Source organism: Mesorhizobium sp. ESP7-2, from assembly GCF_020164715.1.
Taxonomy (GTDB): Bacteria; Pseudomonadota; Alphaproteobacteria; order Rhizobiales; family Rhizobiaceae; genus Mesorhizobium.
Genome location: NZ_JAIUGQ010000007.1, coordinates 170,583 through 227,553 on the forward strand (window position 1 = coordinate 170,583; position 56,971 = coordinate 227,553).

The following is a 56,971-nucleotide window of genomic DNA, read 5'->3' on the forward strand; positions in this document are numbered from 1 at the left end:
CGCCTGCCCGTCCTCCGCAGCAGCTGCGCAGCAGCTGCGGAGGGTGGACCGGCACCTTCTCCCCGTATGGTGACGGGGAGAAGGGAAACGGCCCTAATGCCGGCGACCCCCCGTCCTTACGGGAAGAGGGCAAGGGTGAGGAGCAGCGCGACGCTGACGAAGCTGTCGTCACGCTCGACGTTCCGCTCGGGCCGGAAATCGGCCAGTGCTGCGGGGGCCGGGTCGAGGTGTTGATTCGCTTGGTCGACGGCACAATCGAGGAACAGCTGATAGCGAACGCTCAATCGGAAGAGGCGCACCTGCCGCATGTCTATATCTTCGGTGGCGGCCATGTCGGCCAGGCGTTGGCCGCGTCGCTGGCGCTGCTGCCGATCCACGTTGTCGTCGTCGAGACCCGATCCGAGGCGCTGGAAGGCATGCCGGAAACCGTCGAGACGCGGCTGACGCCGCTGCCGGAGGCCGAGGTACGCAACGCTCCGGCCGGCGCCGCCTTCGCCATCCTCACCCATGACCATGCGCTCGATTTCCTGATCGTTGCCGAAGCGCTGAAGCGTGGCGACGCGGCCTATGTCGGCATGATAGGCTCGAAGACCAAGAAGGCGACATTCAGGAGCTGGTTCCTGAAATCGGCGGATGGCGGGGAGGCGGAGTTTGCCCGCCTCGTCTCGCCGATCGGCGGCGACGCCGTCAAGGACAAGCGCCCGTCCGTCATCGCCGCGCTGGCGGCCGCCGAGATCATGACGGCGCTGGTCATTCAGCGGGCCGTGTCGAACGCCGACCATCAGGACCATCAGGACCATCAGGCCGGGATCATGGCCGGTTAGCCGAGGCTGCTCGCTGGCGGCCTTTCCGTTTTCAATCGCCCGAAGCACGCATTTGCTATATGCAACCGGCGTTGCAGCATGAGGCGAAGGCATATGGGCGTACTCAAAATCGCGGCTTTTTCGGATGGCAGCTCCGGCGGCAATCCAGCCGGAGTCCTGATAAATGACGCCTTGCCCGATGCCGCCGAAATGCAGCATATCGCGGCGGAGGTCGGATTCTCGGAGACCGCCTTCGCCGCGCCCGATGGCGACAGCTGGCGCGTCCGCTATTTCTCGCCGGAATCCGAGGTCCCCTTCTGCGGCCACGCCACCATTGCACTGGGCGCCGCGTTGGTTCGGCGGTTTGGCGATGGGCTCTTCCCACTCAAGCTCGCCCAAGCCAGCATTACCGTTGAAGGCTTTCGAGATGGCGCGAACGTTGCCGCCGCGCTACAGTCGCCGCCCACACGCAGCAAGCCCGCCGCTTCGGAGCTGATTGGCGAATCGCTGGCGCTATTCGGCTACGCTGTGGCCGATCTCGATCCGGCCATTCCACCGGCGCTGATCCATGGCGGCGCCGACCATCTTGTGCTGGCTTTCAACTCGCGCGAGGCGCTGGCCGCCATGCGCTACGACCTTAAGGCCGGACAGGTCTTCATGCGGAGGGAAGGGCTGGTGACGATCCTGCTCGCCTACGCCGAAACGCCGCGCTTGTTTCACACGCGCAATCCCTTTGCATCCGGTGGGGTCTATGAGGATCCCGCGACGGGCGCGTCGACAGCCGCCTTTGCCGGTTATCTCAGAGACATTGGCTGGCCGCATGGCGGCGCGATAGATGTCGTGCAAGGCGAGGACATGGGCATGCGCTCACGCCTGCATGCCGATATTCCTGTGGAGATAGGCAGTTCGATCAGGGTTTCCGGCACCGCACGGATGATGGACGAGGCATAACCGCACCTGCCTCAGTCAGGCCATTTCAGGCCGAGATGCGAGCGCAGCGTGGTGCCTTCATAGTCCTTGCGGAACAGGCCGCGCCGCTGCAGTTCCGGCACGATCAGGGTGGCAAAGGCATTGAGTTCACAGGGCAAAAAGGACGGCATGACGTTAAAGCGGCCATTTGGCTGCCCGCGACGGCAGCCATCCGGCTACCAACCCCGGCTGGCTTTCACGCAAGGCACCCGGATCAGATGGACCAGGAGGCCATCACTTGCCGCCCAGTTCGGCTCGTCCGCTATTTGCCGGCCAGAAGATCCTTGATCAACCGCTGGCAGCGCTCGGCCATGAAATCGAGCAATAGCCGCACCTTGGGGTCCTGCAGCTTCTTGTGCGGATAGACGGCCGCGAACTGCACCGGAGTCGGCGGGGTGCTGGTCAGGATCACCTTCAGCCGCCGGTCGCGGATGAACGGCTCGACCTCGAAGCGCGGCTTGTTGATGATGCCGCGTCCCGACAGAGCCCAACCCGTCAACACGTCGCCGTCGTCGGTGTCGTAGGGGCCATGCACCTCGAATTTCTGTGGGCCGGCTGGCGTTTGCAAGGTCCAGACATATTCGAGCGCTCCGGAATAGCGCAGCATAAGGCAGTCATGTTTCCTGCCGATCAGCTCCTGCGGCTCCATAGGCTCGCCGCGCGCCTCCAGATATTTGGGTGCGGCGACCAGCACACGCTCGCATTCCATGATACCGCGCATCCTGAGACTGGAATCCTCGATGATGCCGAGCCGGAAGGCGACGTCAATGCCTTCCTTCATGATGTCGACATTGTGGTCCGAAAGCCTGAGCCGCACCTCGATGTCAGGGTATTTGTCGTGGAAATCGGGAATGCCCGAGGCCACCAGCCGGCGCCCGAGACCGAGCGGCGCGGTGACGCGGATGGTGCCGCGCGGCTGGCCCGACAGCGCCGAGACGGCCGCCTCCGCTTCGGTGATCGCCTCCAGCACCTGCTTGGCGCCGGAATAAAAAACAGTGCCGTGTTCCGTCGGCATCAATTGCCGGGTGGTGCGGTTGAACAGCCGCACGCCGAGATGCTTCTCCAGTTCCTTGATGCGGTTGGAGGCGACCGCCGGCGAAATGCGCATGTCGCGCCCGGCCGCCGACAGATTGCCGAGCTCGACGACGCGGACGAAGACGGCGATGTTGTCGAGATAGGCCATGTGGAGCACCTTCGCCGGTTTGCGGCCATCAACCTAGTATTTTCCAATTTTTTTTGAAAGTCATCGTACACCTCGCCTCTTTTCGTTTGCGCGCCACACCGTAAAGTCACCCGATCGGCAGGGACGACTTCAATGATGGATTTCGCGATTTTCTGGGACTGGCTGAGCTTCGCCGTGCGCTGGCTGCACGTCGTCACCGGCATCGCCTGGATCGGCTCGTCCTTCTACTTCGTCGCGCTCGATCTTGGCCTGCGCCAGCGACCCGGCATGCCGGTCGGCGCCTTCGGCGAGGAATGGCAGGTGCATGGCGGCGGCTTCTACCACATCCAGAAATATCTGGTGGCGCCGGCGGAGATGCCCGAGCACCTGACCTGGTTCAAATGGGAATCCTATGCCACCTGGCTGTCCGGCTTCGCCATGCTTTGCGTGGTCTACTATGCCGGAGCCGACCTGTTCCTGATCGATCCCAACGTGCTGCCGATGTCGGTGCCGGTCGGCATCCTGCTGTCTATGGCCACGATCGGCGTCGGCTGGGTCGTCTATGATCTCTTGTGCCGCTCGCCGCTCGGCAAAAGCGACACCGGCCTGATGCTGGTGCTCTATTGCGTGCTGGTCTTCATTGCCTGGGGGCTGACCCATCTGTTCACCGGCCGCGCCGCCTTCCTGCATCTGGGCGCCATCACCGCCACGATCATGTCGGCCAATGTCTTCATGGTCATCATTCCCAACCAGAAGATCGTCGTCGCCGACCTCATCGCCGGCCGCAAGCCGGATCCGAAATACGGCAAGATCGCCAAGCAGCGTTCGCTCCACAACAACTACCTGACGCTGCCGGTGCTGTTCCTGATGCTGTCGAACCATTATCCGCTGGCGTTCGGCACGCAGTTCAACTGGGTCATCGCCTCGCTGGTGTTCATCATCGGCGTCCTGATCCGGCATTATTTCAACACCGTGCACAAGCGCGCCGGCAACCCGCACTGGACGTGGCTGGGCGCCCTTGTCCTGTTCCTCATCATCATCTGGCTGTCGACCGTGCCGAAGGTGCTCACCGGCGAACCGAAGGCCTCCGCCTCGGCGGACATCTATATCGCCTCGGCGCATTTCCCGGCCGTGCGCGACACCGTGCTCGGCCGCTGCTCGATGTGCCATGCGCAGGAGCCGGTCTATGAGGGCATCTATCACGCGCCCAAGGGGGTGATGCTGGATACGGACGCCGGCATCGCCGAGCATGCCCGCGAAATCTACCTGCAGGCCGGGCGCAGCCACGCCATGCCGCCCGCCAATGTCAGCCAGATCACCGACAAGGAACGGGCGCTGCTGGTGGCCTGGTTCGAAGGCGCGGGGAAATAAGCATGACCTCGACACTTCTGCGTGGCCGCACGCTGTCCTTCGTGCGCTGGCCGCAAACCATCGACGACCACTCCGCCTGGCGCTACGAGGAGGATGGCGGCCTGCTGATAAGCGACGGCAGGATCGTTGCAGCAGGCGCCTATGCCGAGGTCGAGAAACAGGCCGGCGAGACGGTGAAAAAAATCGATCACCGGCCGCATCTGCTGCTGCCGGGCTTCATCGATGCCCATGTGCATTTCCCGCAGATGCAGATCATCGCGTCCTATGGCGCCGAACTGCTCGACTGGCTGAACACCTACACCTTTCCCGAAGAAACCAAATTCGCCAACGCTCAGCATGGCCGCCGCATCGCGCGCCTGTTCCTTGACGAGACGGTGCGCCACGGCACCACGACGGTTGCCGCCTATTGCTCGGTGCACAAGGCCTCGGCGGAAGCCTTCTTCGCCGAGTCGCATGCGCGCGACATGCTCAACATCGCCGGCAAGGTGATGATGGACCGCAACGCGCCCGAAGGTGTGCTCGATACGCCGCAATCCGGCTATGACGATACCAAGGCACTGATCGCGGAGTGGCACGGCAAGGGAAGGCAGCACTATGCCATCACGCCACGCTTCGCCATCACCTCGTCACCGGAGCAGATGGAGATGGCCGGCGCGCTGAGCCGCGAACATCCCGGCCTGCACATGCAGACGCATCTGTCGGAAAACCACGCCGAGATCGCCTTCACGCAGCAGCTCTACCCTTGGTCGCGCGACTACACCGACGTCTACGAGCATTACGGGCTGCTGGGCAAGAAGAGCCTGTTCGGCCACTGCATCCATCTGTCGGAGCGCGAGGCGGACGCGCTTTCGGATAGTGGTTCGGTGGCCGTCTTCTGCCCGACCTCGAACCTGTTCCTCGGCTCAGGCCTGTTTGACTATCAGCGCTTTCGCCGCCGCGACAAGCGGTTGCGCATAGCGTCCGCCACCGATGTCGGCGGCGGAACCAACTATTCCATGCTGCGCACCATGGATGAGGGCTACAAGGTGATCGCGCTCAATGGCGAGAAGCTGAACCCGTTCCAGTCCTTCTGGCAGATCACGCGCGGCAATGCCGAGGCGCTGTCGGTGGCTGACAAGATCGGCACGCTGGAGCAAGGCACCGATGCGGACATCGTCGTGCTCGATGCCCGCGCAACGCCCGCCATGCGGCTCAGGATGGAAACGGCCGAGACGCTGGCGCAGGAATTGTTCCTGCTGCAGACGCTGGGCGACGACCGCGCCGTGCGCGAGGTCTATGTCGCGGGGCGGCCTGCCAAGAGCGACATGGCGAATTAGGCGCTGCTCGTGCGTTCCTTGCTTGACCCGGCGGCAGCCATCGGTCAAAGCGTGCGACGAAGTTGACAGGGGAACGACATGGCCGTTGCTGACGACATCGCTCTGATCAAGAGACAGGAAGAGACCCTTGTCTTCAAGGCTTTCGACGAGCCCGTCGCCTTCGAGATCGGCGCAGCCATCCGTGGTCGTGCAATTGCCGAGAATCTGCCGATCATCGTCGATATCAGGCTATGGGATCGGCCCCTGTTCTATGCCGCCATGCCGGGTTCGAACGCTTCCAACCCCGACTGGGCGCGGCGCAAGATCAATGTCGTGAAGCGCTATCTCAGAAGCACTTATCGTCTGGTCCTGGAGCAGCAGCGCTCCGACCGCACCTTCAAGATCGGCGAGGGGCTGGATATTTCGGACTATGTGCTCGCCGGCGGCGGCTTCCCGGTCACGGTCAAGGGCGCTGGTGTCATCGGCGTGATCGCGGTGTCCGGCCTGCCGGAGCGCCAGGATCATGGCGTGGTGGTCGATGCGCTGTGCGATCACCTGGGCATGGACAGGCGCGGACTGGCGTTGTCCGCGGACCCCGAATGACCGTGCCCGATCCCAAGGTTTTTCTTACCTCGATCTTCAATGCCGCTGTCGCCGCCGCCGATCCGGAGCGCACCATCCGCGACCATTTGCCGGCCAGGCCCAGGGGCCGCACCATCGTCATCGGCGCCGGCAAGGGCTCGGCGCAGATGGCGGCGGCGTTAGAGAAGGTCTGGGATGGCCCGATCGAAGGGCTGGTCGTCACCCGCTACGGCTATGGCGCCCAATGCGAGCGCATCGAGATCATCGAAGCGGCGCATCCGGTGCCGGACGCCGCCGGGCTCGAGGCCTCGCGGCGGCTGCTGGAGAAGGTGCAAGGGCTGACGGCGGACGATCTGGTCGTAGCGCTGATTTCCGGCGGCGGCTCGGCGCTGCTGCCGTCTCCCGCTGCCGGCCTGACACTGGCCGACGAGATCGCCGTCAACGAGGCGCTGCTCGCCTCGGGCGCGCCGATCGCGGCGATGAACACCATCCGCAAGCACCTCTCCACCATCAAGGGCGGCCGGCTGGCTGCCGCCGCCTGGCCGGCCAAGGTGGTCTCGCTGGTGGTCTCCGACATTCCCGGCGACAATCCGGCCCTGGTCGCATCAGGCCCGACCGTTCCCGATACCGGCAGCCGTGAAGACGCGCTGGCCTCGATATCCGCCTATGGCATGAACCTGCCGGCCTCGGTGATGGCGCACATCCAGTCGCCGGCGGCCGATGCACCAGATCCCGACGATCAGCGCTTTTCGCGCAACGAGGTGCATCTGATCGCCTCTGCCGGCGTGTCGCTGGAAGCGGCAGCAGTGGAAGCGAGGCGGCAAGGCATAGAAGCCGTCATCCTTTCCGATGCAATCGAAGGCGAAGCACGCGAGGTCGGCGGCGTCCATGCGGCAATCGCCCGCGAAGTGTCGACGCGCAGCCGGCCCTTCCAAAAGCCGGTTCTGATCCTTTCGGGCGGTGAGACCACCGTGACGTTGCGGGCAAAGGGCAAGGGTGGCCGCAACTCGGAATTCCTGCTCGCCTTCGCCATCGGCATCAGCGGCGTGGAAGGCATTCACGCCTTGGCGGCCGATACCGACGGCATCGACGGTTCTGAAGACAATGCCGGTGCCTTCGCCGATGGTTCGACGGTTTCGCGCATGCGCGCGGCGGGCGTCGATGCCAAGGCGATGCTGGCCGGCAACAATGCCTGGACAGCCTTCAACGCCGTCGGTGATCTTTTCGTACCCGGCCCGACCGGCACGAACGTCAACGATTTGAGGGCAATTCTCGTTCGTTAGCTTCACAGCCTCAAACGTTCGTCATCCTCGGGTCTGCGTTGCGTTGCGTCGCTACGCTCCTTGCTCCGCCCGTGGATGACGAATTCAGAGAGGCTTCCTTTATGCTCAAGCGGCCATCAGCTTCTTCACCTGCTTCATATCGCGCAAAAACCGCTCGCGTTCAGCTTCCTTGTCGGCGTGATCCCGAATGCGCAGGATGAAGGAGGGATGGACGGTGATGAAGACACGCAAGCCATCCTCGCGTTCGATCATCTGGCCGCGCATTTTCGTCACCGGTGTGGCTTTGCCGAGCAGCGACAATGCTGCCGTGGCGCCGAGCGCCACGGCGAGGTTCGGCTTGATCAGGTCAAACTCCTGGTCGAGCCACCAGCGGCAGGCTTGAACCTCGCCGACATTGGGCTTGGAATGGATGCGCCGCTTGCCGCGCGGTTCGAATTTGAAGTGCTTGACCGCGTTGGTGACGTAGACCTTCAGGCGGTCGACCCCGGCATCATCCAATATGGCATCAAAGATCTTGCCGGCCGGCCCCACGAACGGCTGGCCGACGAGGTCTTCCTGGTCGCCCGGCTGTTCGCCGACAAAAATCACCTTGGCATTGTCAGGCCCTTCACCGAATACGGTCTGCGTCGCATCGCGCCAAAGCGGACAGCGGCGGCATCCCTTCGCGGCCTCGCGCAATTCGGGAACCGTGTCCGCGGCATCGTCATCAGGCATCTCGGCTGGCTCACGCTTCGGCCAGTGCCTCGCCTGCACCTTGGCATGGTGCGGCGCAGGCGTTGTCGGCATCTTCGCAATCATATCTCTGGCGGCCTTGTCCGCTCCCGCGATCACGTCAGGAATGAGCGAGGCCTCGGGAAGGTTCCGCCGATATTTCTGTCTGGAGGGCCGGTACGCCACCTGATTTGAGGGTGACGGCGAAAAAGCGATCGCCGTCGGGTCGTCCAGCCATCAGACTTCGTGCAGGTAGAGATGATAGTCCAGCTCGCTGACCGTACGCGCCACGCGCAGGTATTCGGACTGCTTGATCGCCACGAAGGTGCGGTGCAAGTCCTCGCCGAGCGCGCCCTTCAGGAAGCTGGACGCCTTGGCCGCTTCGATGGCGGCGCGCCAATCGGCGGGCATCGTCGTACGGGTGACGGCCGCCTCATAGCCATTGCCAGTCGTTTCAGGACCTGGATCGAGCCCTTCGTCGAGGCCTTTGACAATGCCGGCGAGCACCGTCGCGGCGATCAGATAGGGATTGGCGTCGACGCCGGACGGCCGATGCTCGATGCGCCGGTTTTTCGCGTCGCCCGCCGGCACGCGCAACGCCACCGAGCGGTTGTTGACGCCCCAGGTCGGTGCCACCGGCGCATAGGATTGCGAGACGAAGCGGCGCCAGGAATTGGCGTGCGGCGCAAACACCAGCATCGATTCCGCCATGGTCTGGATCAGCCCGCCGAGGCCACGCAGCAGCGGCAGCGACCAGTTTTCGCCGGCGGCTTCCGAAAAGACGTTTCGGCCGTCCTTGTCCTGCAGCGAGACGTGGAAATGCATGCCGGAGCCGGCATATTTCTCGATCGGCTTGGCCATGAAGCAGGCGGTGACGCCGTGGCGGCGCGCCTGCGCCCGCACCAGCCGCTTCAGCATGACCAGATCGTCTGCCGCCCGCATCACGTCCTTGCGGTAGTTCAGCGTCAGCTCGTACTGGCCAGGCGCATATTCGGAAATCACCGTCTCGGCCGGAATGCCTTGCGCCTTGGCGGCGGCGTAGATGTCGGAGAACAGAGGCTCCATGCCGTGCAGATGATCGACGGAATAGACTTCCGTCTTGCCCGAGACGCGGCCGTCGAGCACCGCGCGCGCCGGCTGCACCTTGCCGTCGGCATCGCGCTCATTGGCCAGCAGAAAAAACTCGAGTTCAAAGGCGCCAGCCGGATAGAGGCCCTTGGCAGCCAGTATGTCGACCTGCCGGGCAAGCGCCAGCCGCGGGTCCGATGACATTGGCTGGCCGTCGAGATGATACATCGCCATCAGCACCTGGCCGCGCGGCGGGTTCGTGCCGTAAAGCGGCACCAGCGTGCCGGGAATCGGCCAGGCCCTGAGATCGCCGTCGCCGCTGTCCCAGATCAGCCCGGTTTCATGCACATCCTCGCCGGTAATGTCGAGGCCGAGGATGGAGATCGGCATGTGCCGGCCGCCTTCGAAAATGCTTTTCAGCTCATGCCGGCGCACGATCTTGCCGCGCCCGACGCCATTGGCGTCGGTCAGCACGATATCGAAGGCCTCGATCTCGGGATGGGCGTCGAGGAAGGCTTGCGCCTCGGTGGGCGTGGAGCCCGAAGGTGAACTCATGATGGAACTCGGGTTTGGCTTGGTGGCTTGTCTCATGCCGCAAGCTTTGCCGCAACCGCGCCAAAAGCGGTGATCAGCCGGCTGACCTGGGCGCCTGACGTCGCCGGCGAGATCAACATCATGTTGTGGAAGGGTGCGATCAGCACGCCGCGATTGACCAGCGCGACATGGATGGCGGCTTCCAGTTCCGGCGCATGCGCGCCCTCGGCCTCGGCGCCATTGCGCAGCGGGCCGGGCACGCAGATGAACTCGACGCGGGCCCCGACACGGGAAACATGCCAGGGCAGGTTGTAACGATCGATCACGCCGGTCAGTCCGACATCGAGCCGCCGCGCCAGATGATCCATGCGGTCGTAATTCTCCTGCGTCATCACCTCCTCGAGCGTGGCGCGCATGGCGGCGAATTGCAGCGGGTTGGCCGACAGCGTCGTGCCCATGCCGGAATAACCCGGTTCTTTCGTCCTGTTGTAGTCGGCATAGCGCGAGGCGACTTCATCGCTCATTCCCCACACGCTCGCCGGCACGCCGCCGGCAATCGGCTTGCCCAGCACGAACAAGTCCGGCTCCAGCCCATATTTCCTGGTGTAGCCGCCCGGGCCGGTCGAGATCGTGTGCGTCTCGTCGATCAAAAGCAGCGTGCCCGCTTCGCGCGTCAACTTTCGCAGTGTCTCGTGGTAGCCAGGATCGGCCAGCACCATGCAGGAATTGGTCAGCACCGGCTCGGCAATGACGCAAGCGACATCCCTGTCCTTCAGCGCGGCTGCCAGTGCGGCGACATCGTTGAATTCGATGACCTTGGCCGTGCGGGTCAGGTCGCGGAACTCGCCCGCCAGTCCTGGCCGGTTGACGGGCTTGCCGTCGATCAGCCGCACCATCGTCTCGTCCACCGAGCCGTGATAGCAGCCGTTGAAGACCAGGATTTTTTCTCTTCCGGTGACGGCGCGGGCGACGCGCAGGGCGAACCGGTTGGCGTCGGTCGCCGTCGTCGCGATCTGCCAGAACGGCAGGCCGAACCGCTGCTGCAGCAGCGGCCCGATGGCGAGTGCGTCTTCCGAAGGCAGCATGTAGGTCAGGCCGCGCCCGGCCTGGCGGCGAATGGCACGCGCCACCGGTGGCGGCGAGTGACCGAACATCGAACCGGTGTCGCCGAGGCAGAAGTCGTCGAGCTTGTTGCCGTCCATGTCGGTGATCGTGGCGCCTCGGGCGCTGTCGACCAGGATCGGAAACGGCGTCGGCCAGTCGTTCATCCAGTGCATCGGCACGCCGCCGAAGAAGCCGGGCAGGCCGTTGCCGACCTTGGCTTGCGATCTAGGCCGCGCCTTGCGGAAGGCAGCGCCTTCCGCCTCGCGCAATTGCGCAATGCGGTCGCGGCTGATGCCGCCTACGGTCGTCGAACTGTCGCTGTGCATGAAAACCCCTCTGGCCCGTCCCTCTTAGCCAATCCACCTCCGCATCGGCAATCGGCCGCGCGTCCGTTCTGCATTGGCTCAGCCCGTGCTGGGCGCGCTTGACGCTCTGCGCGAAGTCGGCGTCAATGGGACGGCAATTGGGGCAAGGGAAATGCGGACGATCATCTGCGTGGCGGCACTGTTCCCGTCAGCTGGCACGGCGTTCGCGACCGGCGGCATCTGGTGCTCCGTCGATGATCCACAGGTGAAATTCCAGGTCGATGCCGGCGTCACCACCGGCATGGGCGGCCCGACCTTCAATTTTCGCGGCGACCTCGAAATCAAGGCAAGGCCCATCGGCGATCAGTTGCGAAAGACCACTTTTGAGAACCCCAACCTCACCCAGTACTGGCTCGACAACAAGGAACTGTGGCTGAACATCTATCATGAGCAGGAGATGGCCAAGACCTTCAGTTCGATCGAACTGACAATCCTGACCAGGGCCAGCGACGAAGGGGTCTATGATGGAGATTGCAAGCTCGCTGTCTATGACGGCACGGCCGACAAGGACAGCGACGACAAGCCAGTCGATCTGATTGGCAAGATGTCCTGCGGCGCCGAGTGATCGGCCATCCGGACTACGCAGTGATGTCGATGACGCCGCAGTCGCCGGCGGCACTGCCGAAGGCGACACGGCGTTCTTCCTTGTCCCACATCATCGCGGTGATGGCGCCTTTGCCCGGGCGCCGCAAAAGCACTTCCTTGGCATCGGCGAAGCGCACCGCCATCACCATGCCGTCGTCATAGCCGACGGCCACGACATCCTGGCTCGGGTGGCAAGCGACCGCCGTCACCATGGCATTGCCTCGCGTGCCGAGTTCCAGCGGCGCCTTGCCCATCGGCCCGTCCTTGGCCGAAAACGGCCAGACGATCGCCGCCGGCGCGCCGGAACTGGCCAGCCACTTGCCTTTCACGCTCCACGACAGGCTTTTGACCTTGCCGGGATAGCCGCTCATGCGCATGTGCTTGCCGTCGGCGAGCTTCCAGCCATGCAGGGCGTTTTCCTGCATGGTGGTGACCAGAAAGGCGCCGTCCGGCGAGAAGGTTATGCCTGTGTGCGCGCCCGCCCATTCCAGTTCCACCGGCTTGCCCTCCGCGGCGGGGAAATGCAGCGTCGCGCCATTGTAGCGGGCAACGCCGAAGCGCATGCCCTTTGGCGAGAAAGCCAGGCCCTCGACCGAGCGCGGATGGGCGAATTCCCGGGTCTTGCCATCGGCGAAGCGCACGAAGGCGGTCTTGCCCGTGGCATAGGCGATGGCGCCTTGCGGCCCGGCGGCAACGCTGGTGATCCATTTCTTGCCGGCGCTTGCCACCTCCCGGGTCTCACCGCCGGCTTTGACGGCAAACACCTTACCGTCCTCGCCGCCGGTGATCAGCCGGTCGTTGGACGCGTCATGAAAGGCGGCAAGCAGCCCATCGTTGGCCTGCACCGTCTTGTGGCCATTGTCGAGCCGATGGACAGCGCCATCCGCCAGCGCGAAATGCGGCACGTCGCCGAGGAAGACGGCGGCGACGCAATGGCCTTCGAGATCAAGCGGGGCGACTGTGGGCATGATTGTCTTCGTTCAACTGGATGAGATTACAGAGTCGGCTTACTCGACGTTTGCGGTTCCGGCAACCGGCAGATCAGATGGCGAGAGGCTGTCATCAAAGCAGCCCTTTCGCCCGCAGATCGGTTGCGAACGTCGCCAATGGCATGACCAAGATCAGGTTCGATCCCTGGAGGCGCTCGGCCCCGTAGCTGGCATACCATCTTTCGGCCCGCTCGCTCTTGGCATCGATGATGAGCAGGATGCCGCCACCTTCGCCGGCAAGTCGCAAGCAGCGCAACGCGGCGGCGGCAAGCAGTTGACCTCCGAGGCCTTGCCTGGCGACGCTGCGGTCGGTCGCCAGCCGGGCAAGCTTGAAGCCGGAAACCTCGTGCCGCGCCAAGCCTCTCGTCATCGTCTCCGGCACGGTTTCGTGAGCAATGGCTGACGGCGCGATGGTATAGAAGCCAAGGATCCGGTCCAAAGCCGCATCGTCGATCGCACAGAAAGTCTTGGCGGCATTCTGTTCGTGGCTTTGCCGCGCGAACCGCCGCAGAAAATCGTTCATCTGCGCATCGCCGCAATCGAACGAGGCCCGATCATGGCGTTTCGCAATCGGCTCCTCGTGCCAGGCGGGAAGCGTCACAGAGTATCCGGCAAGGCCGCGATCGCTGCTCGGAGCTTGGCATTGGGTTTCGGCGGGTTCTCCAGCAGATCGAGTATACGTGTGAAATCGCGGTCGGACACTTTCGCAACCTCGGCTGCTTCGATTACGGCCTGTGCTTCGGGAACCACCTTGTTGAGAATAAAGTCGGTAACGTCCTGATGAGACAGCGCAGCGGCGCGCGCGATCATCGCCTTCTGTGCAGGCGCGATGCGGATTTGATAGCGCTCGGTTTTGGTGTCGGCCGACCTGGGCATCGGAAATCTCCTCGGGTCCATGTACACATGATATGTGTACATGGACCCATAGTCAATCTCGAAGGTCCATCAACACAGCCTTACGAGGCCTGGCAGGCGTCAAAGCTCTTCTTCAGCCGCTCGGCGTCGAGTTCGCGGCCGATGAACACCAGGCGGCTCTCATGCTTCTCGCCGTCTTTCCAGGCGCGCTGGTGGTCGCCTTCGATGATCATGTGCACGCCCTGGATGACATAGCGCTCGTCATCGCCCTTGAGCGCGATGATGCCTTTCAGCCGCAAAATGTTGGGGCCTTCCATCTGGGTGATCTTCTCGATCCACGGGAAGAATTTCTTCGGGTCCATCTCGCCACCGCGCAGCGATACCGACTGCACCGTCACGTCATGGATGTCGGAAGGATGCGCATGATGGTGGTGGTCGTGCCCATCGTGGTCGTGGCCATCATGGTCGTGATGATCATGATCGTGGTCATGGTGATCATGGTCGTCATGCGCCTCGAGGAAATGCGGATCGTTTTCCAAAGCCTTGGACAGATCGAAAGCGCCGCGGTCGAGCACCTCCGACAGGGCGACGCCGGCGCGCGTCGTGCGGTGGATCCTGGCCGCCGGATTGATGGCGCGGATCGTCGCTTCGACCTTGGCGAGTTCTTCCGGGGTGACGAGGTCGGTCTTGTTCAGCACGACGACGTCGGCGAAGGCGATCTGGTCCTCGGCTTCCTTGGAATCCTTCAGCCGCAGCGGCAAATGCTTGGCGTCGACCAGCGCCACCACCGCATCGAGCTTGGTCTTGGAGCGCACGTCGTCGTCCATGAAGAAGGTCTGCGCCACCGGCACCGGATCGGCGAGCCCGGTGGTTTCGACGACGATGGCGTCGAAGCGGCCGGGCCGGCGCATCAGGCCCTCGACGACGCGGATCAGGTCGCCGCGCACAGTGCAGCAGACGCAGCCATTGTTCATCTCGTAGATTTCCTCGTCGGATTCCACGATCAGGTCGTTGTCGATGCCGATCTCGCCGAATTCGTTGACGATAACGGCGTAGCGCCTGCCGTGGTTCTCCGACAGGATGCGGTTGAGCAGCGTCGTCTTGCCGGCGCCGAGATAGCCGGTGAGAACCGTTACGGGGATCTGCGTCTGTGCGTCGCTCATGGCTTGCCTCGAAATGACTGGGCCCTGAAATTCAGGCCGCGAAAGGGGATTGTCGGTTCCATATAGGATGTGCGCCGGGCTTTTGCACGGGCAAACCATGGGCCAAAGTGACATCGTGGTTGCGGAAAGCGGTCGCCGCCTTGGCGAGGAATGATCAAGGGGCGTCTTGCCAGGGCTGTCGGTCGTCGGATCGCATTCGCGCGGCGGTTGCTCCGAATTCCCTTCACGCGAAACTCGTTTGTCATCTAACTGAAATAAACATCTGGCATCACCACGGCGGACACCTCAAATGCTTGCCGGCAAAGCTGTTTGGTATGCCGGAATCTTTTCGATCGTCGATTGCCAACCGGCCGGCTGCGTCTATGCTGTGCGCACCGGTACGGCCGAAGAGGGATGACCATGGCCAAGGCGGACAAGACTGCAACGATGAGCCGGCTGCATTCAGCGGCAAGGCTGGCAAGGACCGCGCTGGCGGCACGGCTTCTGGCGCACGGCTTCTACGCCGGCCAGGACCAGATCATGCTGGCGCTGGACCGTGAGGACGGCCAGACACCGGGCAATCTCGCCGGGCGTCTTGGCGTGCGTCCGCCGACCATCACCAAGACCATCAACCGGCTGCAGGCGCAGGGTTTTCTGGAAAAACGCGCCTCCGAGGCCGATGCCCGCCAGGCGCACATCTTTCTCACCGATACCGGGCGTGAAACCATCCGCGCCATCGAGAAGTCGGTGAAGAAGACCGAAAAGCAGGCGCTGAAAGGTCTCGACAAGAAAGACCAGAAGGCGCTGTTCAAGCTGCTTGCCCGCATCGAGGCCAACCTCTCCAACGAGGAACTGGTGCTGATCGATGACGACGCCGAGACGGACGACTGATCTCTTCGACAATCAAGCCGCCGTGGCAGTTCCGTGGGTTAAGGACGACCAGCGTCCTGGCGTCATGCCGAACGCCTTCTTGAATTGCCTGTTGAAATGGCTCTGGTCGCTGAAGCCGGCTTCGATCGCGATCTGTGCCAAGGGCTCGCCGGCGGCGATCATCCTGCGCGCGCTCTGAAGCCGGCGCATCACCAGGAAACGATGCGGACTGGTCGAGAAGGCCGCGCGGAAATGTCTCGACAGGGCATAGCGGTCGAGACCCGTGATGGCTTCCAACTCGTCCGAACGCACGGGCCGGTCGAGGTTTTCCACGAGATATTCACGCGCCAGTGTCGCCGCCCGCCACGCCGTCCCGGCTAGTGGCTTTGCCGGCTTGCCGGCATGCCGGGTCAGGCTTTGCATCAGTTGAGCCAGGAAGTCGTCGACGAACAGCTCGTCGAGCTCCTGCTCCAACGGCCCGAGCGCCGAAAGCAGCGTCGCGCAGAAGGCATCGTCCGTCACCACCCCCTCCCTGACGAAGGGTAGCGCCGTGCCGCCGAGACAGTCGAGCATCAGTGACGGCTCGAGATAGAGCATCCTGTAGCGCAGGCCTTCCTCGGTGCCGGCGCCACCATCGTGCAATTCGTCCGGATGCAGCACGATGACCTGACCGGGCAGGCTCAGCCTTGCCGCGCCGCGATAGCGGAAGGTCTGCACGCCGCGCAACGTCACTCCGATCGCATAGGTGTCGTGGCGATGCGGATCGAAGGCGCTGCCGTGAAATCGGGCCTCGATGCGCTCCATCCCCGCAGGGTCTGGAGCGGAGATGATGCAGTTTTCAGCGGCATCGGCGCACAAACGTCCAAGACCCTCGAAGGCCTGGCGGTCTAGTTCGAACGACATCGTCTCCTTCAGCCTCGCAACACGGGGTCCAACCTCGAATGGTCCATTTTCTCATGTTCGATACGAAATTTGCAATCGTACTGCGGGAAGACTTGCCCGTCTGGCAGAAACTCAACGTCACCGCCTTCCTGACCAGCGGCATCGTCGCGCAATTTCCCGACATCATCGGCGAGCCCTATCGCGACCGCGCCGGCAATCTCTACAACCCGCTGTCGGTCCAGCCGGTCATCGTGCTGTCCGCGGACCAGGCAACGCTCGCCGCGATCCACCGGCGCACGCTGGAACGCGGCGTCGCCACCTCGCTCTATGTCGAGGAGATGTTTTCCACCGGCTTCGACGCCGCCAACCGCGCCGTCTTTGCCGAATTCGCGCCCGAAGACGCCAAGGTGGTCGGCATCGCGCTGCGCGCCGACAAGAAGGTCGTCGACAAGATCACCAAAGGCGCCCGGATGCATGCGTAGAGGCAAACTCACAAACTCAATCGACTGGCTGCCGCCGATCGAGAAGAGCGGCATACAGTGCCGCCAGCAATGCGAATCCCGCCGACACCAGCATCATGGAAAAAAGCGCTGGAGCTGAATCTGCAAGAAACAGCCCGGCGATGGAGGCGATCCCGCCGCCGATCCTCATTGCGGCGGCTAGTCCTGCCGCGGTGCCAACCAGATCCGGCCGTACCGACAGGAGGCGTGCAAAAACAAGTGTGGCGCTCAGCGAGATCTTCGAGGCGTAACGCCCCGCCAAATAGCTGCCGAGAATGAAGCCGGTCGGGATTAATCCCATGTAAAAGCCGAGCTTCATGCTCGATCCACCGAGCGCAGCACCGACGATCAATGGCGCTCCTCCGAGGAACACATAAAGCACGCCCATCGAGCAGGCCATGCACAAGGTGTGTGTCCAAAACCGCGCTGACCGGAGGAGCAGTCCATACGAGGCAACGTAGTTCCCATTGGATCGCGACAATGGGATGGCCGTTCTTCTGAGCTCGCGCATGGACAAGGCCAAGGCGGCCGCGCCGAGGATCGCGAAGACAATGAAGCTCGATCGCCATCCGAACAGTTCGTCCAGCGACCCCCCAAACAAAGGACCGACCATGGGTGCGAGCGCCCAACCCATGGCAAGATAGCCAAATTTGCTGGCGGCTTCGCGCTCACCTGATGTCTCTTTGATGATGACCAGGGCGACGGAGTAGCAGGGGCCAATGCAAGCTTGCATAGCGCGAAACAGAAGAAAAATGCCGATGTTGGGGGCCAGGGCGCAGCGGATGGACGCGGCGATGAAGATCGAGAGAGATGCCAAGACGACCAGCCTGCGCCCAAATCGGTCCGATATCATGCCTCCGACGGCCTCTATGAGGGCGGTGATAATCGCAAACCCGGCAACCGACAGATTGACCAACGCGAAATCAGCTTGGAACGCTGCGGCAATGTTCGGCAGCGACGGCAAAATCATGTTCACCGGCAACACCGCAAGAGCCGAAAGCAAGATAAGAGTAGTTAGCCGGGGTGGGACTGCCGGTTCGGAGAATGTCATTTTCCTGATTGTGTCCGTGGTCGGACTCGGAATGGGGTTATCGCTCGCCATGATCTCGTTCGCCTTGTCAGTGGGATTAAAGTGAGGGTCTGACGGGGCGGCCTAGATTCCGGGCATAAAAAAAGGCCCCGTCAGGAGCCTGCTTACCGCGCATGGGTGCTTTTCGCCGGACGGTTACACCATCCTGCCCATGCGCTCTCCTACCACGATGAAAATCATTGCGATGTTCATGCTATCAGGGCTAGGCGGAAAGGTGCATGTCGTCAAGGCAGCATGCTTTCGGCGTCGATCAACAAAAAAGACCACGGAGCCTGCACTCAGACTTGAGCTGAGCGGGTACTAAGCCTGTCCTGGCGTCTCGTTGTGCCAGACGCTTTTGGCTTGCCGGCAAGCCGCAATTCCCGCAAAGGTGGGGCTCCAGCCCAGCTTTTCCCCGGCCTGCACGTGAATCCTTCCCAAAGATATGTCGAAAGCGCGACGCCGCCGGTGGCGATCCTGTGCATGCTGACCACCTATGTCTTTTTCACCTTCCTCGACACCTCCAGCAAGTATCTCGTCCTGGCTGGCGTCTCCGTCCTGATCGTCGCCTGGGTGCGCTTTGCCGTGCATGTCGTGCTGGTCGGGGCGCTGCTGCGTGGCTGGCGTGAGCCGGTGCGATTTCGCCCGGTCAACCTGCCGGCGCATGTGATGCGCGGCGCCTTCCTGTTCGGCTCGACCATTTTCAACGTCCTGGCGCTGCGCTCCCTGCAACTGGCCGAGACGACATCGATCTATTTCTTCGGGCCGATGGTGATCACCGCCCTTGCCGGCCCGCTGCTCGGCGAATGGGCCGGCTGGCGGCGCTGGCTGGCGATCCTCGCCGCTTTCGCGGGGGTCTTGATCATCACGAGGCCGGGTGTCGGTGTTTTCGGCATCGGACATCTCTTCGCGCTCGGCTCGATGCTGTCGAACTGCTTCTATGTGATCATGACGCGCCGCATGTCGGCGACCGAGACGCCGGAAAGCCTGATCCTGTTCTCGGCGCTGGCGCCGGCCGTGCTGCTCTTGCCCTTGCTGCCGTTTTCCTTCTCCTTGCCGCATGATGGCTGGCACTGGTTCGTCCTGCTCATGCTTGGCGTGTTCGGCGGCGTCGGCCACTGGCTGCTGGTGCAGGCCTATCGGCTGGCGACGACGACGGCGCTCGCCCCCTATCCCTATTCGCAGATGGTGTGGATGATCCTTTCCGGCTGGATCGTCTTCAAGCAGTTCCCGGACCGCTGGACGCTGGTCGGCGCCGCCATCATGGTCGCCAGCGGCCTCTACATCGTCCATCGCGAACATCGGCTTCGGCTGCGCAGCCGCGCGGCCTCCGATGTGGAAGCGGAAGCGCTGGCAAAAAAACTTTGATTTGCCTCCGATCGGTGGCATAACGCCGCCTTTAAACAGTTTAGGTCTGGAATTCAGGCCTTCGGGGAGCGCGGGTCACTGGCACAGAAGATCAAGCTTTCGACGATCGCGGATGCGCTCGGCGTGTCCACGGCCACGGTTTCGCTGGCGCTGCGCGACAGTCCGCTTGTCGCCGGCTCGACACGCGACCGCATCAAAGAACACGCCCGCACCATCGGCTATATCTACAACCGCCGCGCCGCCAGCCTGCGCACCTCGCGCTCGGGCATCGTCGGTGTCGTCGTGCACGACATCATGAACCCGTTCTTCGCCGAGATCCTGCGCTCGATCGAAGGCGAACTCGACCGCAGCCGGCAGACTTTCATCCTGTCCAATCACTATGATCAGCTCGAAAAGCAGCGCACCTTCATCGATACGCTGCTGCAACTCGGCGCCGATGGCGTCATCATGTCGCCGGCCATTGGCACGCCCGCGTCCGACATCGTCATGGCCGAGGAGAACGGTCTGCCGGCGGTACTGATCGCCCGCACCGTCGAGGGCGCCGACGTGCCGGTGTTTCGCGGCGACGATGCCTATGGCACGGGCCTCGCCACAAACCATTTGATCTCACTCGGCCACAAGCGCATCGCCATGATCGGCGGCACCGACCAGACCTCGACCGGGCGTGACCGCTACCAGGGCTATGTCAACGCCATGGAGGCTGCGGGGCTCGAGGTCAGCCCGTCCTGGCGTATCGCCGGCCCGCGCACCAAGCAGGCCGGTTTCGAGGCCGCCGGCCAATTCCTGGCGCTGAAGGACAGACCGACCGCCGCCTGCTGCTGGAACGACCTCGTCGCCATCGGCCTGATGAACGGCATTGCGCGCGCCGGCCTTGTGCCGGGCGTCGACATCTCCGTCACCGGCTATGACGATCTCGAAGAGGCGGCGATCGCCACGCCGGCGCTGACCACCGTCTGGAACGGCCAGCGCGAGGTTGGCCGCCGCGCCGCCAGCGCGCTGCTCGACAAGCTCAACGGGCAGACGGTGCGGCCCTCGCAGGAATTGATCAAGCCGGAACTGCATGTGCGCCAGTCGACCGGCAAACCGGTGGAGCGTGCATGACCAGGGCCGAAAATCTGCAAGCCGTTGCCATTCTGGTGCCGGCGGACTTCAGCGACCACGCCGTCGGGCGCATCGAGCGGACATTCAGGCGCGTCGGCATCGAGCGCGCCGATCCGGCGTTGGTCACCGAGGAGATGCGCCGCACCGTGCGCGGCATTGCATCCTTTGCCGGCATCAGTGCGGCGATGATGGATGCGTTGCCCAACCTCGAACTCATCGCCTCTTTCGGCGTCGGCTACGATTCGGTCGATGTCGGCCATGCCGCGACGAAGAATATCATGGTCACCAACACCCCTGACGTCCTGACCGAGGAAGTCGCCGACACCGCGATTGGGCTGCTGATCAACACGGTGCGCGACCTGCCGCGCGCCGAGACCTGGCTGCGGGACGGCAGCTGGGTGCGCAGGGGCAACTATCCGCTGAGCCGGCTGACCTTGCGCGCGCGCCGTGTCGGTATTTTCGGCATGGGCCGCATCGGGCAGGCCATTGCACGGCGGCTGGAGGCGTTCGGACTGCCCGTCGCTTATCACAACCGGCGTCGTGTCGAAGGTCTTGCTTACCAGTACCATCCAACGCTGAAGAGCCTTGCCGAGGCAGTCGACACGCTGATTTCCGTGGCGCCCGGCGGTGCTTCGACACGGAAAGCGGTCAATGCCGAAATCCTGTCGGCGCTCGGCGCCAATGGCGTCTTCGTCAACATCGGCCGCGGCAGCACGGTCGACGAGGCGGCGCTCGCGGCCGCTCTCGCCAACCGCACCATCGCCGCCGCCGGGCTCGATGTCTTCGCCGACGAGCCGAATGTCCCCAAGGCGTTGCTCGACCTGCCAAACACCTCTCTGTTGCCGCATGTCGGCTCGGCCTCGGAGCACACGCGCCGCGCCATGGCCGATCTTTGCGTCGACAATCTGGTGTCATGGTTCAGCGAGCGTCGTCCGCTGACACCGGTGCCCGAGACGGCGCATGTGAAGGCGCGCGCTTGAGCGCCGGGCTTTGCCCTATTTATTAACGCCCGTTTAACCCTTTGAAATCATTCTTCATCCTGTGTATGCGTGGGTGTAGATCAGGATGAAGACGCTTTCCATATTGATCGGGGCCGCCGCCCTGTTCGGCGGCGTTCAGCTGTTTCATGGCGGCGGTGTTGAAAGCGTCGGCGAAGAGGTCACACCGTCCAACACCTACAGGCTGGTCGCCAATGGCGACGAGGGGGCCTGCGCTGTCACGCGCGGCGCCTCGGTCTCGGATGGCTTGTCGCTGCTGGAGGTGGCGCCGAATTGCCACCGGCTCCTGCCGAGCCTCGACCAGGCGAAATTCTGGCACGAGCAAAACGACGGAACGGTCGCCTTCAGCGCCAACGGCATCGATCCGATCGTCACCTTCGCCGTGGCTGACGGCGACGGCTACGAATCCTACGCCCCGGCGCTACCATTGCTGTCGCTCGCGGCCGATGGTGACTTGAAGCGGCGAGACTGACTACTCGGCCGCGGCCCGCGCGCCGGCTTTCGCCGCCGCGTGCAAACGCACCGCATCGCCGAAAGCGCGAAAAATCTTGGCGGAATTGCTGTCCGATTTGACCCAGTATTCGGGATGCCATTGCACGCCGACGGCGAAGGCGCGCGCACCCTTGACCGAAACCGCTTCGACGGTGCCGTCTGTGGCGACAGCCTCGATCTCGAGCTTCGACCCCAGCCGGTCGATCGCCTGGCGATGCAAGGAATTGACCTTGATGTCGCCCGCGCCGAACACGCCGGCCAGACAACTGCCTGGCTTGATCGAAATGGTCTGGTGAATGGCGAAGCGCTCGTCCTGTTTGTCGCTTACCGCCGCACGGTGGTCCAGCGACCCCTCGCGCTCCTGGATCTCGGTGCCCAGCGTACCGCCAAGCGCCACGTTCAGTTCCTGAATGCCGCGGCAGATGGCAAGCAGCGGCACGCCGCGCTCGATTGCCTTGCGGATCAGCGGCAGCGTCGTGGAGTCGCGCGCGGTGTCATAGGGGCCATTCGCTTCGCTGGCATCGCCGCCATAGAGCGAGGGGTCGACGTTGGATTTCGAGCCGGTCAGCATGACGCCGTCGACCGACGACAGGAGTTCGTCGAAATCCAGCCGGTCGCCGAACGAGGGCACGAGCAGGGGGAAAACGCCGGCACCTATGATTGCGGCTTCCAGATATTGTTGGGGGGCGGCATGCCAGGTGTAGTTGTCGAATTGACGGACGTCGGTCGATATGGCGACGAGCGGCTGCTGCATTTTGGGTCTGTTTTCCATCTGGCAAGGGATATCCTGCCTTTAAAATAAGCGATCCCCGGGCATTTTTCCAGCCAAGTTTCAGCGCGTCGCATGGGCCACGAAATCGGCTATTAGACTATAGTTGCAGGCTAGCATGGCTTCGCCGCCAATTACGGCCGCCGTGCTGGACTCGACTCTTTGCCCGTGTATTGTTCCGTGCGAACCGATGCGGGGAGCCGAGGATTTCCCGAGCGTCGGTCTGTTGATCCAAAAGGGAGGAACTGCATGGATCGTCGTTCATTCATCCGCAAGGCCGGCGTCACCGGCGTCGGCGCAGCCGCGGCAGCGGCCACGCTCGCCGCACCGGCAATAGCCCAGTCCAATCCCAAGGTGACATGGCGGCTTGCGTCGTCCTTCCCGAAGTCGCTCGACACCATCTATGGCGGGGCCGAAGTGTTCTCCAAGATGCTGTCTGAAGCCACCGACGGCAATTTCCAGATCCAGGTCTTCGCCGCCGGCGAACTCGTCCCCGGCCTGCAGGCCGCCGACGCCACCACGGCCGGCACGGTCGAGGCCTGCCACACGGTGGCATATTATTACTGGGGCAAGGATCCGACATGGGCGCTGGGTGCGGCGGTGCCCTTCTCGCTCAACGCGCGCGGCATGAATGCTTGGCACTACCATGGCGGCGGCATCGACCTGTTCAACGAGTTCCTCGCCACGCAAGGTCTGTTCGGCCTGCCGGGCGGCAACACCGGCGTGCAGATGGGTGGCTGGTTCCGCAAGGAGATCAACACCGTCGCCGACCTCTCCGGCCTCAAGATGCGCATCGGCGGCTTTGCCGGCAAAGTGGTGCAGAAGCTCGGCGTCGTGCCGCAGCAGATCGCCGGCGGCGACATCTACCCGGCGCTGGAAAAGGGCACCATCGATGCCGCCGAATGGGTCGGCCCCTATGACGACGAGAAGCTCGGCTTCTACAAGGTCGCGCCCTATTACTACTATCCCGGCTGGTGGGAGGGCGGTCCGACTGTCCACCTGATGTTCAACAAGGCGAAATATGAAGAACTTTCGCCGACCTACAAGTCGCTGCTGCGCACGTGCGCCCAGGCCGCCGACGCCGACATGCTGCAGAAATACGACTATGTGAACCCTCCGGCGGTGAAGCGGCTGGTGGCCGGCGGCGCCAAACTGCGCCCGTTCAGCCAGGAGATCATGGCCGCCTGCTTCGAGAAGGCGAACGAGGTTTATGCCGAAATGGAAGCCTCGAACGCGCCGTTCAAGAAGATCTGGGAATCGATCAAGGGCTTCCGCAAGGAGCACTATCTCTGGGCGCAGGTGGCCGAATACAATTACGACACCTTCATGATGGTCCAGCAGCGCAACGGCAAGCTGTAGGCGTTTTTGCCTTAAGTCGGGGTGGCCAACTACAGAAGTTTGCGCCGCCCCTCATCGCCCTGCCGGGCACTTCTCCCCGTATAGCGACGGGGAGAAGGGGCTGGCCGCAACGCCGATGCCTTTCTTGCAAAGAAAGCGATTGGCGAAACCGTCGATGACAGCGCCCCTCTCCCCGTCACTATACGGGGAGAGGATGCCGGCAGGCAGGTGAGGGGCGGCGCCAACATACGGACGGTTTCGAAGACCAACCGCCTACCTTCACTCCGGCACCACCACCACCTTGACCTCGCCCGGCGCCGGCGGATTGGCGATCACGCCAGGCGCCTCTTCCAGCGACACTTGCCTGGAGATCAGCCGATCTATCTCGATCGCGCCTGACGCGACGAGCTCGGCGGCGCGGCGGTGTGTGTAGGGATTGAGGAACGAGCCCAGCACCTTCAGCTCCCGGAACAACAGGTCGAAGGGCTCGAATTCCGCCTTCATGCCTTGCGGCGTCACGCCGACGATGACGACGATGCCGCCGGCCCTTGCCAGCCGCATCGACTGCTCGACGGTCTCACGCACACCGGCGCATTCGAACACCACGTCGGCGCCACCGGGCGCCAGGCCGGCCGGACCGGCGATCGCATCGATCACATCGGCGGCTGTGGGATCGACCGTCGCCGTCGCGCCGAGTTCCCTGGCAAGCGCGCGTCGCGAGGCTTGCCTTGTCGACAGGATGATGGTGGTGGCCCCGGCAAGCCGCGCCAGTTGAACGGTGAGCAGGCCGATGACGCCGCCGCCGAGCACGACCACCGAACTGCCTGGCTTGATCCCGGCAAGGTCGACGCCGTGCAGGCAGCAGCCGAGCGGCTCGCAGAAAGCGCCATGCGTCGGTTTCAGATCCGCGGGAAGGACAAAAGCCTGTTTCTGCGGCATCACCAGATAGTCGGCAAAGCCGCCGTCGCGGTGGATGCCGATGGCGGTGAGATTGCTGCACAGATTGACGCGGCCGGCATGGCAATGGCCGCAGCGTCCGCAGGCGATGTTGGGATCGCCAGTGACCCGGTCGCCGACAGCAAAGCTGGAGACGGCATCGCCGACCGCCTCGACGATGCCGGAGAATTCGTGCCCGGGCGTCACTGGCGGCCTGCAGGGGAACTCGCCGTGGAAAAGATGCCGGTCAGTGCCGCAGACACCGCAGGCCTCGATCCGCACCAGGAGGTCGTCCGGGCCGGGAACAGGCTTGGCAACCTCGCGCAGCGCGATGTTGCCCACTTTCTCCAGCCGGACGGCTTTCATGGCGTCTTCCCCTCCGACCTCAGTTGAAATTCGGCGGCTGCGACAGGTCCGGCGCCGGTGCCGCCGGTTTGGCCGGCGGCGCATCGCCGAAATTCGGCGGTTGCGACAGGTCGGGCATGCCGGGCGCCGCCGGCGCGCCACCGCCATTGGCAGGCGCGCCGCCGCCTTCCGGCGTGCCAAGCGGCGACAGGCTGGGCATTTCCGGCACCTTGTAGTCGATCGTGCCGGAATCGACCGCCGCGCCCTTGTAGCGCATCACCATTTGCGGGAAGGCGATGGTCAGGGCGATCATGATCACCTGGATGCAGACGAACGGCACCGCGCCCCAATAGATCTGGCCCGTCGTCACCGGCGCTATCTGCTTGCCGGTCAGGCGGTCGAGGTAGGGCACGCGCGAGGCGACCGAGCGCAGGTAGAACAGCGCGAAACCGAACGGCGGATGCATGAAGCTGGTCTGCATGTTGACGCCCAGAAGCACGCCGAACCAGATCAGGTCGATGCCGAGCTTGTCGGCGGCCGGCGCCAGCAGCGGCACGATGATGAAGGCCAGTTCGAAGAAATCGAGGAAAAAGGCGAGGAAGAAGACGAGCAAGTTGACGCCGATCAGGAAGCCAACTTCGCCGCCCGGCAGCGAGGTCAAGAGATGCTCGACCCAGATCTGGCCGTTGACCCCGTAGAAGGTCAGCGAGAACACCCGCGCGCCGATCAGGATGAACAGCACGAAGGACGACAGCCGCGTCGTCGAGGCCAGCGCCTGCTTGATCACGTCCATCGACAGCCGGCCCTTCATCGCCGCCATCGCCAGCGCGCCAACCGCGCCCATGGCGCCGCCCTCGGTTGGGGTGGCGATGCCGAGGAAGATAGTGCCGAGCACCAGGAAGATCAGCGCCAACGGCGGGATCAGCACGATCACGACCTGCTGCGCCAGCCGAGACATCATGTTGATCTTCAGGCCGCGGTCGAGAATCGCGACGACGTAGATGAAGATAACGCCGACGGCCGCGCCGAGAATGTCGGCATTGTCCCCATGAGCGGGCACCAGGTAACGGTAGGCAGCGTAGGCTATCGCCACGGCCGCTATCAACGCGATCAGCAAGGACACCACGCCATGGCCGAGCGTCCGCGCTTCGAGCGGCAGGGCCGGCATCGACTTTGGCCGGACGATCGACATGATCACGATGTAGAGCGTGTATAGGCCGGTCAGCACCAGGCCGGGGATCAGGGCGCCGGCATACATGTCGCCCACCGAGCGGCCGAGCTGGTCGGCGAGAACGATCAGCACCAGCGACGGCGGGATGATCTGGGCAAGCGTGCCCGACGCCGCGATGACGCCCGATGCCACCCGGCGGTCATAACCATAGCGCAGCATGATCGGCAGCGAGATCAGCCCCATGGCGATGACGGATGCCGCCACCACGCCGGTGGTGGCCGCCAGCAGCGCGCCGACGAAGATCACGGCATAGGCGAGGCCGCCGCGGATCGGTCCGAACAACTGGCCGATCGTGTCGAGCAGGTCTTCGGCCATGCCCGATCGCTCGAGCACGATGCCCATGAAGGTGAAGAATGGGATCGCCAGCAGCGTGTCGTTCGACATAACCCGGCTGCCGTAGAAATTGTCCGGCAGCGCATAGAGCAGCGGCCAAGCGAGATTGATCGCGCCGCCCGAATAGGGCGTCAAGAGCACGCCGATGAAGAAGAACATCAGGCCGTTGGCGGCGAGCGAAAAGGCGACGGGATAGCCGATCAGCATGAACAGGATTAGCGAGGCGAACATGATCGGCGCCATGTTCTGGGCGATGAACTCCATCACGAACGCACCTCTTCAGCGAGCGCCTTGGCTTCTTCAGCGAGCGCCTTGGCTTCGAGTTCAGCCTGTTCGTGCACGGAAATGAATGGGTTGGGATCCTCAATGACGCCGTGCATAATGGCGATCTTCTTGATGATCTCGGAAATGCCTTGCAGCGCGAGCAGGAAAAAGCCGACCAGCAAGATGGCCTTGGCCGGCCACACGATCAGGCCGCCGGCGTTGGTCGACATTTCACCGCTGTGGAAGGACAGCGACACATAGGGCACGAAATAGAACACCATCAGCGTCACGAACGGCATCAGGAAGAAGACGTGGCCGAAGAGGTCGATCCGGTGCTGCACGCGGCGTGAAAACAGGCCGTAGACGATGTCGATGCGGATATGCTCGTTCTGCTTCAGCGTGTAGGCGGCGGCCAGCATGAAGGCGCCGCCGAACAGGTACCATTGCAGCTCCAGCCACGCGTTGGACGACGTGTCGAACACCTTTCGGATGACCGCGTTGGCCGCGCTCACCAGGATCGCCAGCAGGATCAGCCAGGATACCGATTTGCCGATGAATTCGTTGGCGCGATCAATGGCCCTGGATAGAGCGAGAAGCCCTGCCATGCATTCCTCCCTGGTGCGGTGACGCGCGATCCCCCTTTTTCGTCGCGCGGCCTGGCCCAACCGTATGCAATGCGTGGTCCGGTTGGTCAACACGGGGAGGGAGAATGCAGGCCATCGGCCCTTGCGGCACGGTGGAAAACCGCAGCCTGACGAAAGGTCATGCAACCAAAGTCTGATGGGGGTTCAGACGACCTTGCCGGTGTCGCGGCCGGCGCCGATCAGGATCAGCATGGCCACCAGGAACAGATACATCCACGCATCGCGCCATTCGACCGGGAAATAGCCGGCCCACAGTGATTCGGCCATGCCGAAAGCGGCCGCGCCCAGAGCGGCTCGTGATGGCGAGAGATAGCCGCCGACAGCCGTCACGAACAGGATCTTCAGGCCGTAAACAAGGCCGGAACCGAAGCTGACATTGCCGTAATAGAGGCTGGCCATGACCCCAGCCAGCGCGGCGCAGGAGCCGCCGAACAGCACGGCACGCCGGAACACGCCACGCACATCGACGCCGCACAGGGCGGCGGCCCTGGGGTCGTCGGAAACGGCGCGCCAGCACCGGCCGAAGTTTGAGCGGGCAAACACCCACGTAGCGAGTGCGACCGCCGCCACGACCACTGCGCAGTCGAGCACCTGGATCAGCGTCAGCGTCGCCTTGAAGCCGGAGCTTTCGGCGAAGACGATGGGCTCGGCCAGCATCGGCGGCAGCCACAGATCATGCGTGTCGGCCGCGATGCGGCTTGCTTCCGACAGGACGAGCAGGATGCCGAGCGTCGTCACCACGATGGCATTGGGCGAGCGGTCGGCCAGCGGCTCGAAGACGCTGCGCGACAGGACATGGCTGATGAGCGCGGCATAGAGGAACGCCGCGACGACGCCGAACAGCACCGAAGCCAACAGCGTCAGCCACAGCACCTGATAGCCGAAGGCGACGCTCAGGATCATTGCCTGGCCGCAGAAGGCAAACAGCGCGCCATAGGCGAGGTTGGTGCGGTGCAGGATGCCGTTGGTCAGCACGTAGCCGAAGGCGAGCAGCGCATAAAGCGCGCCCGAATGCAGCCCGTTCAGCACCTGCTGGAAGAAGTAAAGCATGCTCGACAACACCAGAAGCATCCCGCCCAGGAGCGGATCGGACAGGAGCGGATCGGACAAAGGCGACCATATCGTGCGCATCCGAGGTTTGCATCGCCGAATCTAACTTGTCAAATGCGATTTATCGGTTAGATTTTTGGAAATGACAGTTGCTTGGACTCCTCACCGCTTCACCGGCGGCCTGCTCGCGCTCGACACGGCCAACACCGTCGTGCTGCGCGGCGATCCGAAACGCGCGTTCGACCGCTTCGACGATCCGGTCGAAATCGCCCGCTTCGCCGACGCGGCCAGCGGCTTTCGCGCCGCCGAGCTTGGCAACAGGCGGCTGGCGGTGTCCTCGCCGGCCGCAATCGCGCCCGTCGTGCTGTCGATCCGCGAGACGACCGACCGGCTGTTCCGGGGCGCGGTGTCGAAGGGCGCTGTCGCCACCGCCGACCTGCCCGAATTCCTGCGGGCCTGCGCCGACGGCCTGGCCGCCGGCCGGACCGAGATCGGGGCGCCGGGACGGCCGTTCGGCGATCCGGACACGCCGATCGCCTTCGAGGCGGCGCTGGCGGTTTCAGCCCTCTCACTGCTGCGCGACGACACGCTCGCGAGGCTCAGGATCTGTCCCAACTGCACCTGGCTGTTTGTCGACAGAAGCCGCAATTCGAGCCGCCTTTGGTGCGACATGGCGGTGTGCGGCAACAGGCAGAAGGCAAGCCGTCACTATCGCCGCCGCTTGGCGGCCAATGAGGTCAGGAATGCCTAGAACTCTCTCCCGCTCGATCGTTGTTGGCGCGGCGCTGGTTGCGACGATCGCGCTTGGCGCCTGTCGCGATACCGGCGGTGAAGGCAAGCTGTTCGAGGTTTCCGGCAAGATATTCGTCTTCAACTACCGTCTGGCCCGGGCGACCTATGTCGTGACGCTGCGGCCCTTGCAGCCGATGGGCGAGGGTCAGGTGGCGGTCGCCAGCTTCCAGAACCCCGCCGGTGGTGATCCATTCGTGGTCGAGCAGAAGATCTGGCCGAAGCTCGACAAGGTGAGCCTGGAAAGCCCGGCGCTGACCTGCGTCGTCAAGAACAAGCCCTATGCCATCGCCATCAGCATCAAGGGCGCCGACGGCGCGATCCTGCAGACCATCGACACCACCCTGATGTCGACGGAAGATCAGTCCATCCTGCCCGACCGGCCGCTGGTCATCGACCAGCTCTACACGGCCAATCCCGACCTCGCCGGCCATCCCGACGGCAAGCTGCCGGGCGAGCCGAAGCCGGACTGCTCGAAAGCCGGCTGACGGCATCGATTTCGACTGGAATTTTCGTACGCCGTCGCGCTCTCGGCGCACGCTTTCATGCGCCGTCCAGCGCCCGACGGACTGTTTGTTGCGCGTTGGCTGGTCCTTTCGATTTTGTTTGACCTGTCTTGCAAGGGAAGAAAGGATGCGTCATCCGATCCCGACGTTGGCTGCTGCTCCGCGCGGCCTTCGCAGAGGAAATGCCTGATGACGCTGCATGATGTCGCGCTCGACGACAAGTTCGATCTTGGGAAGGAGCGCATCTTCCTGTCCGGCGCGCAGGCGGTAATCCGCATGCTCCTGATGCAGCGCGAGCGCGACCGCCGCGCTGGCCTGAACACGGCAGGCTTCGTCTCCGGCTATCGCGGCTCGCCGCTCGGCGGCCTGGACATGCAGTTGTGGAAGGCGAAGAAGCAGCTCGCTGGGGCCGATATCGTCTTCCAGCCCGGCCTCAACGAGGAGCTTGCCGCCACCGCCTGCTGGGGCTCGCAGCAGACCGAACTGCTGGGCGAGGGCACCCATGACGGTGTCTTTTCGGTCTGGTATGGCAAGGGACCGGGCGTCGATCGTTCAGGCGACGTGTTCCGCCACGCCAATCTCGCCGGTTCGTCCAGACATGGCGGCGTCCTTGCGCTCATGGGCGACGACCATATGGCCGAATCCTCGACCAATGCGCACGCCACCGAATTCCTCTTCGTCGATACCATGGTGCCGATCCTCAACCCGGCCGGCGTCCAGGAGATCATCGATTGCGGCCTGTACGGCTTTGCCATGTCGCGCTTCGCCGGCACCTGGGCGGCGATCAAATGCGTCAAGGACAACATCGAATCGACAGCCTCCGTCGATGCCTCGCTCGAACGGCTGAACATTGTCGTGCCGGATTTCGACATGCCGCCGGGCGGCCTCAACATCCGCCACGAGATCGATATGCTCGGCCAGGAAGAGCGGCTGCATGAGCACAAGCGTGCCGCGGCCTCCGCCTTCATCCATGCCAATGGGCTGAACAGGATCGTCTATTCGGGCGGTCGCAACCCGAAGCTCGGCATCATCACCCTGGGCAAGAGCTATCTCGACGTCCGCCAGGCGCTGGAGGATATCGGCATCGACGAGGCGGGAGCCAGCCGGATCGGCGTGCGGCTGTTCAAGGTCGGCTGCCCCTGGCCGCTCGACCTGCAGCACATCGCCGAGTTCGCGCGTGGTCTCGACACCATCGTCGTCGTCGAAGAGAAACGATCGCTGATCGAGGTGCAACTGCGCGAGAGCCTTTATGGCACCGCTTCGCAGCCGGTCATCGTCGGCAAGAAGGATGAGCGCGGCGACTGGCTGTTCCCGGCCAAGGGCGCGCTGGACCCCAACGAGATCGCCATTGCTCTCGGCGAGAGGATCGTGAAGACCATCGGCCCTTCCGAAGAGATTTCGGCAAGGGTGGCGAAGCTGCGGCAGTTCCAGGCGATGCTGGCGGACGCCACCGACATCGGTTCGCGCACGCCCTTCTTCTGCTCGGGTTGTCCGCACAATTCCTCGACCAAGGTGCCGGACGGCTCGATCGCCGCCGCCGGCATCGGCTGCCACTTCATGGCGCTGTGGATGGACCGCAACACGCTCGGCTTCACCGCCATGGGCGGCGAGGGCGCGCAATGGGTCGGCCAGGCGCCGTTCTCCAGGCGCGACCACATCTTCCAGAATCTCGGCGACGGCACCTACAACCATTCCGGCACGCTGGCGATCCGCTTCGCCCTGTCGAGCGAAGCCAACATCACCTACAAGATCCTCTACAACGACGCCGTCGCCATGACCGGCGGCCAGCCGCATGAGGGCGGGCTGACCGTGGACATGATCGCCAGGCAGGTACGGGCGGAGGGCGTCGACCGCATCGCCATCGTCACCGACGAGCCCGACAAATATGCTGGGAAGGCCGAGTTTCCGGCCGGCGCCACCATTCATCACCGCGACGACCTCGATCTCGTCCAGCGCGGGTTGCGCGACGTCAAGGGCGTGTCGATTCTGCTCTACGACCAGACCTGCGCCGCCGAAAAGCGCCGCCGCCGCAAGCGCGGCACCTTTCCCGATCCCGACAAGCGCGTCTTCATCAACGAACTGGTCTGCGAAGGCTGCGGCGATTGCGGCGTGCAGTCGAACTGCGTCTCGATCCAGCCGGTCGAAACCGAATTCGGCCGCAAGCGCAAGATCGACCAGTCGAGCTGCAACAAGGATTTCTCCTGCGTCAACGGCTTCTGCCCGTCCTTCGTCACGGTGCACGGTGCCAAGATCCGCAAGGCCGAAGGCCTGGCCGGCAAGACCGACCCGCTCGAAGGCGTACCGACACCAGCCGAATTCCCGCTCGGCGTCGAGGGCTGGGCGGCGATCATCGACGGCGTCGGCGGCACCGGCGTCGTCACCGTCGGCGCCGTGCTCGGTATGGCGGCGCATCTGGAGGACAAGGGCTGCGGCATGATCGACATGGCCGGCCTTGCCCAGAAGGGCGGTTCTGTGTTCACCCATGTCCGCATCGCCCGCACGCCGGACGATATCCATGCCATCCGTGTCTCAGCGGGGAAAGCCGACCTCGTGCTGGGCTGCGACCTCGTCGTCTCAGGCGCCAAGAAGGTGCTGACCGCGGTGCGCGAGGGTCATACGATATTCCTCGCCAACACCGCCGAGATCATGCCGGGCGAATTTGCCCGATCGGCCGATTTCTCGCTGCCGGTCGAACGCCTGAAGAAGGCGATCCGGTCAGCCGCCGGCGACGACAAGGCGCATTTCTTCGACGCCACCCGCACCGCCACCGCGCTGTTCGGCAATTCGCTCGCTGCCAACATGTTCATGCTCGGCTTTGCCTTCCAGCACGGTGGTCTGCCGCTCTCGGCCGAGGCGGTTGAAAAGGCTATCGAATTGAACGGCGAAGCAGTGGCGATGAACATCGCCGCTTTCCGCTGGGGCCGTCGCGCCGCCCACCAACCGGATTTCGTGCGCGGTCTCGTCGCCCAGCCGGGCCCAACCTTCGCCGGCAAGGCCGGGCAGGCCGCGCCGGTCGCCGAGACCCTCGACGAGATCATCGCCCGCCGTGTCGACTTCCTCGCCGCCTATCAGAACGCTGCTTACGGCAGACGCTACGCCGACAGGATTTCGACGCTGCGAGCGGCGGAAACGAAGGCCATGCCGGGTTCGACCGACGTGACCGGGGCCGCCGCCAAAAGCCTGTTCAAGCTGATGGCGATCAAGGACGAATACGAGGTGGCGCGGCTCTACACCGACGGCTCCTTCGCCGCCGAGCTTGGCAAGCAGTTCCAGAGCTACGAGAAACTCGAATTCCATCTCGCGCCGCCGATCATGGGGCGCCGCGGCAATGACGGCAAGCCGAGGAAATCGAGCTTCGGTCCTTGGATGATGAAAGGCTTTCGGCTGCTGGCGGCGATGAAAGGCCTGCGCGGCACGGCTTTCGACCTGTTCGGCTACACCGCCGAGCGGCGCATGGAGCGGCAATTGCTGGTGCAGTACGAAGCCGATCTACAGCTCGTGGCCAGCTCGCTGGCGCCGGGCAAGATCGAGGCCGCGGTAGCCCTGGTCTCGGTCCCGGCGCTGATCCGCGGCTATGGCCATGTCCGGCAGGCAAGCGCCGAAAAGGCGGCGGGCGAGCGCTCCAGACTGCTCCAGCGGCTGACCCAAACGATGCCGATACCGGTTCTCAGTGCCGCTGAGTGATTCCCCCACCAAAGCCTTTTTCGGGCTGTAAGGCCCTCTCGCCTTGGCAGGCGGACCGAAGCCGTTGCTTAACCCACTGTTCTAAGCCTTTCTTAAGGCGGTTGTGGCATGACAAGGCCTAGCGTTGGGCCGACCATATGGGCAAAACAAAGACCGAAAGCATCCCCGCGGATGTTTATATCCAATTTGTGCGGTCGTTGTTCGACAACGCGCACATGTTGGTGATTGGTGGCGCGTGCTACTGGATCCTCGGGTTCATGATTTATCTGCGCACGCAAAATCCGTTGTTTCTGGCCTTTTCATTTATTCTACTGCCGATCAGCCTTCTCCGCTATTTCGGTATCCGCAGCTTCCTGAAGACGGGCGGCGTGATTGCCGATGTCGAACACGCACACCGATTGGAGCGCAGCTACATCTTCAAGGGCTGCTTACAGGGCCTCGGTTTGGGTGCGCTGTGCTTCGTGTCGATCTATGTGTATCCCGACCCATTCGCCGAACTGGCGGCGATGTCGCTGACGTTGGCAACCCTGGTCACGGTTGTCGCCCGCAACTACGGTTCTCCGCGCATGGTGCGGATTTTTTCGGTAACCTTCATCGGTCCGATGGCACTTGCGCTCCTGCTGCGTCAGGATGCGCCGTCTGTCGTCCTCGGTCTGATGATCTTCCCGATGACGTTCATTACCATCAATAGCGCCGACCATGTTCGCAATGTGCTGTTTTCCGCGGTCATCGGCCACCAGCAGGCGAAAAGCATAACGCGCAGGTTCGACCGCGCGCTCAACACCATGTCGCACGGCCTAGTCATGCTCGGCCCTGACGGGCGCGTCGCGGTCGCCAACGCCGAGGCCGCTCACCTGATGTCGCTGAAATCGGCCGACGCGCTGCTCGGGCGCTCCATCCACGGCCTTCTGATGCGCGGCGTCGCCGGCGGCATGCTGGCGTCGAAGGACTGCCGCTACGTCGAGGCGCAGCTGACGCGCGCCCTGCGCGAGGGCAGGGACCGCAAGGTGCTTGTCTCGCTCGCCAACGGTCAACATTACGAATTCTCCGCGCGCGAAGGCAGCCTGGAACTCGGCGTGATCACCTTCGAGGATGTCACGGCGCGCGTCGAAGCGGAGGAAAAGATCCGGTTCATGGCGCGCTACGACAATCTCACCGGCCTTCCCAACCGCGCCTATTTTCACGAACTGGTGGGCGAGCTGATGGTCTCCGGCGACCGCGATCGCCTGTGCGGCCTCGCGGTGATCGACCTCGACGATTTCAAGAGTGTCAACGACACGCTCGGTCATCCTGTCGGCGACGGCCTGATCTACGCCGTGGCCGAGCGGCTGGCGGCCATCGCCGGGCAAGGCCTTACCGTCAGCCGCTTCGGCGGCGACGAGTTCATGCTGTTCTTCGATCGCATCGATGACGACAGCCACCTGGCGAGCCTGCTCGACGGGATTTTCGCCGAGCTGCAGGGAGAGGTCGACGTCGCGGGCCATGGGTTGCGGATCCAGGCCAGCGCCGGCGCGGTGCTGTCCAAGGTCGGCGAAAGCGATGTCGACGGCATGATCGTCAAGGCGGACCTGGCACTCTACAAGGCCAAGGAGCTCGGCAAGAACGGTTGGCGGCTGTTCGAGGCGGCGATGGACGCCGCGTTCCGCAACCGCCAGCTGATGAAGGCGGATCTGCGCAGCGCCGTGGAAAGCAAGGGCCTGCGGGTCGTCTACCAGCCGATCGTGGCGATGAACACCATGCGCATCGCCAGCTGCGAGGCGCTTTGCCGCTGGGACCATCCCGATATTGGGCCGATCTCGCCCGGCATCTTCATTCCGCTGGCCGAGGAGATGGGAATCATCTCCGAGATCAGCACCTTCGTGCTCCATGCGGCTTGCACCGAATGCGCCAAATGGCCTGACCAGACCAGCGTCTCGGTCAACCTTTCGGCCAGGGATTTCCGCAACCGCGACGTCATCCAGAAGGTCCGCGATGCGTTGGCGAACTCCGGCCTCGCCGCCGACCGCCTCGAGATCGAAGTCACCGAAACCGCGTTGCTCGACGACAAATCCTTGACGCGCCAATATATCGAGGAGCTGAAGCAGCTTGGCGTTCGCATCGCCCTCGACGATTTCGGCACCGGCTATTCAAGCCTGAGCTATCTCCACAAGCTGCCTCTCGACAAGATCAAGATCGACCGGTCGTTCGTGATCGACGTCACCCAGAATCCGCGTTCGCTCGAGCTGTTGAAGGGCGTCGTCGACCTGACCCGCATCCTTGGACTCACCGTCACCATCGAAGGCGTGGAGACGTTCGAGCAGCTCAAGATCCTCATGCAGTCGGTGAAGCCGGATCTTGTCCAAGGCTTCCTGTTCGGCGCAGCGCTCAGCGCGTCGGGTATCGAGACGATGTCGAACGTCACCTGGCCATTTGCCGCGGATCTGCGTCTCGTCACCAAGCGCACAGCCGGCTAGCTTTCGCCGCAAATTCCCGCCCATCGGAGTCAATAATGTGCGTTGCTTGGATCGTGCGGCGGGCTCGTACGAACCAGCATATTTGAGCACATTTGGTAGCGACTTGGAACAAATCCAAGCAAAGCGCTCAGTAGCTTTCACGCGGACTTGGATATGGACGCCAAAACTGCTCCTTTAGCTAGCACCACTCTGCCGCCAGAATCTCCGGTTGTTAAGGTTAACAAGTGGTAAATCGGCAGGGTCGAATTTTCGGCTTGTGTCTCATTTCAACTCGAATAGCCTGTTCAGAGGCGGATACGAGGACTTGAGAATGGATGCTGCGAGAAACGATGCGCGAGCTGGCGCCGGCGCAAATGCTGGGTCGGCGCTGAACCATTCGATCATGCAATTGCTGGAGCATGTCGACTATCGTCTCATCACTGGAGGCGAGGATCTGGAGGCGATCTACCGCCTTCGCTATCAATCCTACCTGCAATCGGGCATGTGCGGCCCGATCGCCAGCGGGATGTTCGAGGATCGCTGGGACAATCTGCCGAATTCCTATCGGTTCGGCGTCTACTTCGATGGACACCTGGTCAGCACACTACGGCTCCACTACCTTTCCCGAGAGCACCCTCATTCGCCGTCCGTCGACGCCTATCCGGAAATATTGGCCGAGCGGCTTGCCCGCGGAGAGACGTTCATCGACGGGACTCGCTTCGCAACCGATGCCGACAGTGCGCCCGCGCCCGGAGTCCTGCCTTTTCTGACGCTCAGACTAGGCATGGTGGCCGCAAGTTACTTTAACCTCACGGCAGTGCTTACGCCGATCAAGATCGAGCATTCCGCTTACTATGCTCGCATCTTCCATGCCATTCAGAGGACAGAGGGCAAGGTGTTCCCGGGTGTTCTTGCGCCGATCGCTCTGTTCGAAATCCCCTGCGGCGAAAACTTGCGCCAGACACTCGAACGGTTCCCGTTCTTTAAGTCGACGGCGGTGGAGCAGCGGATGATGTTCGCCAATCCGGCCATCAACCGGCTGACGCCGCTGTCCATCGTACCGACGGCGAAATACTATCGCGACGCTGCCTGAACGGGTGCCTTCCTGGCATCATGAACCTTTCCCGCGGATTCGCCGTTATGAGTAGCGGCATCGCCATCGAGTATCGCCGCAATTCTGCCCAACGGGCGTTTCGCCCCGGGCTCATGTCGCATTGTTCGTGGGAAGGAATACGGTCATGACCATCCACTCGCTCGCCCTCACGCCGCTCATCTCGTTGATCGCCGGTGTGTTGATCCTCATCATGCCGCGGCTGTTGAACTACATCGTCGCGCTCTATCTGATTGTCGTTGGACTGCTGGGCTTGTTCCCGCATCTGGCCACCTGAGATTGCCGGGCAAGCGTGCCGCAAAACCGTGGATTGCCCGGATCGGCCCCAGTTTCAATTTTCCCTTGAGGCAGTTGTCGGCTGCGATGCGGCAATAGCGCCATTGCTCTCCGCCCGGCTTTTCGCTATGTGCCTGAAAGATGTCTTCGAAGGGGTATTCCTATGGCTGAGCACACGCCGAGCGGTCCTGTAGAACTGGGCGCGAAGATGGACTATGCCGAGCATGACCGCACCTATGCGGGCTTCCTGGCGCTGGCCAAATACGGTTCGCTCTTCTGCGGCGCGCTCCTTCTGGCGATGGCTTTCGGCTTCTTCGCGGGCGGCTTCTTCTCTGCGCTGATCCTGTTCGTTCTGATCATGGCCGTCGGCGCCTTCATTCTGCGATAGACCTTCCAAAGCCCTCTTGCGGTTGACGTAGCCGGATATCCCGGTCGACACCTTCGCGCAGACAGGTTCCAGCCGAAAGGATTATGCGGTGGGACAGACGGTTTTCATCTCTCGTGAGCTCGACGCGAACGAGCCGCGTGTCGCGGCATCGCCCGATACGGTGAAACGGCTGGCGGGCCTGGGTTTCGACGTGATCGTCGAAGCCGGTGCCGGCACCCGCTCGCGTATCCCCGACGAGGAGTTTGCCAAGGCAGGCGCTGCCATCGGCAAGGCCTCGAATGCCGGCAAGGCCGATGTCGTGCTGAAGGTCCGCCGGCCGACGGATGCCGAGCTGAAGAATTACAAAGCCGGCGCTGCGGTGATCGCCATCATGGACCCCTACGGCAACGATGCTGAAGTCGCTGCCCTTGCCAAAGCCGGCGTCACCGCATTCTCGATGGAGTTCATGCCGCGCATCACCCGCGCCCAGTCGATGGACGTGCTGTCCAGCCAGGCCAATCTTGCTGGCTACCAGGCGGTGATCGACGGAGCCGCCGAATATGACCGGGCGCTGCCGATGATGATGACGGCGGCGGGCACGGTGCCGGCGGCGAAGGTCTTCATCATGGGTGTCGGCGTCGCCGGCCTGCAGGCGATCGCCACTGCGCGCCGCCTCGGCGCGGTGGTCACCGCCACCGACGTTCGCCCCGCCGCCAAGGAACAGGTCGCCTCGCTTGGCGCGAAGTTCCTCGCCGTCGAGGACGAGGAGTTCAAGGCCGCCGAGACCGCCGGGGGCTACGCCAAGGAAATGTCGAAGGAGTATCAGGCCAAGCAGGCCGCGCTCACCGCCGAGCACATCGCCAAGCAGGACATCGTCATCACCACGGCACTGATCCCCGGCCGGCCGGCGCCGAAGCTCGTCTCGGCGGCCATGGTCGCCTCGATGAAGCCGGGCTCGGTGATCGTCGACCTCGCCGTCGAGCGCGGCGGCAATGTCGAGGGCGCCGAGGCCGGCAAGATCGTCACCACCGCCAACAATGTGAAGATCGTCGGCCATCTCAACGTGCCAGGCCGCATCGCGGCATCGGCCTCGCTGCTCTATGCCCGGAACCTGTTCGCCTTCCTTGAGACGCTGGTCGACAAGACCACCAAGACGCTGGCCATCAACCGTGATGACGACCTGGTCAAGGCGACGATGCTGACCGACGGCGGCAAGGTCGTTCATCCGGCCTTCGCCAAGGCCGACCAGCAGCCTTATATCGAGCCGCCCGCGATCCCGGCCACGACCATGGTCACCGATGCTTCGGCTGCGCCGAAGAAGTCCGCGCCCAGGAAGACCGCCGCATCCAAGTCACCCTCGCCGAAGCCGAAAGGGACCGCGTGATGGACCAGACCTTGCGGAAAGCCCTGGACCAGCTCGACCAGGCGAGTGCCGCCGTCAGGCTCGCGGTTCAGAACCTGGCCAATGCCCCGGGCACTGAGGCCGCCGGTAACGCCGCGCACGCGCTGTCAGGCGGTGCCATCGACCCCTTCGTCTTCCGTTTCGCCATCTTCATTCTGGCGATCTTCGTCGGCTACTACGTCGTCTGGTCGGTGACCCCCGCACTGCACACGCCGCTTATGGCGGTCACCAACGCCATTTCCTCGGTTATCGTCGTCGGCGCGCTGCTCGCCGTCGGCATCGCGGCTTCCGGCGTCGCCGCCGGCTTCGGCTTCGTCGCGCTGATGCTGGTCTCGGTCAACATCTTCGGCGGCTTCCTCGTCACCCAGCGCATGCTGGCCATGTACAAGAAGAAGGACAAGTAGAGCGCCATGAACGCCAACTTCGCGTCCTTCCTCTATCTGGTGTCCGGCGTCCTGTTCATCATGGCGCTGCGCGGCCTGTCGCACCCGACGACCAGCCGCCAGGGCAATCTCTACGGCATGATCGGCATGGGCATCGCCATTGCCACCACGCTGGCGCTGGCAACCCCGTCCGCTGGCCGCTTCGGCCTGATCGTGCTTGGCCTCGCCATTGGCGGCGGCGTCGGCGCCGTCACCGCGCGCCGCATCGCCATGACCTCGATGCCGCAACTGGTCGCCGCGTTCCACAGCCTGGTCGGCCTCGCCGCCGTCATGGTGGCGGCCGCCGCCATCTACGCGCCCGAAAGCTTCGGCATCGGCACGGCCGGCGACATCCATGCCCAGGCCCTGATCGAGATGAGCCTTGGCGTCGCCATCGGCGCCATCACCTTCACCGGCTCGGTCATCGCCTTCCTGAAGCTCGACGGCCGCATGTCGGGCAAGCCGATCATGATCGGCGGCCGCCATTTCATCAACGCGGCGCTGGGCATCGCCCTGATCGTGCTGATCGTGCTTTTGGTCACCACCGAGGCCAAGCTGGTGTTCTGGCTGATCGTCGCCGCCTCGCTGGTGCTCGGCGTGCTCCTGATCATCCCGATCGGCGGCGCCGACATGCCGGTCGTCGTCTCGATGCTGAATTCTTACTCGGGCTGGGCAGCGGCCGCACTCGGCTTCACGCTCGGCAACCTGGCGCTGATCATCACCGGCGCGCTGGTCGGCTCGTCGGGCGCGATCCTGTCCTACATCATGTGCAAGGGCATGAACCGAAGCTTCATCTCGGTCATCCTCGGCGGTTTCGGCGGCGAAACGGCGGCGGCAGCCGATGATGGCATCGAACGCACCGTCAAGCAGGGTTCGGCCGACGACGCCGCCTACCTGATGATGAACGCGCAGAAGGTCATCATCGTGCCGGGTTACGGCATGGCGGTCGCCCAGGCGCAGCACGCGTTGCGCGAAATGGCCGACAAGCTCAAGGCCAATGGCGTCGACGTCAAATACGCCATCCACCCGGTCGCCGGCCGCATGCCCGGCCATATGAACGTGTTGCTCGCCGAAGCCAACGTGCCTTACGACGAAGTGTTCGAGCTTGAGGATATCAACTCGGAGTTTGCCCAGGCCGACGTCGCTTATGTCATCGGCGCCAACGACGTCACCAACCCCTCGGCCCGCGACGACAAGTCCTCACCCATCTACGGCATGCCGATCCTCGACGTCGACAAGGCGCGCACCTGCCTGTTCGTCAAGCGCTCGCTCGGTTCCGGCTATGCCGGCATCGACAACACGCTGTTCTACAAGGACGGCACCATGATGCTGCTCGGCGATGCCAAGAAGATGACCGAGGAAATCGTCAAGGCGATGGACCACTGATCCGGCCGATCTTGATCCCCGAATAGACAGAGCCCGGTCGATGCCGGGCTCTATGGTTCTGGCGTGATGCTGCCTTCAACCGTTGGTCGCCGTCGCGCCGCCTGCCCGGAAAACCGTTCCGCACTTTCCTGGAATTGCCTCGGCGCGCCAATTATGGTGGTCGGTCAAATATCCAGATTGGCGACCGATAGCGCGTTGTCCTGGATGAATTCGCGCCGTGGTTCCACCTCGTCCCCCATCAGGCGCGAGAACAAGCTGTCGGCATCGGTCGCGTCATTGACCTTGACCTGCAGCAGCGAACGCACATTCGGGTCGAGCGTGGTCTCCCAGAGCTGCTCGGCATTCATCTCGCCGAGCCCCTTGTAGCGTTGCATGGTCAGTCCCTTGCGCCCGGTCGCAAAGACCGCGTTAAGCAGCGCCAGCGGCCCCGAGACGGTTTCGGACACATCCTTGCGGCGCAGCACCGGCGGCGTCCCATAGACCTCGCTGAGGCGCTGTGCGTAGCGGTCGAGCTGGCGTGCGTCGGCGGAATTGATCAGCGCCATGTCGAGATGGGCGTATTCCTTGACGCTGCGCACGGTGCGTTCGAAGACATAGCCGCCGATACCCTCGTTCGAGGTCGACATGCGGCCGGTCCAGCCGCGCTCGGTGTCCTCGGCGATGATGTCGAGGCGTTGCGCGATCCGCTCGGCCATCGCGTTGGCGCGGCCAAGATCGGCGAAGACATCGGGATTGAGGCCGCCGGCGATCGCCGCCTGCTCGACGACGTCGCGGTTGTAGCGCGTGTGCAAGCCGTTGATGAGCTGGCGCACGGCAAGCGCATCGGCAACGGCGCCGTGCAGATCCTGTCCGGTCCGCACCTCCCCTGAGCCAAGCGTAAGCGACGCTTCCTCCAACCCTGAATCGATCAGGAATTCCTCGAAGGCGCTCTCATTCTTGATGTATTGCGAGCTCTTGCCGCGTGTCACCTTATAGAGCGGCGGCTGGGCGATGTAGAGATGGCCGCGCTCGATCAGCTCCGGCATCTGCCGGAAGAAGAAGGTGAGCAGCAAGGTCCTGATATGGGCACCGTCGACGTCGGCGTCGGTCATCAGGATGATCTTGTGGTAACGCAGCTTGTCGGCGTTGAATTCGTCCTTGCCGATCGAGGTGCCGAGCGCGGTGATCAGTGTGCCGATCATGTCGGAACTGAGCATGCGGTCGAAGCGGGCCCGCTCGACATTGAGGATCTTGCCGCGCAGCGGAAGGATCGCCTGGTTCTGGCGCGAACGGCCGCCCTTGGCGGAGCCACCGGCCGAGTCACCCTCGACGATGAAGATTTCGGACTTCGCCGGGTCACGTTCCTGGCAGTCGGCCAGCTTGCCGGGCAACGAGGTGACGCCGAGCGAGGTCTTGCGGGTGATGTCGCGTGCCTTGCGCGCGGCCTCGCGCGCCGCAGCGGCCTGGATCACCTTGTCGACGACCACCTTGCCCTCGGTCGGATGCTCTTCGAGCCACGTGCCGAGCGCTTCGTTGACCAGCCCTTCGACCACGGGACGGACTTCCGACGAGACCAGCTTGTCCTTGGTCTGCGACGAGAATTTCGGATCGGGAACCTTGACCGACAGCACCGCTGTCAGGCCCTCGCGGCAATCGTCGCCGATCAGCGAGACCTTTTCCTTCTTGGTCAGGCCCGAGGATTCGCCGTAGCCGGTGATCTGGCGGGTCAGCGCGCCGCGAAAACCAGCCAGATGGGTGCCGCCATCGCGCTGCGGGATGTTGTTGGTGAAAGCCAGCACATTCTCGTGGTAGCTGTCGTTCCACCACATCGCCACTTCGACGGTGATGCCGTCGCGTTCGGCCCTGATGGCGATCGGCTTGTCGATCAGCGGTTTCTTGACGCGGTCCAGATATTTGACGAACTCTTCCAGGCCCCCGTCATAATGCAGTTCATGCCTCACGACGTCGGCATGACGGGCATCCGTCAGCACGATGCGCACGCCGGAGTTCAGGAAGGCGAGTTCGCGCAGCCGGTGCTCCAGCGTGCCGAAGTCGAACTCCACCATGGTAAAGGTCTCGGCGGATGGAAAGAAGGTGATCTCGCTGCCGCTGCGACCCTCATTGGTGCCCGGGCGCTTGTCCTGCTCATAGCTGCCGGTCGCCTTCAGCGGCGCGTCGGCATCGCCGTGGGTAAAGCCCATTTCGAAGATCTGGCCGTTGCGGCGGATCTTGAGCTTCAACCAGGCCGACAGCGCGTTGACCACCGAGACGCCGACGCCATGCAGACCGCCAGACACCTTGTAGGAGTTCTGGTCGAACTTTCCGCCTGCGTGCAACTGCGTCATGATCACTTCGGCCGCCGATATGCCCTCGCTGGGGTGAATGTCGGTCGGAATGCCACGGCCATTGTCGATAACCGTCACCGAGCCATCGGGATTGAGCGTCACCGAAACCAGGTCGGCATGGCCCGCCAGCGCCTCATCGATGGCGTTGTCGACCACCTCGTAGACCATATGATGCAGGCCCGAGCCGTCATCGGTGTCGCCGATATACATGCCCGGCCGCTTGCGGACAGCATCCAACCCCTTCAAAACCTTGATGGAATCGGCGCCGTATTCGGCTTCAGCGCCGTTGGCATTCTCGGTCTGGTCGCTCATGAAAACCTGTTGTCTAGATGCCGCTATTATAGCGCGAAAAATCGGCCCCGAATCGCGCTTCTGATATCGATTAGATATAGGCGCTAAAGGCGGTTTTTCCAAGGTTTGCAGGCATTTCCCGGGAGATTGAGCCGGCTGTCCACATAGGGCTCTCGCCGCGCTCTATTCGCCTTGGGCCACGCGGTCCCTGAGAGACTTGATCACCAACTTTAGCCGCAGCGACAGCCCGCCCGCTCCGGTCAAGTTCCAGCGTCATGTCGAGCGCCTGGGAAAGCACCGCCGGCGCGAGCAAGCCGGGTTGAGAGCGGCTCTTTCAGGCTGCGCGCATTGGCTTCAACGCCTCGCTCCAGCGCAACAGTTCGTCCAGCATGGTCTTGGTCCCGCCCCGCACTTGCTCGCTGGCATCGAAGGCGCCATTCTCGTCGAGCAGTTTCTGGTACAACGGCAGCGCGACGCCTTCCGGAATCGGCATGATCCCGACCGAGGTCAGCAGCGGCTTCAGCGCCTGCGCCGCGCGCAGGCCGCCGGAGACACCGCCATAGCTGAAGATGGCGGCGGGCTTGTATTTCCATTCGCGGGCGAGATAGTCGATCGCGTTGACGATCGCGGGCGCCACGAAATAATTGTATTCCGGCGCCACGAAGACAAAGGCGTCTGCGGCGTCGACCGCCTTCGACCAGGCCTTGGTGTGGTCGTTCTGATAGTTGCCGAACCTTGGATGGTGCGGCTCGTCCAGAACCGGCAGGCCGAACGCGGCGATGTCGGTCAGCACCGGCTCGAATTTTCCATGCTCGCGCACGAACGTCTCCAGCCACTCGGCAAAAACCGGGCCGGCGCGGCCGGGCCGTGTGCTGCCGATGATGATGTTCAACTGCTGCTTCAAGACAGGCTCCTTTGTCGGGCGGTATCCGTTGGTGACTGTCACTACGGCAGAGCGTTCCAGCGGACAAGGTCGGAGCCCTGACGGAACGGTCACGATCGGATGAACGGACTGCATGCCCTGGCGTTCCTTCCGCCATGGTCCGCCCTGCCGTTCGGCCACATGGACGCCCGCTGTGCCAGCCACTACATTGATGGGAATAGCGGAGCACTTCATGGATACTCAGCCCGCCCCCTTTGTTCCTCCCGCTCCGAAGCCGCGCACATCGCCGCCTTCGACGCTGGAGATGATCCGCATCGTCTATCGCAATCCGCTCGAACTCTGGGGCGAGCCCACCTACAACGAACCCTGGATTTCGGCCAAGGGGGCCGGCGGACCGCTGGTCATCGCCAATGATCCCGGCCTAATTCGCCATGTGCTGGTCGACAACGCCAAGAACTACAAGATGGCGACGGTGCGCCAGAAGATCCTGCGGCCGATCCTGCGTGATGGCCTGCTGACCGCCGAGGGCGAGGTGTGGAAGCGGTCGCGCAAGGCGATGGCGCCGGTGTTCACGCCGCGCCACATTTTCGGCTTCGCACAGCCAATGCTGAAGCGGACGCTGGAGTTCGTGACCCGTTACGAGGCGGGCGGCACGTCCGATATCGCCCATGACATGACGCTGCTCACCTACGACATCCTGGCCGAGACGCTGTTTTCCGGCGAGATCGCAGGCGAGCCGGGCAGTTTCGAAAACGAGATCGACCGCCTGTTCGAGACCATGGGCCGCGTCGATCCGCTCGACCTGTTGCGCGCGCCCGACTGGCTGCCGCGGCTGACCCGCATCCGCGGCCGCAAGACGATGGCCTATTTCCGCAAGATCGTGACCGACACGGTCAAGATGCGCGAAGAGAAGTTCAGGCGCCACCCCGACGCCGTGCCCCAGGATTTCCTGACGCTGCTGCTCGAGGCCGAAGGCCCCGACGGACTGACGCGCCCGGAAGTCGAGGACAACATCATCACCTTCATCGGCGCCGGCCACGAGACCACGGCGCGCGCGCTCGGCTGGACACTTTATTGCCTGGCCGAATCGCCCTGGGAGCGCGACCGCGTCGAACAGGAGATCGACCAGGTGCTGGCGCGCGAGCCCGATCCGACGAAGTGGCTCGACGCCATGCCGCTGACACGCGCCGCCTTCGACGAGGCGCTTCGGCTCTACCCGCCGGCGCCGTCGATCAATCGCGAGCCGATCGTGCCGGAAATGTGGAAGGATCTCTATATCCCCAAACACGCGGCCGTGCTGGTGATGCCGTGGGTCGTCCACCGCCACAGGAAGCTGTGGGATCGGCCCGACGCCTTCCTGCCCGAACGCTTCCACCCGGGAAACCGTGAAAAGATCGACCGTTTCCAGTATCTGCCCTTCGGCGCGGGTCCGCGTGTTTGCATTGGCGCCAGCTTCGCCATGCAGGAGGCGATCATCGCGCTCGCCATCCTTTTGTCACGCTTCCGCTTCGATGCGACCGCTGAAACAAAACCCTGGCCGGTGCAGAAATTGACCACGCAGCCGCAAGGCGGTCTGCCTATGCGGATCACGCCTCGCTAGGCATGCCGATATTCACGTGATGCCGGCCTGCGAACGACGGCTTCCTGTGCTTCCCCGTTCTACTGCGTCGCAGTAGAACTGTGCTCACGTACTTTAAGTACGCTCCGCTCCGGTTCTCGGAAGCCACCGTTCTCGACTCGGCCTGACCTGAATCTCAGCACGCCTTGCGGCTGTTGCGCCCGCTCACACCGCGGGCTTGCGCTGCTGGAACTGGCCGGCGGCGCGGAAGCGCCAGAGGTAGCTGGGCAGGATCGTCGCGATCGATTGCGGCTGAATGCCGAGCCCCGCCAGTGTCCGGTTGGCCTTGGCGGCTTCGTCCGAAACGATGTTGTGCTCACGCAGCAGCATCACCTGGTCCTTGGTCAGCATCGGGTTGGGCAGCAGGCCGAGGATCGAGGCCTGGATGTTGGCCACCCACCACGGCACCGGCACCAGCAGGCGCTTGCGCTCGACCACGGTGAGCATTTCCTGCATGCACTCCTTGAAGCTGAGCACGTTGGGGCCGCCAAGCTCGTAGACCTGGCCGCCATCGACCTTATCGTCGACCGAACGCGCAACAGCTTCAGCAACGTCGCCGACATAGACCGGCTGGAACTTGGTCTGGCCGCCGCCGATCAGCGGCAGCACCGGCGAATAACGCGCCATGTTGGCGAAGCGGTTGAAGAACGCGTCCTCCGGCCCGAAATTGATCGATGGCCGGAAAATGACGGCGTCCGCGATCGTCTCCAGAACGGCCTTCTCGCCCAGCGCCTTGGTGCGCGCATAATCCGATTTGGAGTCCAGATCGGCGCCGAGCGCCGAAATATGGGTGAGGCCGGCACCGACCGCGCGCGCGGCCTCGGCGATGGCGCGAGCACCGAATTCGTGCACGGCGGAGAATTTCTGCCTGCCGCTCTCATGCAGCACGGCGACGAGATTGACGACGTGGTCGGCGCCCTGCACGGCGCGGTCGACCGACCAGCGTACGCGCACATTGGCCTGCACCGGCTGGATCTGACCGACATTGCCGAGCGGCTGCAAATGGCCGGCAAGATCGGGCCGCCGGCAGGCGACCCGGATGCGATAGCCGCGCTTGGCAAGCGCCCGCACGACATGACGGCCGACAAAGCCTGACCCGCCAAAGACGACGACGAGCTTTGGGGTCTGCAGGATTTCGGTCATGGTGGGCTCCGGCGCGCGTTGCAGATGGCTTGGCTGAGCCGTTTCATAGTCCGTTTTGCGCCAAAGGCAAAGGGTGACGCGTCGTCGCCTCATCCTTGTTTTTTGAGCAATTCCAGGAAAAGTGTGAAGCGGTTTTTCACGAAAAGCGCATGGCGCTTTCATCATTGTTTGGTGTCATGAACGACAAACGCAGAAAACCCCGCCGAAGCGGGGTTTTCCGGGTGAAGTTCATGTCGAAACCAGGGTCCGATGAGGCGGCCTGACCTGAGACGGTATCAGCATGGCGTGAAGCAAGTACGCCCGCCCCAGCCCTGAACGCATCCGACAGAAGACACCGACCGGGCAAACCCGACCCGGACAGCCATTGGTCGTCGGGACGCGCGGGAAGGTTCACCGACGCGCGGAAAATTTCGTCAATCTTCAGCTCTTCAGGCCGAATAGCGCTCGGCGAATTCGGAGATGCGCTGGATCACCGCCTTGGGCGCGGTGATGCCGCGCGCCTGCGCCTTCTCGACCGCTTCGGCCCGGGCGCGGCCGGGCACATGCACGCCATAGCGCCGGCGCAGCCGGTCGAGCTGGTCTTTCATACGCTGCTCGAAATCCGGATCGAGCAGCTTGGGCTCGACCGCGAGCACGAACAGGCCGGTTCCCGGACTGTCGGGACCGCCGCTGAACCACGGCGCGTCGAGCGACCAGTTGGCGCCCGACAGGCCGGCCGCCAGCACTTCGACCATCAGCGCGATGTTGGCGCCGCGCTGGCCGCCAAAGGCAAGCATGGCGCCCTTCATGGCGGCGGCCGGGTCGGTTGTCGAATTGCCGCTCGCGTCCAGCGCCCAGCCTTCGGGGATTTTCTTGCCGTCTTCCGCGGCCTTGCGGATGTTGACGAAGGCGGTCGCGCTCGACGACTGGTCGATGACCAGCGGCGGGCCATCGGCGGCGGGCGCGGCGAACGACATCGGATTGGTGCAATAGACCGGCTTGACTGAGCCCGAACCGGCCAGGACGGCCGGACCGTTGGTGGCGGCGAAGGACACCAGCCCCTGCGCGGCCAGCCGGCCGGTGAAGTAGCCGAGCGCCCCGCACGTATAGGCGTTCCTCTGCGAGAAGATGGCGACGCCGAACAGTTTTGCCGCCTTGGCAAGGTCGTCGATGGTGCGGTCGAAGCCGGTATGCGCCAGCCCGCCGCGTGCATCCGAGAGATAGATGGCCAGCGCCGGCCGCGTAATCACCGGATCGGCATTGCCGTCGATGCGCCCGGCCTCGAGCGCTTCGAGGTAATCGATGAAATGCGACAGCCCGACGGTGGCAAGTCCCTCCGCCTCGGCCGCGATGATCGAGGCGGTGAGCGATTGCGCCGCTTCCTCATTGGCGCCTGCGCCAAGTGCCGCCATCCGGCACAGTCCTGTTGCCTGGTCGAGAGTGAGTTGCATTGTGCATGCCTTCAGTGTGTGGTCGTTAGTGAGCAGTGAGTAGCGAGTAGTGAAAGGGCTGGCCAGCCGGTCACCACTCGCTACTCACTGCTCACTGAACTTACCCGATCTTGACCGGGATCCGCGCCTCGATCCGGCTGAAGGCGAAGACCAGAATGCCGGTGATCGCCATATAGATCAACGCCAGGAGCAGCAAGGGCTCGTAGGTGAGGTAGGTGTCCTGCCGCACCTTGGACGAGACGGCGAAGATGTCGATGACGCTGATGGTCGCCACCAGCGGCGTCGATTTCAGCTGCAGCACGGTCTCGCCGGTCAGTGTCGGCAGCGCCCGGTAGAAGGCCTGCGGCAGCCAGATGCGGCGGAAGATCTTCCAGCGGCTCATGCCGAAGGCGCGGGCGGCTTCCAACTGCCCCTTGGGCACGCCGGCGAAGGCGCCGCGCATCACTTCGCCCTCGTAACCGGCGAAGGACAAGGTCAGCGCCAGTACGCCGTATGGCCACGCCTGCCTGAGATAGGACCACATCCACGATTCGCGAATCCACGGATATTGCGGGAACAGCGAACCCAGACCGTAATAGAGCAGCCATAGCTGCAGCAGCAGCGGCGTGCCGCGGATGATGGTGCAGAAGACTTTCGCCGGCGCCGCGACCCATATCGAGCCGGCCGCCTGCGCCAGCCCGACCGGCACGGCGATCGTGAAGCCGAGCGCGCAGGTGACGGCCAGGATCCACAGGGCACGCCAGATGCCCATCAGGCCCATTTCCCAATATTGCGGCAGCCAGTCCCAGCGCATGAAGTAGGCGGCCGACGCCACCAGCCCCAGCGCGATGAGGATCAGCACGATGCGATGTGGCTGCAGCCAGAGCGAAGCGCGCGCCGCCGTGTCGATGACGGCTGTTTCGCTGGTCATCAGCGTGCCTCCTTGATGGAAGGCATGCCGCGCCGCGCCCATTTCTCGGCTCGGCCAAGCAGGAAGTTCGAAACCAGCGTCACGCAGAGATAGAGCACGCCGGCGGCGAGGAAGAAAACCAGATAGGCCTTGGTGACGCCTGCCGCCTGTCGTGTCGCCAGCGTCAGTTCGAAGAAGCCGACGACGGCCAGCAGCGCGGTGTCCTTGGTGGCGATCAGCCACAGATTGGCGAGACCCGGAATGGCGAAAGGCAGCATCGCCGGCAGAGTGATACGCCGCAACAGAAGGCCGGGAGACATGCCGAAGGCGCGGGCGGCTTCGATCTGGCCCTGCGGAATGGCGAGGATCGCGCCGCGGATGACTTCCGTCGAATAGGCGCCCTGGACGAAGCCGAGCACGGCAATGCCGGCCACCAGCCCGCTTATGTCGACACGCTGGTAACCCATCGCGGCCAGCACCTGGTTTATCAGGTCGGTGCCTGCATAGTAGAGCAGCAGGATCAGCACCAGTTCCGGCACGGCGCGCACCACCGTGGTGTAGACCGCGAAGAGGTCGCGCACCACGGGCCCGCCGTAAAGCTTGCCATAGGCACCCCAGGTTCCAATCAGCAAACCGACTATGGTGGCGCCGACGGCGATCTCGAGCGAATGCAAGAGCCCGAGCAAAAGCGTCCCGCCCCAGCCGACGGGCGCCGGCGAGAGAAGTTCGACGATGCCGGCCGCGGAGGCCGGGAGAAAGGATTCGATCAGCGTCGCCCCCGGATTGCTGGCTCGATCCGCCGGCACAAGCGGCCGGCGGCAAGCATGCGTGGACAGGCTGGCTGGAGGAGGGGGGCGTCAGCGCCCTGTCCTCCAGCCCATGCGAGGGTCGTCAGTTCGACTGCGGGGCGCCGCCATAAATGTCGAAATCGAAGTATTTCTTCGAGATCTCGTCATATTTGCCGTTGGCGCGGATCGCCTTGATGCCGGCGTTGATCTTCTCTTTCAGATCGGTGTCTTCCTTGCGCACGCCGGCGCCGACGCCCGGTCCGAGCACTTCGTCGTCAGGGGCCACCATGCCCTTGAGATCGCAGCAGGCCTTGCCCTGGTCGGTCTTGAGGAACTCCTTGAGCGCGATGGAATCGGCCTGCACCGCGTCGAGACGGCCGGCGGCGAGGTCGTTGTTGGCTTCGTCCTGCGTCTGGTATTCCTTGATTTCGGAAGCTGTGCTGCCAAAATGCTTCTTGGCGTAGACGGCATGCACGGTCGATACCTGGACGCCGAGCACCTTGCCCTTGAGATCGTCAGGCGTGGCGCCGAACTTCTGGTCCTTCGGGCCGATGATCGCGGTCGGCGTGTTGTAGTACTTGTCGGAGAAGTCGATGGTCTTCTTGCGTTCGTTGGTGATCGACATCGACGAGACGATAAGGTCGATCTTCTTGGTCGTCAGCGCCGGGATGATGCCGTCCCAGGCGACAGGGGTGATGACGCAGTCGAGCTTTTCCTCGGCGCACACGGCGTCGATGAAGTCGATCTCCCAGCCGACCCATTTGCCCGAAGCATCTGGCGAGGTGAACGGCGCGTAGGGTTCGGCGGCGACACCGATCTTGACCGGATCGGCCTTGGCCACGCCCATGGCGGCGACGCCGAGCAGCAGCGCCGCGGCGAATGTCTTCAGAACAGTCTTCATTTTCAGAACTCCCAGTTTGTTGTTGGTTCCCGTTTTTCTTCCGTCCCGGCCGTTCCCTAGCCGATGTTGCGGATGAACTGCTTGAGCCTTTCGGATTTGGGCGCGCCGAAGATCTCCTCCGGCGGGCCTTCCTCCTCGACCAGCCCGTTGTAGAGGTAGACGACGTGGGTCGCGACCTCGCGGGCGAATTTCATTTCGTGGGTGACCAGCACCATGGTGCGGCCTTCGCGTGCCAGATCGCCGATCACCTTCAGCACTTCGCCGACCAGTTCGGGATCGAGGGCCGAGGTCGGTTCGTCGAACAGCATGACGCGTGGATTGATGGCCAAGGCGCGAGCGATCGCGGCGCGCTGCTGCTGGCCACCGGAGAGATAGGCCGGATAGACATCGCGTTTCTCGGCAAGCCCGACGCGCGCCAGCAGCTTTTCGGCCTGGGCGATCGCCTGGTCGCGCTTGACGCCCAGCACGTGCACGGGAACCTCGATGACGTTTTCGATCAGCGTCATGTGGCTCCACAGATTGAAGTTCTGGAACACCATGCCGAGCTTGGAGCGGATGCGTTCGATCTGCCTGCGATCGGCCGGAATGGTGTGGCCGTGGCTGTCCGCCTTGAGCTTGATCTCCTCGCCATTGACCCGGATGATGCCGCTGGTCGGGTTTTCCAGGCAGTTGATGCAGCGCAGCAGCGTCGATTTGCCCGAGCCCGAGCCGCCGATGATGGCGATGACCTCGCCGTCACGCGCCGACAGCGACACGCCCTTCAACACATGCAGCTGACCGAATTTCTTGTGCAGGTTCTCGACATGGATGGCTTCTGCGGCGCCGTCCCGCGCCCCGCCGGATGGGACCTTGGCAGCTGCCACAGCGCTCACCAAATGACCCCCATATGGCCGTCGGCAGGTCGTCGAACGTCTATCCGGCTAATCAACATACGCTGTACTGCCCGCTCCAGACTTCAAGCATGGACCCAGCAGAGCGAGCCCGTCAATCCCGCTCATTACGGCACTTGCGGGCTTGTTGTGCAAGTGTATAAATAACCTCTCATGAAATTTTCTGGATTTTTTTCAGCTTAAAAAGGGCATCGATGAGCGCTTTCGGATCACAGTCCATGGCGGCGCCGCTGCGGCGCGTGCTGATGCGGTCGGCGGCCAACGCCATGCGTGACGCCGACCGGGCCGCCTGGCACTATGGCTCGGGATTCAACCCGGCGAAAGCAGCCTCGCAGCACGCGGTCCTTGCTGAACTGGTTGCCGCTTCCGGCGCCGAGATCGAATGGATCGAGGACAAGGCCGACGGACTTTCGGATTCGGTGTTCACGCACGACCCCTCGCTGATGACCGACCGCGGCGCGCTGATCCTGTCCATGGGTAAGCCGTTGCGCGCCAGCGAGCCTTCGCTGCATGAGGAAACCTACAGAAGACTGGGCATTCCGATCCTTGGCCGCGTCGAGGCTCCCGGCCAGGTCGAAGGTGGTGACTGTGTATGGGTGGATGCCCGCACGCTGGCGATCGGGCGCGGTGTCCGCTCCAACCAGGACGGCATCCAGCAGGTCTCCAATCTGCTGACGCCGCTGGGCATCTCCGTCTACGGCTTTGATCTGCCGCTGTGGCAGGGCGAAGAGGCGTGCCTGCATCTGATGTCTGTGATCAGCCCGCTGGCCGACGACCTGGCGCTGGTCTATTCGCCGCTTTTACCGGCGCCGTTCTATCAGACGCTGAAGGCGCGCGGCATCCGGCTGGTCGAAGGCGACGCCGAAGAATTCGCGGCTTCCAACGGCCTCAGCTTGAACGTGTTGCCGACCAGCCCGCTCAACGTCATTGCCGTCGCGGGCTTTCCCAGGACCAAGGCCGCCATGGAAGCCGCCGGCTGCACGGTCGAAATCTTCGAGGCGGATGCGCTCTGCATCGCCTGCGAAGGCGGGCCGACATGTCTGACGCGACCGATCCTGCGCCAATGAATGCGCGCCGTAAGTTCCGTCGCGAGGGCGAGGAGCGGCGGCGGCAGGATCTGATCGAAGCGACTCTGGACAGTGTGGCGGAACATGGCCTGCAAGGCGCTAGCCTGCGCACCATAGCATTGCGTGCCGGCGTCACCGCCGGGCTGATCCGGCACTATTTCCCGGGCAAGGAAGAATTGCTGCAGGAAGCCTATACGGCGCTAGTCGGCCGCATGACCGAGCAGGCGAAGGCGGCATTGGTCATGGATGATGCCTCGCCGCGCCAACGCCTCGCGGCCTTCGTCACCGCCAATCTCAACGCGCCGATCATCGACGCGCGGGTTTTTTCGCTCTGGGCAACCTTCATCGGCCGCGCCAGTGCGGATCCTGCCCTGGCCCGTGCCCACCGCGAAGGCTACCTTGGCTTTCGCAACGAGGTGGAAGCGGTTGTGGCCGAAGTGCTCGCCGCCGAGCAGCACAAGCCGGACGCAAACGAGCTGCGCCACCATGCCATCGCGATCAATGCGATCATCGACGGGCTCTGGATCGAAGGCTGCCTGGCCGGCGAGATGTTCTCGCCCGGCGAACTGGCGGCGATTGGCATCAAGGCTGTCGAGGCCGAGCTCGGCCTCGCGCCGCTGGAGCAATTCCAGGAAAAATGAGAAGCGGTTTTCCCGGGAATAGCGCGTTGCGCTTTCCCTTGGGAATTGCGTAAGCAACAAAGAGACAGAGGGGAGAAAACCAATGACCACCATCGGCGAAGCGTTGATTTCGCTACTCGAGGCCCATGGCGTCGACACCGTCTTCGGCATCCCCGGCGTCCACACGGTCGAGCTCTATCGCGGCCTGGCGAGGTCGAAGATCCGCCATGTCACGCCGCGCCACGAACAGGGCGCCGGCTTCATGGCCGATGGCTATGCCCGCGCCAGCGGCAGGCCGGGCGTCGCCTTCGTCATCACCGGGCCGGGGCTGACCAACACCATCACCGCCATGGGCCAGGCGCGCGCCGATTCGGTGCCGATGCTGGTGATTTCCGGCGTCAATGCCACCGATACGCTCGGCAAGGGGCTCGGCTTCCTGCATGAATTGCCCGATCAGCGCGGCATGATGGAGAAGGTGGCGCTGTCGTCGGAGCGCATCACCGAGGCTGCAGAACTGCCGGGCGCGCTCGCCCGAGCCTTCGCGTTGTTTTCGTCCGCGCGTCCAGGACCGGTGCACATCGAAATTCCGACCGACGTCATGGTGAAGCCCGCCGACGGTCTTGCGGCTGCGCTGAGCAATGCCGCCCCGCCTGCTCCGGAAGCCAGGGCAATTGCCGAGGCGGCAAAGCTAATCAAGGTAGCGCGCCGTCCGTTGATCCTTGCCGGTGGCGGCGCCAGAAAGGCGGAAGCCCCGCTGCGGAGCCTCGCCGAAAGGCTGGACGCGCCGGTCGTCGAGACGACCAATGCGCGCGGTTTGCTGCACCGCCATCCGCTCTGCGTACCGGCAAGTCCGAGCCTGAAGGCGGTCCGCGCGCTGATGGCCGAGGCCGATCTGGTGATCGCCGCCGGCACCGAATTCGGCCCGACCGACTATGACGGCTATGGCGACGGCGGCTTCGTGCTGCCTTCGAACCTGATCCGTATCGACATCGGCGCCGACCAGCTTGCGCGGCGCCCGGTGACGGTCGCCATCCAGGCCGATTGCGCCGACGCGATCGAGGCCCTGCTTGCGGCGATCGATCCTGGCTACAGCGCCGGAGAAGACGGCCATGGCCGCGCCGCGGCGGGGCGAAAGGCCGCCTTTGCCGAGTTGAGCCCGGCCTATGCGGCGCAGGTGCGTGCCGTGGAAATGATCCGCGATGCCTTGCCCGGCGCCATCATCGTCGGCGACTCGACCCAGCCGATTTACGCCGCCAACCTCTACTACGACCACGACCGGGCTGGCGGCTGGTTCAATGCGGCGACCGGCTTCGGCGCGCTGGGCTATGGTCCTCCGGCGGCGATCGGCGCGGCACTCGCCATGCCCGATGCACCGGTTGTCTGCCTGACCGGCGACGGCGGCTTCCAGTTCACCTTGCCGGAGATAGCCGTAGCGCTGGATTCCGAGGCGCCCGTAATCTTCGTCGTCTGGAACAACAGGGGCTATCGCGAGATCGAGACCTCGATGCTCGATGTCGGCGTGGAACCTGTCGGCGTGTCGCCGGCGCCGCCGGATTTCTGCAAGCTGGCCGAAGCCTATGGCATTGGCGCCGAAAGGCTGGCCGACATCGGCGCCCTGCCACAGGCGCTGAAGCACGCCCGGGCAACAGGGCTGCCGCGTGTCATCGAAATCACGGTCGTTTGAACCATCCAGGTCAGCCTTGGTCCTTCGTCCGGAAGCGGACCATTCGCCGGCTTGGTTTTTGCAAGACATGAGCCGCTTCCGGGCGGCTTCGCTATTCGACGGCGTCCTGACGCATGCAAAGACGTGACGGCTGCCATGTCGAGATATCGGTTGAGTGATCGACTGAAAGGCGCGACGCTTCGCGTCGGCGCGGCAAATCAACGACAAAAGTCATAAAAATGACAGGAACGGTCCAGGATGACGGAAACACTTGAAGGCAGGCATATCGTTGTGACCGGTGGAACCGGCGCGCTCGGTGGGGCGGTGGTCGGCAGACTGCTGGAGCAGGGCGCGATCTGCCATGTGCCGAACGCGCACGCCGCGGCACCTTCACACTTTCCCTTCACCACGCACGATAATGTCAAACTGGCGCACAATGTCGACCTGTCGGACTCCGCCAAGGTCGAAGCCTTCTATTCTCTGGTTCCTGCCTTGTGGGGATCGATCCATCTGGCGGGCGGCTTTGCCATGGCGCCGGTGGAAAAGATCGAATCGGCGTCCTTTGCCGAGATGATGGATACCAACGCCCGCACCGCCTTCCTGTGCAGCCGCGCGGCTATCCGCTCGATGCTGGCGTCGGGCTCTGCCGGCCGCATCGTCAATGTCACCGCGCGCGCCGGGCTCGACCCCAGGCGCGGCGCCGGGATGGTCGCCTACACCGCCAGCAAGGCGGCGGTGGCCGCCATGACAGTGGCAATGGCGGAAGAGCTCAAGGCCAACGGCATCCTGGTCAATGCCGTGGCCCCCTCGACGCTCGACACGCCGGCCAACCGCGCCGATATGCCGGATGCCGATTTCACCAAATGGGTCAGCCTCGAAGCGGCGGCCGAGGCCATCGCCTATCTCGCCTCGCCCACCAACCGGGCAATGAGCGGAACGCTGGTGCCGCTCTACGGAAGGGCCTGAGCTTCAAGAGCATTCACCAAAGAAAAACCCCGCCGGAGTGAACTGACCCCGTAAAGTTGGACGGTTCATTGATCTGGTAGATTTAAGGGCTGGGTCCTGTATTGCACAGGGGCCA

The 56,971-nt window shown here is 63.6% G+C and carries 52 protein-coding genes and 1 pseudogene (1 of these 53 running past the window's edge); 29 read left to right on the forward strand and 24 right to left on the reverse strand.

Features of this window, described 5'->3' with window-relative positions; genetic code table 11:
• Positions 1–824, forward strand: partial view of a xanthine dehydrogenase accessory protein XdhC gene (xdhC, locus tag LB543_RS09935; protein ID WP_224613911.1) — the 3' portion only. 256 nt of this gene lie to the left of the window's left edge; only the last 824 of its 1,080 coding nucleotides appear in the window; its start codon lies off the left edge, out of view; it ends in the stop codon at positions 822–824.
• 93 nt (positions 825–917) lie between these two features.
• Positions 918–1,754, forward strand: coding sequence for a PhzF family phenazine biosynthesis protein (locus LB543_RS09940; protein ID WP_224613913.1), 837 nt, complete (start codon positions 918–920; stop codon positions 1,752–1,754).
• A gap of 11 nt (positions 1,755–1,765) precedes the next feature.
• Here the strand turns inward: LB543_RS09940 and LB543_RS09945 are convergent.
• Positions 1,766–1,912: pseudogene (locus LB543_RS09945) on the reverse strand (nitrilotriacetate monooxygenase); the annotation flags it as partial.
• A 122-nt stretch (positions 1,913–2,034) separates the two neighbouring features.
• Positions 2,035–2,955: a LysR family transcriptional regulator gene (locus LB543_RS09950; RefSeq protein WP_140757143.1), complete on the reverse strand. Its 921-nt coding sequence runs from the start codon at positions 2,953–2,955 to the stop codon at positions 2,035–2,037.
• 132 nt (positions 2,956–3,087) lie between these two features.
• Here LB543_RS09950 and LB543_RS09955 point away from each other — a divergent pair, with 132 nt between their 5' ends.
• The 4 genes from LB543_RS09955 to LB543_RS09970 all read left to right on the forward strand — a co-directional run bounded on the left by LB543_RS09955 (position 3,088) and on the right by LB543_RS09970 (position 7,465).
• A complete protein-coding gene (locus tag LB543_RS09955) occupies positions 3,088–4,305 on the forward strand; it encodes a urate hydroxylase PuuD (protein ID WP_224613915.1) in 1,218 nt (405 codons plus the stop codon).
• 2 nt (positions 4,306–4,307) lie between these two features.
• Entirely contained in the window at positions 4,308–5,621 is a 1,314-nt protein-coding gene (gene guaD, locus LB543_RS09960) for a guanine deaminase (RefSeq protein WP_224613917.1), read from the forward strand.
• 78 nt (positions 5,622–5,699) lie between these two features.
• Positions 5,700–6,203: a heme-degrading domain-containing protein gene (locus LB543_RS09965; protein WP_224613919.1), complete on the forward strand. Its 504-nt coding sequence runs from the start codon at positions 5,700–5,702 to the stop codon at positions 6,201–6,203.
• Positions 6,200–7,465 (forward strand): glycerate kinase, encoded by a 1,266-nt coding sequence (locus tag LB543_RS09970; protein ID WP_224613920.1) that lies wholly within the window; start codon positions 6,200–6,202, stop codon positions 7,463–7,465. The genes LB543_RS09965 and LB543_RS09970 overlap by 4 nt, the downstream gene beginning before the upstream one ends.
• Before the next feature lie 105 nt (positions 7,466–7,570).
• Here LB543_RS09970 and LB543_RS09975 read toward each other — a convergent pair whose 3' ends face one another.
• From LB543_RS09975 to LB543_RS09985, 3 genes are read right to left on the reverse strand one after another with little or no spacing between them, the layout of a single operon-like run.
• Entirely contained in the window at positions 7,571–8,362 is a 792-nt protein-coding gene (locus tag LB543_RS09975; protein WP_224613922.1) for a UdgX family uracil-DNA binding protein, read from the reverse strand.
• Positions 8,363–8,413: 51 nt separating this feature from the next.
• A complete protein-coding gene (locus tag LB543_RS09980) occupies positions 8,414–9,799 on the reverse strand; it encodes a glutamine synthetase family protein (protein WP_224613924.1) in 1,386 nt (461 codons plus the stop codon).
• A 32-nt stretch (positions 9,800–9,831) separates the two neighbouring features.
• Positions 9,832–11,208, reverse strand: coding sequence for an aspartate aminotransferase family protein (locus tag LB543_RS09985; RefSeq protein ID WP_224613926.1), 1,377 nt, complete (start codon positions 11,206–11,208; stop codon positions 9,832–9,834).
• A gap of 151 nt (positions 11,209–11,359) precedes the next feature.
• Here LB543_RS09985 and LB543_RS09990 point away from each other — a divergent pair, with 151 nt between their 5' ends.
• On the forward strand, positions 11,360–11,812 hold the full coding sequence (locus LB543_RS09990; RefSeq protein ID WP_224613928.1) for a hypothetical protein: 453 nt from the start codon (positions 11,360–11,362) through the stop codon (positions 11,810–11,812).
• Positions 11,813–11,825: 13 nt separating this feature from the next.
• Here the strand turns inward: LB543_RS09990 and LB543_RS09995 are convergent, their stop codons facing one another.
• The 4 genes from LB543_RS09995 to LB543_RS10010 form a co-directional block, all read right to left on the reverse strand.
• Positions 11,826–12,800 (reverse strand): WD40 repeat domain-containing protein, encoded by a 975-nt coding sequence (locus LB543_RS09995; RefSeq protein ID WP_224613930.1) that lies wholly within the window; start codon positions 12,798–12,800, stop codon positions 11,826–11,828.
• 94 nt (positions 12,801–12,894) lie between these two features.
• Entirely contained in the window at positions 12,895–13,422 is a 528-nt protein-coding gene (locus LB543_RS10000) for a GNAT family N-acetyltransferase (protein ID WP_224613932.1), read from the reverse strand.
• A complete protein-coding gene (locus LB543_RS10005; protein WP_140757121.1) occupies positions 13,419–13,697 on the reverse strand; it encodes a DUF1778 domain-containing protein in 279 nt (92 codons plus the stop codon). Before LB543_RS10005 ends, LB543_RS10000 begins: the two co-directional genes overlap by 4 nt.
• Before the next feature lie 80 nt (positions 13,698–13,777).
• Positions 13,778–14,839, reverse strand: a complete 1,062-nt coding sequence (locus LB543_RS10010) for a CobW family GTP-binding protein (RefSeq protein ID WP_224613933.1) — start codon at positions 14,837–14,839, stop codon at positions 13,778–13,780.
• A 399-nt stretch (positions 14,840–15,238) separates the two neighbouring features.
• Between LB543_RS10010 and LB543_RS10015 the strand changes: the two genes are divergently transcribed.
• On the forward strand, positions 15,239–15,709 hold the full coding sequence (locus tag LB543_RS10015; protein ID WP_224590802.1) for a MarR family winged helix-turn-helix transcriptional regulator: 471 nt from the start codon (positions 15,239–15,241) through the stop codon (positions 15,707–15,709).
• A 12-nt stretch (positions 15,710–15,721) separates the two neighbouring features.
• Here the strand turns inward: LB543_RS10015 and LB543_RS10020 are convergent, their stop codons facing one another.
• Entirely contained in the window at positions 15,722–16,591 is an 870-nt protein-coding gene (locus tag LB543_RS10020; protein WP_224613934.1) for an AraC family transcriptional regulator, read from the reverse strand.
• 53 nt (positions 16,592–16,644) lie between these two features.
• On the opposite strand from LB543_RS10020, the gene LB543_RS10025 reads away from it, so the two are divergent.
• The gene (locus LB543_RS10025) at positions 16,645–17,052 is read left to right on the forward strand and encodes a DUF2000 family protein (protein WP_224613969.1); all 408 of its coding nucleotides are present in this window, start codon (positions 16,645–16,647) and stop codon (positions 17,050–17,052) included.
• A gap of 16 nt (positions 17,053–17,068) precedes the next feature.
• On the opposite strand, the gene LB543_RS10030 is transcribed toward LB543_RS10025, so the two are convergent.
• Positions 17,069–18,172, reverse strand: coding sequence for an MFS transporter (locus LB543_RS10030; RefSeq protein ID WP_411908754.1), 1,104 nt, complete (start codon positions 18,170–18,172; stop codon positions 17,069–17,071).
• 450 nt (positions 18,173–18,622) lie between these two features.
• Between LB543_RS10030 and LB543_RS10035 the strand changes: the two genes are divergently transcribed.
• The 4 genes from LB543_RS10035 (at position 18,623) to LB543_RS10050 (ending at position 22,078) form a co-directional block, all read left to right on the forward strand.
• Positions 18,623–19,507: a DMT family transporter gene (locus tag LB543_RS10035; RefSeq protein WP_263498658.1), complete on the forward strand. Its 885-nt coding sequence runs from the start codon at positions 18,623–18,625 to the stop codon at positions 19,505–19,507.
• A 78-nt stretch (positions 19,508–19,585) separates the two neighbouring features.
• On the forward strand, positions 19,586–20,608 hold the full coding sequence (locus LB543_RS10040) for a LacI family DNA-binding transcriptional regulator (protein ID WP_224591261.1): 1,023 nt from the start codon (positions 19,586–19,588) through the stop codon (positions 20,606–20,608).
• Complete coding sequence (locus tag LB543_RS10045) at positions 20,605–21,588, forward strand: 2-hydroxyacid dehydrogenase (RefSeq protein WP_224613938.1); 984 nt, start codon at positions 20,605–20,607, stop codon at positions 21,586–21,588. The genes LB543_RS10040 and LB543_RS10045 overlap by 4 nt, the downstream gene beginning before the upstream one ends.
• Positions 21,589–21,673: 85 nt before the next feature.
• Positions 21,674–22,078 (forward strand): hypothetical protein, encoded by a 405-nt coding sequence (locus tag LB543_RS10050; RefSeq protein ID WP_224613939.1) that lies wholly within the window; start codon positions 21,674–21,676, stop codon positions 22,076–22,078.
• Here LB543_RS10050 and LB543_RS10055 read toward each other — a convergent pair whose 3' ends face one another.
• Positions 22,079–22,870: a gamma-glutamyl-gamma-aminobutyrate hydrolase family protein gene (locus LB543_RS10055; protein WP_224613941.1), complete on the reverse strand. Its 792-nt coding sequence runs from the start codon at positions 22,868–22,870 to the stop codon at positions 22,079–22,081.
• 246 nt (positions 22,871–23,116) lie between these two features.
• On the opposite strand from LB543_RS10055, the gene LB543_RS10060 reads away from it, so the two are divergent.
• Positions 23,117–24,226, forward strand: a complete 1,110-nt coding sequence (locus tag LB543_RS10060; RefSeq protein ID WP_140757105.1) for a TRAP transporter substrate-binding protein — start codon at positions 23,117–23,119, stop codon at positions 24,224–24,226.
• Between the two features lie 258 nt (positions 24,227–24,484).
• Here the strand turns inward: LB543_RS10060 and LB543_RS10065 are convergent, their stop codons facing one another.
• The 4 genes from LB543_RS10065 to LB543_RS10080 all read right to left on the reverse strand — a co-directional run bounded on the left by LB543_RS10065 (position 24,485) and on the right by LB543_RS10080 (position 29,008).
• Positions 24,485–25,507, reverse strand: a complete 1,023-nt coding sequence (locus tag LB543_RS10065) for a zinc-dependent alcohol dehydrogenase family protein (protein WP_224613943.1) — start codon at positions 25,505–25,507, stop codon at positions 24,485–24,487.
• A 19-nt stretch (positions 25,508–25,526) separates the two neighbouring features.
• Complete coding sequence (locus LB543_RS10070; protein WP_224591258.1) at positions 25,527–27,314, reverse strand: TRAP transporter large permease subunit; 1,788 nt, start codon at positions 27,312–27,314, stop codon at positions 25,527–25,529.
• Entirely contained in the window at positions 27,314–27,919 is a 606-nt protein-coding gene (locus tag LB543_RS10075; protein WP_224590786.1) for a TRAP transporter small permease subunit, read from the reverse strand. Before LB543_RS10075 ends, LB543_RS10070 begins: the two co-directional genes overlap by 1 nt.
• A gap of 183 nt (positions 27,920–28,102) precedes the next feature.
• A complete protein-coding gene (locus tag LB543_RS10080) occupies positions 28,103–29,008 on the reverse strand; it encodes a branched-chain amino acid ABC transporter permease (RefSeq protein ID WP_224613971.1) in 906 nt (301 codons plus the stop codon).
• 142 nt (positions 29,009–29,150) lie between these two features.
• Between LB543_RS10080 and LB543_RS10085 the strand changes: the two genes are divergently transcribed.
• The 10 genes from LB543_RS10085 to LB543_RS10130 all read left to right on the forward strand — a co-directional run bounded on the left by LB543_RS10085 (position 29,151) and on the right by LB543_RS10130 (position 41,383).
• Complete coding sequence (locus LB543_RS10085) at positions 29,151–29,759, forward strand: CGNR zinc finger domain-containing protein (protein WP_224613944.1); 609 nt, start codon at positions 29,151–29,153, stop codon at positions 29,757–29,759.
• Positions 29,752–30,285: a hypothetical protein gene (locus LB543_RS10090; protein ID WP_224613946.1), complete on the forward strand. Its 534-nt coding sequence runs from the start codon at positions 29,752–29,754 to the stop codon at positions 30,283–30,285. The genes LB543_RS10085 and LB543_RS10090 overlap by 8 nt, the downstream gene beginning before the upstream one ends.
• A 207-nt stretch (positions 30,286–30,492) precedes the next feature.
• A complete protein-coding gene (locus LB543_RS10095; protein ID WP_224613948.1) occupies positions 30,493–33,987 on the forward strand; it encodes an indolepyruvate ferredoxin oxidoreductase family protein in 3,495 nt (1,164 codons plus the stop codon).
• A gap of 137 nt (positions 33,988–34,124) precedes the next feature.
• Positions 34,125–36,440 carry a putative bifunctional diguanylate cyclase/phosphodiesterase gene (locus LB543_RS10100; protein ID WP_224590778.1) on the forward strand — a complete coding sequence of 772 codons (2,316 nt, stop codon included), beginning with the start codon at positions 34,125–34,127 and terminating at the stop codon, positions 36,438–36,440.
• Positions 36,441–36,822: 382 nt separating this feature from the next.
• Complete coding sequence (locus LB543_RS10105) at positions 36,823–37,512, forward strand: N-acyl amino acid synthase FeeM domain-containing protein (RefSeq protein ID WP_224590776.1); 690 nt, start codon at positions 36,823–36,825, stop codon at positions 37,510–37,512.
• Between the two features lie 145 nt (positions 37,513–37,657).
• Positions 37,658–37,807, forward strand: a complete 150-nt coding sequence (locus LB543_RS10110) for a DUF3096 domain-containing protein (protein WP_224613949.1) — start codon at positions 37,658–37,660, stop codon at positions 37,805–37,807.
• A 162-nt stretch (positions 37,808–37,969) separates the two neighbouring features.
• Complete coding sequence (locus tag LB543_RS10115) at positions 37,970–38,194, forward strand: aa3-type cytochrome c oxidase subunit IV (RefSeq protein WP_140812025.1); 225 nt, start codon at positions 37,970–37,972, stop codon at positions 38,192–38,194.
• An 88-nt stretch (positions 38,195–38,282) separates the two neighbouring features.
• Positions 38,283–39,557, forward strand: a complete 1,275-nt coding sequence (locus tag LB543_RS10120) for a Re/Si-specific NAD(P)(+) transhydrogenase subunit alpha (protein ID WP_224613951.1) — start codon at positions 38,283–38,285, stop codon at positions 39,555–39,557.
• Positions 39,557–39,979: an NAD(P) transhydrogenase subunit alpha gene (locus LB543_RS10125; RefSeq protein ID WP_263498648.1), complete on the forward strand. Its 423-nt coding sequence runs from the start codon at positions 39,557–39,559 to the stop codon at positions 39,977–39,979. The genes LB543_RS10120 and LB543_RS10125 overlap by 1 nt, the downstream gene beginning before the upstream one ends.
• A 6-nt stretch (positions 39,980–39,985) precedes the next feature.
• Positions 39,986–41,383: an NAD(P)(+) transhydrogenase (Re/Si-specific) subunit beta gene (locus LB543_RS10130; RefSeq protein ID WP_224590771.1), complete on the forward strand. Its 1,398-nt coding sequence runs from the start codon at positions 39,986–39,988 to the stop codon at positions 41,381–41,383.
• A 164-nt stretch (positions 41,384–41,547) separates the two neighbouring features.
• Here LB543_RS10130 and gyrB read toward each other — a convergent pair whose 3' ends face one another.
• Complete coding sequence (gene gyrB / locus LB543_RS10135) at positions 41,548–44,019, reverse strand: DNA topoisomerase (ATP-hydrolyzing) subunit B (protein WP_224613955.1); 2,472 nt, start codon at positions 44,017–44,019, stop codon at positions 41,548–41,550.
• 313 nt (positions 44,020–44,332) lie between these two features.
• On the reverse strand, positions 44,333–44,902 hold the full coding sequence (locus tag LB543_RS10140) for an NADPH-dependent FMN reductase (RefSeq protein WP_224613957.1): 570 nt from the start codon (positions 44,900–44,902) through the stop codon (positions 44,333–44,335).
• A gap of 211 nt (positions 44,903–45,113) precedes the next feature.
• On the opposite strand from LB543_RS10140, the gene LB543_RS10145 reads away from it, so the two are divergent.
• The gene (locus tag LB543_RS10145) at positions 45,114–46,481 is read left to right on the forward strand and encodes a cytochrome P450 (RefSeq protein WP_140812031.1); all 1,368 of its coding nucleotides are present in this window, start codon (positions 45,114–45,116) and stop codon (positions 46,479–46,481) included.
• Between the two features lie 183 nt (positions 46,482–46,664).
• On the opposite strand, the gene LB543_RS10150 is transcribed toward LB543_RS10145, so the two are convergent.
• The 6 genes from LB543_RS10150 to LB543_RS10175 form a co-directional block, all read right to left on the reverse strand.
• Positions 46,665–47,642 (reverse strand): complex I NDUFA9 subunit family protein, encoded by a 978-nt coding sequence (locus LB543_RS10150; protein ID WP_140762797.1) that lies wholly within the window; start codon positions 47,640–47,642, stop codon positions 46,665–46,667.
• 428 nt (positions 47,643–48,070) lie between these two features.
• A complete protein-coding gene (locus tag LB543_RS10155) occupies positions 48,071–49,072 on the reverse strand; it encodes an Ldh family oxidoreductase (RefSeq protein WP_224613958.1) in 1,002 nt (333 codons plus the stop codon).
• Positions 49,073–49,172: 100 nt separating this feature from the next.
• Positions 49,173–49,982: an ABC transporter permease gene (locus tag LB543_RS10160; protein ID WP_224613960.1), complete on the reverse strand. Its 810-nt coding sequence runs from the start codon at positions 49,980–49,982 to the stop codon at positions 49,173–49,175.
• Positions 49,982–50,647, reverse strand: a complete 666-nt coding sequence (locus tag LB543_RS10165; RefSeq protein ID WP_140506889.1) for an ABC transporter permease — start codon at positions 50,645–50,647, stop codon at positions 49,982–49,984. Before LB543_RS10165 ends, LB543_RS10160 begins: the two co-directional genes overlap by 1 nt.
• Before the next feature lie 205 nt (positions 50,648–50,852).
• A complete protein-coding gene (locus tag LB543_RS10170; protein ID WP_224590763.1) occupies positions 50,853–51,650 on the reverse strand; it encodes a transporter substrate-binding domain-containing protein in 798 nt (265 codons plus the stop codon).
• Between the two features lie 56 nt (positions 51,651–51,706).
• Positions 51,707–52,522 (reverse strand): ABC transporter ATP-binding protein, encoded by an 816-nt coding sequence (locus LB543_RS10175; protein ID WP_318012961.1) that lies wholly within the window; start codon positions 52,520–52,522, stop codon positions 51,707–51,709.
• 212 nt (positions 52,523–52,734) lie between these two features.
• Here LB543_RS10175 and LB543_RS10180 point away from each other — a divergent pair, with 212 nt between their 5' ends.
• From LB543_RS10180 to LB543_RS10195, 4 genes are all read left to right on the forward strand, one after another.
• Positions 52,735–53,607 carry a dimethylarginine dimethylaminohydrolase family protein gene (locus LB543_RS10180; protein WP_224590761.1) on the forward strand — a complete coding sequence of 291 codons (873 nt, stop codon included), beginning with the start codon at positions 52,735–52,737 and terminating at the stop codon, positions 53,605–53,607.
• Positions 53,577–54,248 carry a TetR family transcriptional regulator C-terminal domain-containing protein gene (locus tag LB543_RS10185; RefSeq protein WP_224590759.1) on the forward strand — a complete coding sequence of 224 codons (672 nt, stop codon included), beginning with the start codon at positions 53,577–53,579 and terminating at the stop codon, positions 54,246–54,248. Before LB543_RS10180 ends, LB543_RS10185 begins: the two co-directional genes overlap by 31 nt.
• 82 nt (positions 54,249–54,330) lie before the next feature.
• On the forward strand, positions 54,331–55,911 hold the full coding sequence (locus tag LB543_RS10190) for a 5-guanidino-2-oxopentanoate decarboxylase (protein ID WP_224613961.1): 1,581 nt from the start codon (positions 54,331–54,333) through the stop codon (positions 55,909–55,911).
• Positions 55,912–56,148: 237 nt separating this feature from the next.
• Positions 56,149–56,856 carry an SDR family NAD(P)-dependent oxidoreductase gene (locus LB543_RS10195; RefSeq protein ID WP_140762773.1) on the forward strand — a complete coding sequence of 236 codons (708 nt, stop codon included), beginning with the start codon at positions 56,149–56,151 and terminating at the stop codon, positions 56,854–56,856.
• Positions 56,857–56,971 lie beyond the last annotated feature (115 nt).

Bases quoted from the DNA above. Each gene is read 5' to 3' on its own strand.
- LB543_RS10110 (WP_224613949.1), top strand. From the start codon at position 37,658: ATGACCATCCACTCGCTCGCCCTCACGCCGCTCATCTCGTTGATCGCC.
- LB543_RS10055 (WP_224613941.1), bottom strand. From the start codon at position 22,870: ATGGAAAACAGACCCAAAATGCAGCAGCCGCTCGTCGCCATATCGACC.
- LB543_RS09990 (WP_224613928.1), top strand. From the start codon at position 11,360: ATGCGGACGATCATCTGCGTGGCGGCACTGTTCCCGTCAGCTGGCACG.
- LB543_RS10070 (WP_224591258.1), bottom strand. From the start codon at position 27,314: ATGGAGTTCATCGCCCAGAACATGGCGCCGATCATGTTCGCCTCGCTA.
- LB543_RS09985 (WP_224613926.1), bottom strand. From the start codon at position 11,208: ATGCACAGCGACAGTTCGACGACCGTAGGCGGCATCAGCCGCGACCGC.
- LB543_RS10015 (WP_224590802.1), top strand. From the start codon at position 15,239: ATGGCCAAGGCGGACAAGACTGCAACGATGAGCCGGCTGCATTCAGCG.
- LB543_RS10115 (WP_140812025.1), top strand. From the start codon at position 37,970: ATGGCTGAGCACACGCCGAGCGGTCCTGTAGAACTGGGCGCGAAGATG.
- LB543_RS09940 (WP_224613913.1), top strand. From the start codon at position 918: ATGGGCGTACTCAAAATCGCGGCTTTTTCGGATGGCAGCTCCGGCGGC.
- LB543_RS10010 (WP_224613933.1), bottom strand. From the start codon at position 14,839: ATGAGCGACGCACAGACGCAGATCCCCGTAACGGTTCTCACCGGCTAT.
- LB543_RS10190 (WP_224613961.1), top strand. From the start codon at position 54,331: ATGACCACCATCGGCGAAGCGTTGATTTCGCTACTCGAGGCCCATGGC.
- LB543_RS10065 (WP_224613943.1), bottom strand. From the start codon at position 25,507: ATGAAAGCCGTCCGGCTGGAGAAAGTGGGCAACATCGCGCTGCGCGAG.
- LB543_RS10075 (WP_224590786.1), bottom strand. From the start codon at position 27,919: ATGGCAGGGCTTCTCGCTCTATCCAGGGCCATTGATCGCGCCAACGAA.
- LB543_RS09980 (WP_224613924.1), bottom strand. From the start codon at position 9,799: ATGAGTTCACCTTCGGGCTCCACGCCCACCGAGGCGCAAGCCTTCCTC.
- LB543_RS10195 (WP_140762773.1), top strand. From the start codon at position 56,149: ATGACGGAAACACTTGAAGGCAGGCATATCGTTGTGACCGGTGGAACC.
- LB543_RS10050 (WP_224613939.1), top strand. From the start codon at position 21,674: ATGAAGACGCTTTCCATATTGATCGGGGCCGCCGCCCTGTTCGGCGGC.
- LB543_RS10025 (WP_224613969.1), top strand. From the start codon at position 16,645: ATGTTCGATACGAAATTTGCAATCGTACTGCGGGAAGACTTGCCCGTC.
- LB543_RS09950 (WP_140757143.1), bottom strand. From the start codon at position 2,955: ATGGCCTATCTCGACAACATCGCCGTCTTCGTCCGCGTCGTCGAGCTC.
- LB543_RS10045 (WP_224613938.1), top strand. From the start codon at position 20,605: ATGACCAGGGCCGAAAATCTGCAAGCCGTTGCCATTCTGGTGCCGGCG.
- LB543_RS10005 (WP_140757121.1), bottom strand. From the start codon at position 13,697: ATGCCCAGGTCGGCCGACACCAAAACCGAGCGCTATCAAATCCGCATC.
- LB543_RS10095 (WP_224613948.1), top strand. From the start codon at position 30,493: ATGACGCTGCATGATGTCGCGCTCGACGACAAGTTCGATCTTGGGAAG.
- LB543_RS10100 (WP_224590778.1), top strand. From the start codon at position 34,125: ATGGGCAAAACAAAGACCGAAAGCATCCCCGCGGATGTTTATATCCAA.
- LB543_RS10080 (WP_224613971.1), bottom strand. From the start codon at position 29,008: ATGCTTTACTTCTTCCAGCAGGTGCTGAACGGGCTGCATTCGGGCGCG.
- LB543_RS10060 (WP_140757105.1), top strand. From the start codon at position 23,117: ATGGATCGTCGTTCATTCATCCGCAAGGCCGGCGTCACCGGCGTCGGC.
- LB543_RS10030 (WP_411908754.1), bottom strand. From the start codon at position 18,172: ATGGCGAGCGATAACCCCATTCCGAGTCCGACCACGGACACAATCAGG.
- LB543_RS10020 (WP_224613934.1), bottom strand. From the start codon at position 16,591: ATGTCGTTCGAACTAGACCGCCAGGCCTTCGAGGGTCTTGGACGTTTG.
- LB543_RS10085 (WP_224613944.1), top strand. From the start codon at position 29,151: ATGACAGTTGCTTGGACTCCTCACCGCTTCACCGGCGGCCTGCTCGCG.
- LB543_RS10170 (WP_224590763.1), bottom strand. From the start codon at position 51,650: ATGAAGACTGTTCTGAAGACATTCGCCGCGGCGCTGCTGCTCGGCGTC.
- LB543_RS10145 (WP_140812031.1), top strand. From the start codon at position 45,114: ATGGATACTCAGCCCGCCCCCTTTGTTCCTCCCGCTCCGAAGCCGCGC.
- LB543_RS10180 (WP_224590761.1), top strand. From the start codon at position 52,735: ATGAGCGCTTTCGGATCACAGTCCATGGCGGCGCCGCTGCGGCGCGTG.
- LB543_RS10160 (WP_224613960.1), bottom strand. From the start codon at position 49,982: ATGACCAGCGAAACAGCCGTCATCGACACGGCGGCGCGCGCTTCGCTC.
- LB543_RS09970 (WP_224613920.1), top strand. From the start codon at position 6,200: ATGACCGTGCCCGATCCCAAGGTTTTTCTTACCTCGATCTTCAATGCC.
- LB543_RS09995 (WP_224613930.1), bottom strand. From the start codon at position 12,800: ATGCCCACAGTCGCCCCGCTTGATCTCGAAGGCCATTGCGTCGCCGCC.
- LB543_RS10035 (WP_263498658.1), top strand. From the start codon at position 18,623: ATGCTGACCACCTATGTCTTTTTCACCTTCCTCGACACCTCCAGCAAG.
- gyrB (WP_224613955.1), bottom strand. From the start codon at position 44,019: ATGAGCGACCAGACCGAGAATGCCAACGGCGCTGAAGCCGAATACGGC.
- guaD (WP_224613917.1), top strand. From the start codon at position 4,308: ATGACCTCGACACTTCTGCGTGGCCGCACGCTGTCCTTCGTGCGCTGG.
- LB543_RS10150 (WP_140762797.1), bottom strand. From the start codon at position 47,642: ATGACCGAAATCCTGCAGACCCCAAAGCTCGTCGTCGTCTTTGGCGGG.
- LB543_RS10125 (WP_263498648.1), top strand. From the start codon at position 39,557: ATGGACCAGACCTTGCGGAAAGCCCTGGACCAGCTCGACCAGGCGAGT.
- LB543_RS09955 (WP_224613915.1), top strand. From the start codon at position 3,088: ATGATGGATTTCGCGATTTTCTGGGACTGGCTGAGCTTCGCCGTGCGC.
- LB543_RS10090 (WP_224613946.1), top strand. From the start codon at position 29,752: ATGCCTAGAACTCTCTCCCGCTCGATCGTTGTTGGCGCGGCGCTGGTT.
- LB543_RS10155 (WP_224613958.1), bottom strand. From the start codon at position 49,072: ATGCAACTCACTCTCGACCAGGCAACAGGACTGTGCCGGATGGCGGCA.
- LB543_RS09965 (WP_224613919.1), top strand. From the start codon at position 5,700: ATGGCCGTTGCTGACGACATCGCTCTGATCAAGAGACAGGAAGAGACC.
- LB543_RS10185 (WP_224590759.1), top strand. From the start codon at position 53,577: ATGTCTGACGCGACCGATCCTGCGCCAATGAATGCGCGCCGTAAGTTC.
- LB543_RS10130 (WP_224590771.1), top strand. From the start codon at position 39,986: ATGAACGCCAACTTCGCGTCCTTCCTCTATCTGGTGTCCGGCGTCCTG.
- LB543_RS10105 (WP_224590776.1), top strand. From the start codon at position 36,823: ATGCAATTGCTGGAGCATGTCGACTATCGTCTCATCACTGGAGGCGAG.